Origin of the sequence: Weizmannia sp. FSL W8-0676, from assembly GCF_038593015.1 — a bacterium.
Taxonomy (GTDB): Bacteria; Bacillota; Bacilli; order Bacillales; family Bacillaceae_C; genus Weizmannia; species Weizmannia coagulans.
Map to the genome: position 1 here is coordinate 288,358 of NZ_CP151954.1, position 57,671 is coordinate 346,028.

Here is a 57,671-nt window from a genome sequence, read left to right on the forward strand (position 1 = left end):
TGCAAAGATTCGACCGGAATTCGGTTTTCTTCAGACAAAGGAAAGATTTCCGCGCAGATTCTCTCTCTGAATTGATCGAGCATTACAACAGTACGCATTTGTCTTTGCCCCTGATCCGTTTCGCATTTTGAAACCCGCTGATTTCTACATTTTTCAAGATAACATTTTTTGCACGGTACTGGATGGCGACAACAGGATTTCCCTTGAAATCGTAATCCGGGTCGCCAAGTGCTGTCAGCCCGTTAATGACAACGTTCCGGTAAGCGGAAACAACGAGGCTGCGCGGCGTTGAACCTTCATATAAATCCGTAAACACCGGCGCGATGGAAACAAGATTGGCCGCCACAATATGGTCCGCGCTTTTCGAATCGCTATCCTTACCTTTATGGTGGCCGATATGCCGGAAATTGAAAGAACGGTTGTCGCGGACAGAAAGATGGCCGTAAAGGTGGACATGAGAAGCAGCCGAAGCATTGTGGTGGGCTTTGATTTCGACACCTCCGAAACAGCCGCTTGAAGCATTATTGTAAAGCCAGACATGGCGCGACCCGTCATCAATCTCAATGCCATTGGAGTTGGAAAACCCTTTTTTGTGGGCCTTTCCACTCGGGTTGTAACAGAAAGAATTTGAGATAAAGCAATAGTCGCTATGGTGGGTGGTAATGCCGTCATCACCGAATCCGCTTGCCGTGAGCCCGTCCAGCCAGATATAGCGGCTCCTTCCCGGGGCGAGAAAGCCGTCGCCCAAATAATGATACCGGGCAGACGATACATCAAAACCATGCAGGCCGGCCCCCGCCGCCTCCACATTTTTCACCCAGCCGAACGTGACGTGCGCAAAAGTCAGACAGCTTGAACGGTTATTTCCTGCTGCCGTTCTTTCCTCATTTCCGAGCCTTTCGACATTCCAGTCCAGCGAGAGCCCTTCCACCGATATATGGTGATTGCCGCGGTGGAAATGGGCGTTTTGGATAAGACGCGTTTTTTTCGGCGCATGCGGATGGAGTTTGATGACTGTTACGCCTTTTCCGCTGCCGCAAAGGCATGTCCATGAAGGCAGCTTAAGCCCCTTTACAAGATAAACGCCTTCCGGTACGATCACTTTCACGCGGCCGTTTCCCAGTGCTTTTTGGAATGCCGCTGTGCAGTCGGTTTTTCCATCGCCGGCAGCCCCGAAATCTGCCACATTGACTGTACGGGATGCCACAGACAGCAGCCGGCTGTATTCTTGATCCAATATCGTTTTCCATTCCGGGTAGACAAGGCCGTTCTGATCTGCAAGGGTTTTATACGGTTCAACCGGATATCTCCGGTTCAGCAGCAGCCGTGAAAGGGAAAACGGTTTGTGAAATTCCGGCTGGCAGTATTTTTGAAAAAGCGCTTCATTTTCCTGGATTAGGGTACCCGGCTGGACTGCCCTGCGTGAAAGCTGGCGCAGCAGCATGCCGTTTGTCCGGGGGTCATGATGCTTATCCAAATGAATCATTTTTTCACCCCGCTTTGCCTTCATTCAGTCTCTGTCATTGGATATATGTAGTATACCCCCGCAGGTTGGAAAACGCACTGAAAAAGGAAGACTCTTTTCTAAATCATTGTTGTTGGCATAAAAAAGATTGAATTTTATGTTAAAATCGAAGAAAAGGAAGGTGGAAGTCAATGAGCCTGCCAAAATGTTCTGATTGTAACCATCCATTTAAGTGGATTTATATCTTTAAGAGATTATGGAAGTTTGACCAAACCATAGAATGTCCAAATTGTAAAGCCAAGTTATATCCAAGTTTGAAGTTTCGAAATAAAGTTGGATATTTTTCCCTGCTTTGCTTTTTCATCTCATTTGGACTAATGATATTGGGCATTCCAAAAATTGCATTCATAACACTAATCATCATTATTTGGGCTTGTTTGATTCTTATGATGCCTTATGTTTATTCGTTTGATCATAAAGAAAGGCTTCTATGGTAAAAGGGAACGAATAGTTGTCGCCCTTTTAAATGGCTTCAAAAATCCAGGTGATGATGAAACGCGGAGCTGAGCCGGTACGCCGCAAGTTTAAAGGTGAATTGATGAACCGATTTGGTACAGAGCAAGATTTGAAAAAAACACATGCAAGTAAAGATTGGAAACCATTTCATCAAATGAGAAAGAAAAAGGTGGCCCAAAACTACATGTAACACTTTTCGTGAAAATGGGCCTTATTTTCTTTATCAGAATTTTTCGTTGACGAATAGCATAAGAAGGTATACAATAAACTTCAAGCTTATATGTTGTTATTTTCTTATCAAGAGAGGTGGAGGGAAGGGCCCTGTGAAGCCTCGGCAGCAGGTCCGAAAACGGGTACTGTGCCAATTCCTGCAGGTGGTGGCCTGAAAGATAAGAAGATTTCCCGGGAATGGATATCTTCTTACTTCAGGGTAAGAAGATTTTTGTCGTTTAATCCTTAGTAATCGAATAAGAAAGAAGGGAATAGAGTGGAGCAAACGCGGCTCACATATGAACAGTTTACGTCGGATCCGTTTGCAGTGTTCGTGCCGGAAGATGAAACAAAGGGCGCATTGGAAATTTTGCAGTGGGCATATGGCACGTACGGTAAATCAGTGGTATATGCGTGCAGCTTCGGCGCAGAAGGAATGGTGCTGATTGATCTCATTTCGAAAGTCAGAGAAGATGCGGATATCGTATTTTTGGATACGGACCTGCACTTTCCGCAGACTTACGAATTGATTGAAAAAGTAAAAAAGAAATATCCGGCTTTAAATATCCAAATGAAAAAACCGTCGCTTACGCTTGATGAACAGGCGGCGCAATACGGATCTGCCCTTTGGAAAAGGGATCCGGACCAATGCTGCTATATCCGGAAAATCAAGCCGCTTGAAGAAACGCTGCAGGGAGCGGCGGCCTGGATATCCGGCTTGCGGCGGGAGCAATCGCCGACGAGGGCGAAAACGAATTTTGTCAATAAAGATGAAAGGTTCCATTCGATTAAAATTTGCCCGCTGATTCATTGGACATGGGATGACGTTTGGAACTATATCAAGTCCCATCATCTTCCGTATAACGAATTGCATGACCAGGGATATCCGAGCATCGGCTGTTTCCCGTGCACACGTGCTGTCGGAAACAGCGACTCAAGAGCAGGAAGATGGGCGGGCTTTCATAAAACCGAATGCGGGCTGCATACGGTTCAGAAAAAATAAGGCTGCCCGGTGGTGCTGCGGCAAAAACGGCCATCCCTTCTAAGCCGCTGCTACAGCCACTCCGGGAGAAGTGGGCGCATAAACCAAACCAACCAGTTATCCGATTAAGTTTAAAGCAGGTGAAGAAATGAGAAAAGTATATTTAGTCGGGGCAGGGCCCGGCGATCCGGAACTGATCACAGTGAAAGGATTGCGCATGATCCGGGAAGCGGATGTCATTTTATATGACCGCCTGGTGAATCCGGATCTGTTAAAAGAAGCAAGGCCGGATGCGGAACTCGTCTACTGCGGGAAAAAGCCGGACGCCCATACGATGTCGCAGGATACGATCAACCACCTGCTTGTGAAGTTTGCCAACCAAGGCAAAACTGTTGTCCGTTTAAAAGGCGGCGATCCGTTTATATTCGGCAGAGGCGGGGAGGAGGCGGAAGTACTGGTGCAAAAGCATATTCCGTTTGAAATCGTTCCGGGGATTACGGCCGGTTCCGCCGTGCCCGCCTATGCCGGCATTCCGCTCACCCACCGCGGGCTCAGTACATCCGTTGCTTTTATCGCGGGCGTCACGAAAAAAGGCGAAGACCTTGATGCATACTGGTCCAAATATGCGGGAATTGATACACTTTGCATTTATATGGGCGTGAAAAATCTGCCGCTCATCTGTGCGCAACTGATAAAGCACGGCAAATCGCCGGACATGCCGGCTGCACTTATCCGCTGGGGCACGACGGAAAAACAGGAAACCGCGGTCGGCACGCTTGGAAATTTAAGTGAAAAGGCGGACGGGTTGCGCAACCCATCGCTTTTGATCATCGGAGAAGTGGTAAAACTGCGCGATGAGTTGAAATGGTTTGAACAGCTTTCCGCTGCTCCGGCCTGTACCGGGTGAACGGGTATGAAACAAGGTGTTTTATATGTCAGCCACGGCAGCCGTGTGCCCGAAACCGCCCGGGAAGCAACAGCGGCAATCCGGCAAGCGATGGCACAGGTGGATGCGGATCTCCAGGAAATTTGTTATCTGGAAATTGCGGAACCGGATATTGCAGCAGGGATTGATGCGCTTGTCCGGGGCGGCGCAGGGCGTATCGCCGTTGTGCCGGTATTGCTGCTGAGTGCCGGGCATTATTATGAGGATATCCCGCGTGCGATCCGGGAAGCGAAACGACGTTATCCGCATATTGTGTTTACGTACGGCCGCCCGCTCGGCGTCGGGGACCGGATCACCGGAATCCTGGCGGAAAATATTTTGGAAACCGGCATGCCTCCGGGTGCCTGGATTCTGCTGGTCGGACGCGGCAGCCGTAATCCGGAAACACTGTGCGATTTTGCAAAAATTGCGGACGGGCTGCGCGTGCAACTGGGGGCAGAACAGATCAAAACGGCTTATTTGGCGGTTCTTGAGCCCCGTTTTGATGAGGCGCTGAAGGAGCTGGCCGTGGCCGGGCGCCCGGTGGTTGTGGCCCCATATCTTTGGTTCACCGGCGTGCTCGTCCGGTCGCTGGAAAAGAAAGTGGGCATGCTGCAGCGGGAAGGATATGATATCCGGCTGGCACGGTATCTCGGCTGTCACCCAGATATGGCGGACGCATTGGCCGCCCGGGCAAAGGAAGCGTTGGGTGCAGAGGCTTTTATTTGAGATTCCGGGACCTTTTTTGCCCCCGGAAAGCCTGGGGGAAGCCTGCGGCGTTTTCTATTGTGAACCCCTCCCTTATTTGGGGGAGATGCAGTTTAAAAAATGCCTGGGTGCGGTGTTTCAATGTGCGTACCGGCACTTTTTTGGGCCCGATCAGCCTGAAAGATGCCCGCGGTCCGGCGCTCCATTGCGCATGCCGGCACTTGCCCGGTTCCGGCTCCCCAGGAAACGCTGGAAAGGGAGCGTACGGGCACATTCACGAAAATGGCAGGAAGTACGAGGCGTTTCTGCACCGGATAAACTGGAAAGGAGATCAGGAATGGCTTGGGTACCGGTTATGGTCAATTTAGACGGGAAGCAGGCTGTGGTCATCGGCGGCGGAAAAGTGGCGGCACGCAGATTCCGGCTCTTGCAGGAAGCGGGGGCATGCGTTACAGTCGTAAGCCCGCACCTGAACGATGAATTGCAGGTTTTGGCGCAACAACACGCGTTCATTTGGAAACAGAAAACATTCGAAACGGAAGACATCCGGGGGGCCGATGTGGTTGTTGCAGCGACAAATGATCCGGAGACAAACAGCCGGATTGTTGCCCATGCCCCGGCCCAAGCCCTCGTGAACGATGCCGGCCGTGCGGGAAGCGGCAACCTTGCTTTTCCGGCGTTTTTCCAAAAGGGCAGGCTTTCCATCAGTGTCTCTACAGCCGGGGCAAGCCCGAAACTGGCTTCCCGCATTGTAAATGAATTATCCGGGCATTATGATACGAACTACGCCCAATATGTGGATTTTTTATACGAGTGCCGCCAGCTTCTGAAGCAGCCGCAGTTTTCTGCATCGGAAAAAAGCGAGTGGCTGGAAAAGCTGCTTGGAGAAGCATACCGCAAGCCTGAAAAACAGCAGGAAGCCTTGTCTTTCTTTCGCAGCCGCATGCAAGGGACTGCCCGCTGAAAAACGAATGAAGATTAGCGCGCATCTTTGGGAAATCAGCCGGTGTGCCCGGCGAAAAACTTGGCAAGCCCGTTTGCAACCCGGAATGGCTTCCGTTACAATAGGGTTAAAATTTTCACAAAAAGGAGTGTCGCCATATGTCATTGGAAGATGTCAAAGCTTATTTTAAGCAGTGGGACCGGGAAGAAGAGGTGCTCGTCCTGCCGTCATCAGGCGCGACGGTTGAACTTGCAGCTGAGGCGCTGCACATGGAACCGGAACGGATTGCAAAAACGCTTGCGTTCAGGGGTACCGGTGGGGAAGAAGCCCTTCTTGTTGTCACTGCGGGAGATGCGAAAATCGACAATAAAAAATTCCGGCAAACATTCGGCGGGAAAGCGCGGATGCTGTCACCAGAAGAAACGCTCGAGCATACCGGCCATGCTGTCGGCGGCGTCTGCCCGTTCGGTTTGAAAAAAGATTTGCCGGTCTATATGGACGTCTCACTCAAACGGTTCACGACTGTATTTCCGGCATGCGGGAGCGGCAACTCGGCAATTGAACTGACCTGCGAAGAATTGTATACATACGGGAAGGCCGAAAAATGGGTGGATGTCTGCAAAGGATGGGAACCGGCGGAAGATTACCAGCATGCAGCCGGGACCGGCGCCTTAACGGATCCGCAATAATCTGCTTGCCGCTTCAGACTTGCCTTTGAGACGGAAAGGGGTCCCGGGTACGCGCCGGAAAATGAAGCAAATCCATCATGGCTGCTGGCAATTGCCCGAAAACACGGGCATACTTGAAAAAGCGGGCGATCAGATTGCCGCCACGCCGGATAAACGCTGCACCAGTAAAGGAATGAAAATCAGTATCGCATTTTTTCAGGATAGAAAAGGAATGAAAACCAGCCATCTCGATGTTTCGGGATAGAAGCCCGTGCGCGCCATCAAAGGATTGAAAAGGAACAAGCACCTGGCCGCCATGCCGCTTTTAAAACGGCTCCGACAGCAGAATGAAAGCAGCCGGTGATAAATAAAAACGACGGGAGACACAATCGTGTTTTCCCGCCGTTTTTATGGGTTCATATAAGCTGCTTTGATTTAGTCATGGTATTTTTCAGCAATGGCGTTAGCGGCAACAATGGCATTGTACACATCATCAGGCGTAACCGGGAATGGTTCGTTGCCCATTGTGTCATCCTCGGCACAGGCATCTTCCGCCACTTTCCGCCATTCGGCTTCCACAAATTCTTCAACGCCGAGGTCCTTCAGTGTCAGCGGCAGGCCAACTGCTTTGATAAAGCGGATTACCGTTTCAAACTCTTCTTTTGGCGCGTTTTCAAGAACGAGCTGTGCGAGCAGGCCGAATGTCACTTTTTCGCCGTGCTGTGCACGATGGAGGGCAGGGACAGCGGTCATGCCGTTATGGATGGCGTGTGCTGCGGCAAGGCCGCCGGATTCCGCCCCGACACCGCTCAAATAGATGGTCGCTTCAATGGTATCCTGCACTGCACGGGTTGGCACTTTGTTTTTCACGGCTTCCACTGCTTTTACGCCGTTTTCGAGAATCGTTTCGTAGCAAGTGCGGGCAATGGCCAGGCCGGTGAGGGATGGCTTCATTAAAACAAGGTTGTCGCCGTTTGCCGCGTAGCAGGCGCGCGCTTCAAAATAAGTGGCAAGCGCGTCCCCGATCCCGGCGGCGAAAAAGCGGACCGGTGCTGCAGCTAAAATTTCCGTGTCTGCGAGCACGACATCCGGATTGCTCGGCAGGAACAAGTAACGGTCAAAAGCGCCGTCTTCTTTGTAAAGAACGGCAAGGGCCGTGCACGGTGCGTCAGTGGAGGCAATCGTCGGAAAAATGACAACCGGAAGTTTTTCATAATAAGCGGTTGCTTTTGCGGTATCAAGCGTTTTTCCGCCGCCGATGCCGACAATGACATTGGCGCCTGCTTCACGTGCAAGCCGGCGGTTACGGTCTACTTCTTCCTGGGTGGTTTGATAATTGAACTGTTCGAAAGTTGCTTTCCCGCCGCCTTCCCGGACAGATTTTCCGGCTTCTTCTTTTGCGCGGCCGAGGATGAATTCGTCGCAAATCACATAGGCATTGTCGCCCAAATCTTTTATGTACGCATATAAATTGGCAAGCAGGCCGTTCCCTACGATAAACTTTTTCGGCGATGTAACGGATTTTACAGGAATTTTCATAACATGTACTGCCTCCTAAACATTTTTTTCTTTCTACACTCTCATTATATTAAAAATGTAAGCGGAAACCAAGGTAAAAGATGTGAAAATAAGATCATCCAATGTTATAAAAAAACAAATAAATATGATGATTGAAAACGCGTTCATAAACTTTTATAATATTGTTATACAACAGTGCTGGTTTTTAAACAGCAAGGGGAAACAGGGAGAAAATGAAAATGGGAGGGGAGTCCATGAACGTGCCGTTGGTGTTGACGGAATTTCTGGATCGCGCGGTGCTTTTGTACGGCGGGAAAACAGCGGTGTATTGCGGGGACCGGGCGTTTACATACCGGGAGCTGAACGGCAGGGTGAACCGGCTGTCGTACGGGTTAAAAAATCTTGGCATTGAAAAAGGGGATCGGGTGGCCTATCTCGCGCCGAATACAGTGGAAATGCTGGAAGGCTTTTACGGGATTTTCCAGCTGGGGGCGGTGATGGTGCCGCTGAATATCCGGCTGACCCCGGAAGACTACCGGTTTATTTTAAATCACAGCGGATCGAAAGTATTGTTTGTGGACCAGGAGATGTACCATTTGATCGAGCCGGTAAAGGATGAGCTTGAAACGGTGGAGCAAATTATTATCCACTATAAAGAGGATGACTGTGCTGAAATTGATTATGACCGTTGGCTGGACAGATTTCCGCCTGAGCCGTTTCCGCGTGCCGGCCTCGATGAAAACGATGTGTGCAGCCTGCTTTATACGAGCGGAACAACCGGAAATCCTAAAGGCGTGATGCTTACCCACCGCAATAATTATTTGCATGCATTAAGCGCCATGCACCATTTGCGCGTTACGGACCGCGATGTCTATCTGCATGTGCTCCCGATGTTCCATGTAAACGGATGGGGTTCGCCGTTTTACTATACAGCAAACGGGGCGGCCCATGTATGCCTCCGCAAACCGTCGGCGGAAGCCATTTTCACGGAAATCATCAGGCATCATGTAACGGTGGTGCATATGGCGCCGACTGTGCTGAACAGCCTGTTGCAGTACAATGCGGAACACCATCCCGCCATTGAACAGGATGTGCGTGTTGTCATCGCCGGAGCTGCGCCGCCGCCTGCATTTGTAGAACGGGTGGAAAAAGAGCTTGGCTGGGAATTCATCCAGGTGTACGGCATGACGGAGTCCACACCGCTCACCCTTGTGTCTGTCATCCGTTCGCAGCTTGGCGGGCTGGATCATGATAAACAATTGCGGTTGCGGGCGAAAGCCGGGTTTCCGATGATCGGCAGTGATGTCCGGGTTTTACGGGAAAACGACGAAGAAGTGGCCCATGACGGAAAAGAAATCGGCGAGGTCACGGTAAGAGGGCATGGCGTTATGCTTGGATACTGGAAAAACCCGGAAGAAACGATGAAAACGATCCGGAACGGGCGGCTCTATACAGGGGATATGGCGACCGTTGATGAATACGGCTATATCGATATCGTCGACCGTAAAAAAGACATTATTATCAGCGGCGGTGAGAATATATCCTCTATTGAAGTGGAAGGGGTGCTGTATGAACATCCGGATATCCTTGAAGCGGCGGTGATTGCTGTTCCGCATGAAAAATGGGGAGAGACCCCGCATGCATTTGTCGTCCTGAAGGCAGATGCGGCCGCCACTGAAGAAGATATCATCCGTTTTTCAAGGGAAAGGCTTGCCCATTTCAAAGCCGTGACGGGTGTGACATTTGTGGAGGAACTGCCGAAAACGGCATCCGGGAAAATCCAGAAAGTCCGCCTGCGTAACGAATACTGGGAAAAGCTCGGAAAAACAGAGCGGTTCGTAAATTAACATGCCGGAAACAGATCCGGCAAAACGCAAGGCCGCTGAAAAGCACAGGACAGCGCGTGCCATTTCGGCGTAAAACAGCGGAAAGCATGCCGCATCCATGCCCCTTCTTCAGCGATGAGGCGGGGGCGTTGGCGGAACCGCCATAAACGTTTCCGGCAGCTGCAGACGGCAAATTTTAACCGAATTGCCCTTTCTTATCCTTTGACTGACGGTTTCTTTTGGACAGAAATACAGTATAATAGGATAAAAGACCTATATCAAAGGGGCAAATCCATTGAAAAATGGAGACGCAAAACTACAGGGGAACTTCCTGCCTATAACTGCGGACGAACCTCAAAACTTGCAAAACCACTAGGAGAGGCAGGGCGTACGTTTTGCGGCGGCACAATCCGCTTTCGGAGCAAAGCGGGGCAATGCCTTTTAGAAGTCCGCCGGTTTGCCCTGCCAGATTTTAAACGGCGTATACGTAATTTGCCATAAATGCATAAACCAGCCCGGCATCCGGCGGCTGTATGTTCAGCCGTTTTTCACATGCTTCCAGATACGGCTTGAGCGTGCTGTCTGCTTTTGCTTCCTCAAGCGTAAGGCTGCCCTGTACAAGGCGGATTGCCGCTTCTTTTACCGTGCCATCACCAGTTTGAAACAAAAGATATGCCAAGCAACTGTACCGATCCATTGTTCTGCCTCCCGGAACCTTTTTATCCCCTTTTTCGATAAAAGCGGCAAAAATTCCTGCAAATTCGCAAAAAAAAAGAAACAAAAAAGGCAAGACCGGTGCGGCAGGCCTTGCCTTATGCTACTATTTTAATCCGATATATTTTTTTTGCGTTTCCATCCGGGGCACGAGGCGCATCCTTTCCGGGAGCAATGAAATGGCAATCGCAGCCAGAATCAGGGCGCCGCCGGCAAAGAAGCGGCCGTTCAGGCTTTCATGAAGCAAAAGCCAGCCGAGAAAAGAGCCGGTGACAGGCTGCAGAAACATAAAAAGTGACCCGCTGCCGGCTTCTACCATTTCAAGCCCTTTGTTCCACAGGAAGAAAGCGCCGGCTGTAGAGATGACGCCGAGATACAAAATACCTGCCATTCCCCAAAAACCGCCCGATGATACAGGCCAGGCCATCATGGCTTCGCGGGCGGCAAAAGGCGTTGTAAACAGCAGCCCGAACAAAATGGCGTAGGTTGTAATGGTTAACGAATCCATTTTCCAGGAAGCCACTTTTACATAAACGGACAGAAGTGCCCATGTGATCATCGCTCCAGCCAGAATCAGGCTGCCCCAAAAATAGGTTTGAAGATGGATGTCCCAGCCGATCACAATGACAACGCCCGCTGATGCGATAATCAGCGCCAATATTTTGCGCGCGGTCAGTTTTTCTTTTAAAATGAAGCGCGCGAATATCACGATAAAAACCGGAGAAGCGGACGTGATGATCGCGCCGGTATGGGCATCCGCTTTTTGCGTCCCGATAAACTGCATGGCAACGGATGCAAAATAGCCGACAAACCCGATCCAGGCAAGCAGCAGCCAGTCTTTTTTTGCAAGGCTTGCCTTTCCCTTTTTCTTTCTGCCGGCATGCAATAGCGCGTACAGTGCGGCAAAACCGATCATATACCGCAACCATAAAAGCGTAAGCGGCGGTACAAAGTTCAAGACATATTTACTGACCACATACATCCCGCCCCAGATGCCGGATGCAAGCGCGAGGCAAAGTGCGCCTGCCCATTTGTTTTTCACAGTCATCAACCTCCGTCTTTATTTTTTATCTAACAGCCAGACGGGGGTTTCGAAGCGGCTGTTCGTCCCCCGCATCAGGAACGAACAGGCTGGTCATTTTCAAACCGATCAAAATACAGACGCACAAACAGCACCTCCCACCACAATATTCTTAATTTTAACATATTTATTCTCCCACTGCGAATAAAATAAAAAAAATCATTAAAAAAGGGGAAGTTGGACGTGATTGTAAAACAGCGGGAATACCCCGCGCAAATCCGGGCGGGAGAGGCGCTGCTGGGGAGGCTGCCCGAAAGGCATCCGCTGTATGGGCAGATTGCTAGGGATGTAAAAAAGTGGGATGCAAAATATAAAAGGGAGAAGCGGGCAGACCGGTTTTTGGAGATTCTTCCGTCTGGCCAATTCTATGTTTACCATGCACTCCCCATAACAAACACATGCCTGGACGGGTTGATTCTCACACGAAATTTTGTGTTGATTACAGGCTACAATCATTTATCCGGCGCGATTTTTCCGGATCCGGCTTTTGCCCAGCTTATCCAGCAAAAAGGCGGGAAGGAAAAAGGCTGGCCGGAACCGTTTGCGTGCCTGCAAAAACAAAGAGAAATCTTGTGTACATGGGCCCGGATGCGGCATTTACCCGAATTGCCGCTGGAGTATTTGCTTGTCCTTTGCCATGAGGGGGCCGAGTTGAAAATGCCTGTTGTCAATTCAGCAGATGAATTGAGGATCTGCCCAGCAAGCCAGGCTGTTTATAAAGTGACAAAGATGCTGGAAACATACAGCCAGCTGGTCCTGGACGGCAAGCATTTTAAAAAATGGCACAAGCATTTGCTGGAATGCCGCAAAAATCTGGGGATCTGTCCGTGGCCGGTTGACCAAAGCGAAATGTATACGGGGGTCGGGTGTCCGCTGTGCCGCCGTTTTGAAATGGATTTTAACAATGGCGCGTGGCACTGCCAGGTTTGCGGGCATACCAGTAAAGATGCGCACCGTAAAGCGATAGAAGAGTTCTATTTGCTTTTTGGCCGGGATGCGCCAGATGAAGCGCTTTGTTCCTTTTTGCGCGTGGATGCACAAACAGCGGCACAAATCGTGCGCGAGGCAGCGCATTAGTCCGTAAACTGTGATGCCAGCCGGAGGACCGGCACTTTGCTTGAAGCCCGCCGGAAAAAGATCTTCATCCGGTTACGGGGGAACAGAATAATTATTGGCTGCCCCGATAAAAATACAAACTAGGAATTTTGGTTTCTGAATCATAAACTAAGAAGCATTGGCCTGGCGTACAAGTAGCCCAAATCTATACGTTTCCCCACTGCCCATTTGGCGGCTGTATAGAAAACCGGCGGGTGCATAAGCTATTGAAAGAACGGTAACGCTGATTGCGAGGATCAAACATGATTGGGTATGTTGTTTCCCTCATTGTTTTTAATCTGGCTGTTTTTTGGGCCAATAAGCGGCTTTCCCCCGGGCAGATCGTACAGATTTGGACGTTTACCATAGCTTCCCACCTGGTTTTTGATGTATATATCGATTACAAGTACCATGGCTACTGGTATTTTACAAAAGGGGTGGACTGGGAGAATCTCCCGGGTATGATTTGTTTGCTTCCGCCTGTGAATATTTTGTATCTTAACTGGTTTCCGTTTGGAAAAAGATGGCCAAAAAAGATACTTTATATTGCTGTTTGGGAAGTGCTGATGCTGGGGTATGAGTGGATCACCCTGCTGCCGGCACCATGGGGCTATTTTCATTACGGATGGTGGGATTTCACCATTTCGGCGCTCGTAAATCCGTTCCTCCTGCTCATTGTGGCCGGGTTTTACAAATGGGTTGTCTGGCTGGAAAACAAAAAAACTGTACCTGCTGAGCAGCAGCTACAGTGAAACAGTCCGGTTTTTCTGCCGGAGATAATCGGTATGGTCATGGATGGCGGGGTCTTCTGTCTGGATGGTCGTATGGCGGATGCCGTATTTTTGTTCGAGCATCTGATTTACAGCTAAAATGACGCGCATCGGTTCAGATGAATGCTTGACAAAGACATGGGCGGTCAGCGAACAATGGTCGGAAGTAATGTTCCAAAGATGCATGTCATGGACGTCTTCAATCCCCTCAATTTGATACATATCTGTGCGGATCTGCTCTAAATCAAACCCTTCCGGCACGGTGTCCATCAGGATCAAATAGGAAGCGCGGACGATTTTGGCGCCGCCGTAAAAAATGACGCCGCCGATTGCGATGCTGATGAGCGGATCAAAGAAATTCATTCCCGTAAAATAAATGAGCAGGGCGGAAACAATCACGCCGGCCGAATTCAATAAGTCCCCGATAAAATGCCATAATGCGCTTTTGACATTTAAGTTTTCTTCTTCTTTTGTGCTCCGGTGCAGCACAATGGTGAGGATAATATTCACAACAAGCCCGGTCATGGCAATGAGAAACATCCACTTAAAATCAATGGGTTGCGGATGGACGAGGCGCTTAATCCCTTCAATGAAAATGCCGATTGAAATGCCCATGAGCGCAATCCCATTCAGGAACGATGCAACGATTTCAAACCGTAAATAGCCGAATGTATATTTGCGGTTTGGCGGGCGTGTCGCCATAAACAAAGCAAGCATGCTGAAGAGGAGTGCAATGACATCTGAAGCCATATGTGCCGAGTCGGAAAGCAAAGCAAGCGAATGCGAAACCAGGCCGCCGATCATTTCAACAAACGTGAAAAACAAGGTTAGGACAAGCGTTGCCCATAACGCTTTTTTTGATGCGGACTGGACTTTGACATGCGGAAGGTGGTGATAATCATATTCCGGCATCATCGTACACCTCTTCCTGAGTAAACTTATTTCACCTGTATTGTAGCACGAAGAAAGGAAAAAGAATAGTATTTATTCTCAATTAATATAAATTTTTTTTGAATAATTGAGAATGGGAATCAATATAGATTAGGGATTATTGCTGTAAACAAAAAGAAATGGAATTATTTATAATGCTTATTATATGATAAAAAATCAAATGGGAGCCTGCCTCGAAAGAGAAAAAACCGCCAGGATACTTTTCCCGGGCGGTTTTTGTGTGAAAGGCATGGACTGAAAAAGTTTCACGCGATTTCCCTTTACTCGACGGTTAAACTCTTCGCCAGGTTGCGCGGGCGGTCAACGTCATAGCCGCGTACGATGCCGGCATAATAAGCAAGCAGCTGCAGCGGGATGGCGGCCAGGACCGGCATGAGAAACGGGTGTGCTTCCGGAATGTAGAGCACTTCGTCCACAACGGCGCTCACTTCGTCATCTCCCGTCGTCGTAATCCCGACGACATATGCATCGCGTGCCTTTACTTCTTTAATATTGTTTATGGCCTTGTCGCGCAAATGTTCCTGGGTGGCAAGGGCAATGACCGGAACACCCGGCGTGATCAAAGCCATCGTGCCGTGTTTCATTTCTCCCGCCGCGTAGGCATCCGCATGGAGATAGGCGACTTCCTGGAGTTTGAGCGCCCCTTCAAGCGCCAGCACATAATCGAGCCCGCGGCCAATCAGGAATAGATGCTCCTGGTCGTTTGTGACCTGTGCAAACTGGTCGATGGCATCCTGCGTCATCACCAGGCATTTTTCCACGTCGTCGGCGAGTGAATGAAGGGCATCGAGCAGGACAGGAATTTTATCCTTTCCAGGGCCGTTCAGTTTTTTCGTCAGCACAATCGTAAGCAAAATGAGTGCGGTGATCTGGGTGGTGTATGCTTTTGTCGCGGCGACCGCGAGTTCCGGACCGGCATGTGTATAAATGAGACAGTCCGATTTCCTTCCCAATGTGCTTTTCCAATAATTGGTAATTGCAATCACCGGTGCCCCGAATTTTTTCGCATTTTTCAAGGCCGAAATCGTATCCGCCGTTTCCCCCGACTGGCTCATCACAATGACAAGATGTTTTTCATTTAAATGGCCGTGTTCGCAGCTGAATTCAGACGAAATCGCCGCTTCGACTGGGATATCCAGCATCGTCTCCAAAATCTTTTTGCCGATCATGCCGGAGTGGTGCGAGGTGCCGCTGCCGACAATAGTAATTTTTTCAATATCGGTAAGCTGCTGTTCTTTGAAAAATTCCTCGACTTCCGGAATAATGACATCACCGGCCGCTAACCGGCCTTTTAACGTGCGCTTGATTGCTTCCGGCTGCTCCATGATTTCTTTTAACATGTAGTGGCCGTAATCCTGCAGGTTGAGTTCGTCTTGATTCCAGCGCACGGATGTCTTTTCCGGCAGAATTTTCTCCCCGGAAAGTGTCTTAATTTCCACTTTTGTCTGGGTCAAAATGGCCATTTCGCCGTTTTTAATCGGATAAATTTCCTTTGTATACGAAAGCAGCGCCGGGATATCCGAGGAGAGATACGTTTCCCCGCTGCCAAAGCCGATAATGAGTGGATTATCATAAGAAATGGCGATAATCTGGTTCGGGTGATCTTTTGCCATGATTGCAAGCGCAAACGCACCTTTTAATTGCGGAATGACGATCCGCACGGTTTCTTCAAAATTGCCGGTATCATAATGCGCGAGAAGATACGGAATGACTTCTGTGTCGGTGTCCGTTTGTAAACGATGCCCCTGCGCGATAAGAAATTTTTTTAATTGCTGGTAGTTTTCAATGATCCCGTTATGGACAACGTAGAAACGTGCTTCTTCATCGCATAACGGATGGGAATTTTCAACGGTCGGCATCCCGTGTGATGCCCACCTTGTGTGGCCGATCCCAAGGCATCCGGCGGGAATCGGTTCGAGCTGGAGGGAAGCTTCCAGATCTTCGACGCGCCCTTTTTCTTTGCGGACGCCGATGGTTTTCATATCGGAGACGGCAATGCCTGCTGAATCATAGCCCCGGTAATCCAGTTTTTTCAGGCAATCGAGCAGAACCGGCTGTGCCGAATGTCTGCCAATGTACCCAACGATTCCACTCATCTTTTTCACCTCAACGTATCGCTTTCCTTATATCACGTGTATTCCTACCTTCATGCTAACATGAACCGGGCGGGGAATAAAGCGATTGTGCTGCAGGCAAATGCCGGGATTTCCAAAGCATACCAGGGAGCACACGGACAAAAAGCGCAACCCGATCGGATTGCGCCTTTTGCCTCATCCAAACCTGGTATTCAGATGACGTCCAGTCCGGGCTTATCCAAACCTGGCTTTAGACAAGTCCGGGGGTTCAAATAGTAGGCGGACACGAACCTTCACCGAAAGTATACCGGTTCCGGACGGTCGTCCCACTTGCCCGGTGGACAAATGCAGTGCCAAATACGGAAGATGAAGTTGCTGCCAAGTCTTTCATCAAAAACTTTACCAGTCCTTCTTTTAAGATGTATTGGCCTTGCACTGTTCCTATTCCCGGCAGGCACAAAATAAAATGAACCAAAATATGGAAATTATGCTCTTTTCCGCTGCTCCACCGCAGCCGGGACAATCGAAACATTTCCATACTTCGTGACCGTAAGCTTTCCGCATCTGCCATAGTTTCCGAGTTTCGCATGCGGATCGGCATGAAGGCGGAGTTTTTTCAGCAAAGTGCCGGCCCTGATCTCGAGAAAAAGATCCGCCGTCTGCTGTAAAGCAAGCCAGTCCGCCAAAAGCGCCACATCAACAGCAGCAACAAAGCGCATTTTTCGTTGCGGCAACAGCCGGATCACAGCCGGAATCCGCCGCTCCTCTTTTGTGGTGCGGTTTTGCAAAATCACCGTGATGCCCGCGTCCTGCTTTGAGCGAGGCGGCACATAGCCGATCTGGCCGAACCCTTTTAAAGAAAGGGCGCGGTTGCATAAGTCGCCGGCAAGCAGTTCCGCTTTTTCCGGTTGCAAACCCGGCGGCACGCGGACAGAATCCGGAAGCAGATGGTCGAAAGCATGCTTCCCTTTAAAGGCGCGGAAATCAAAGTAGCCGTCCGGGGTTACCGGCAAATACCCGCGCGAAACGCTTGCTGTTGCCGCAAATTCAAACGGCATCCCGTTGCGCAGGAAAAAATAGCGCGCCCGCACAAGCTCCGGTTCCGGCACATAGTCGAACGCCCGCTCGTCAATGTCCTGCAAATAATGGTTTACAAGCGGAAAAAAGCGGCGCCGGGCATGCGGCAGGTAGCGATACAAATTCGAAGCATAACGCGTAAAATCGAGGATGGCGCGGATATCTTTAATGTAACGGTGGCCGAGCAGCCCCTGTGCCATTAAAAACCGATCAATTTCCACCCGGTCGGCGACAGCGCGGAACATAAAATTCTTTTGCGTAATCGACAAATTGCGCAAAGATTCGCGTTTCCGCCAGTGGTAATGCGTGCCGCAATGGATGAACACTTTTTTTGCAAGGTACAGGCAGCAGGTGATAAAGTGGACATCTTCAAAACGGCAGCCTTCAAGAAAACGAAGCACGTTCCGCGTTAAAAAATCCCGTTTGAAAATTTTATTGGCAGGCCCCAGGTTATGGATCAGGTTTTTCGTTTCGTACAGGTTTGTCAGCCGGCTTTCCTCAAACAGCCCGAGCAGTTTAAACGTATACACCTGCCATTTTTGCCTGGAATTGAATTTGTATCTATTCGTCACGACGATATCGGGGTCGTGCTTGCGGATGCAGGCAAATGAACTTCCGTAAAAGCCATGGTCAATATAATCGTCCGGATCAAGAAAATGAATGTAATCGCCGGTGGCAAGCGCGAGCCCTTTATTCCGGGGGCCGCCCGGTGCCCCGCTATGCTTCTGACGGATGACTTTCAGCTGCGGGAGGCGGGCTGCCCACTTTTTCAAAACTTTCCGGCTCCCGTCTTTTGAACCGTCATCAACGGCAATGATTTCATAAGCCGGCAAGGTCTGGCGGGCGAGGCTTTCCATGCAGTCATCCAGATAATTTGCAACATTGTAAACGGGAAGTATGACGCTGACTTTCACAAAACATCCTCCTTATCATTTCCATTATGTTCAAATCGTTGCGCTTTTATTGCAAATAAGGTCAATTTTCGATAGAATGGATGGGGAATCACGACACCGTGAAATAAATCCTGTGATCGCTCTGTTTGTGGATAGCCTCACAACCATGAGCGGTTATTTTTTGGCACCGATTTAAAAATGGATTCTCCCGTTTCATCACCTGTAGAAACGGGAATGGGCACAGCAATCTTTCCACATCCGTCGCAAAAGGCGGATGCACGGACACAGCCCTTAAGTGAATTTCGCACGAACCGGTTTTATAAGTACCGGATTACAGCTGGATTTCCAACGGCCGGTTTTCTTTTGGAACTTTCGGGAATCCGGCCCATATTTTCATATATATGCTCAAGGCCCAAACCATTGTCATCACGCGTCCTGTTGCGATAAAATAGGCATTGTCGAAAAGTGGCGATACTGGATTGAATAGGATAAACAGGTTTGCCAGCGACTCCTTCACCGCTGGATAACATAGATGACTTTTTTGCTGTATGGCACCTTTTAAGGAGCGGCACAATGAAGGGCTTTTTTGAAAAAATTTTCCCGAAAACCGCGCATCGGTCTGGCAAGGGAAAGCGAGGGGTAAACATGATGAAAATTCCCGGCAATACAGCAACCGGGACGGCACACGGAAAATTAATTTTAGCGGGGGAACATGCTGTCGTTTACGGGCAACCGGCGATCGCGCTTCCATTCGATCATGTGAAAATTGAAACGGCAGTCATCCGGAAACAAGGCCCGCTCTCCATTGACTGCTGGTTTTACAAAGGGGCGCTGGATAAAGCGCCGGAAAGGCTTCACGGAATCAAGGCATGTGTCAAAGAAATCCTCCGTACGTTAAAAAAGCCGGCCGAAAATTTGGCAATTAAACTGGAATCGACCATTCCGATCGGGCGCGGGCTTGGCTCGAGTGCCGCTGTTGCCGTTGCCATTGTCCGCGGGCTATATGCTTTTTTTGAAAAACAATTAACGAAAATGGAACTTGAACGGTTTGTCCAAATTGCTGAGAATTTTGCCCACGGGAATCCGAGCGGCATCGATATGATGGCAGTCATCAGCAATGACCCGATCTGGTTTGAAAAAGGGAAGGCGGCCCGGCCGCTTCCGTTTTCGCTTCCGTTTTATCTGGTGGTCGCCGATTCCGGGCGCGTGCATAATACGGCAATGGCGGTCGGGAGCATCCGTGAAAAAAGCGGTTCTGACCCGAAAACGGTGGAGTCCGTCATCAGCCGTTTAGGCGAAATCGTGCACGAAGCGGGAAGGGCATTGATTGAAAAAGACGGATTGCATCTCGGCCGTTTATTTAATGAAGCACATGCACAGCTTTCCGTTTTGGGTGTCAGCGACGAAGGGCTTAACACATTGTGCGCTGCAGCACGGTCAGCCGGCGCACTCGGTGCCAAACTGACCGGCGCAGGCCGGGGTGGTTGCATTATTTCGCTCGCCGAAAGCAGAAAAAAGGCTTTAGCAGTTGCGCAAGCCCTGCAAAAAGCAGGCGCCGCGCAAGTATGGCAATTTTCGCTGGAAGGATGACCGTGATCCCGCAATAGAAACATGATAGCACAGCCCCGAAAACAGGAGATGCTTCATGTAAAAGAGGCTCCCTGTTTTTGCTTGTAGCGTGCAGCTCTTTTTGTCCGTGGCTTCAAAGCGGGCGAATCATGAGAAGACCTTTTCCGTTGAAGCGGCTGGCAAAGGGGCTCCTTTTATCCGGCAGCGGTGTGAAGGCTGCTAAGCTGGGCTGGGAATCGCAGGCAGTTGCCTCTTCAATAAAATGTTTGCTGCATTTTCCTTCGAGGCAGTTGGCCAGAGCGGCTCTTTTTGTCCGGCAGCGAGAATAGCATTGGCAGGAGAGTACCTTTTTCAAAGCAAGAAGGCATTTTTACTGGAAGGAACGATGAAAGATGGAGGCAACAGCGAGGGCCCATACGAATATTGCCCTGATCAAGTACTGGGGGAAACGGGACGAAAAGCTTTTTCTCCCGATGAACAGCAGCCTGTCCATTACGCTGGACAGGTTTTATACGACAACAAAGGTGGCTTTTGATTCCGCTTTAAAGGCGGACGTGTTTTTTCTGAACGGAAAACCGGCCGTGGATGCTGAAACGACGAAAATTTCCCGCTTTATGGATAAGATCAGGGCATTTGCGGGAGAAAAAAGATATGCATATATAGAATCGCAAAACGAAGTGCCGATCGCTGCCGGGCTTGCCTCTTCCGCATCCGGCATGGCGGCGCTTGCGGCTGCGGCCGTTAAAGCGCTCGGCCTTGAGGTGGACGGGCGCACGCTGTCAATCTTGGCGCGCCAAGGTTCCGGGTCCGCCTGCCGCAGCATCTACGGCGGTTTTGTTGAGTGGCAAAAAGGTGAAAAAGCGGATGGCTCCGATTCACACGCGGTTCCGATTCTTGGCGAAGACGATTGGAATCTCAGCATTTTATCTTGCCTGGTGGAATCAAAGCAGAAAAAAATTTCGAGCAGGGAAGGGATGAAACGGACGGTCACCACGTCGCCGTTTTATAAAGCCTGGATGGAAACCGTGGAAAAAGATTTGGCCGCCGCAAAATCCGCGATTGCAGCGCGCGATTTTTCGCTTTTGGGGCGCGTGCTTGAAGCCAATGCGTTAAAAATGCATGCGACAACGATCAGCGCCGACCCGCCCTTTTTATACTGGCAAAGTGCGACGCTCGATGTTATGCAGGAAGTGGCGCTTTTGCGCGAACGCGGGATTGAAGCTTATTTTACAATTGACGCCGGGCCGAATGTAAAAGTGCTGTGTGAACGAAAAGATGAAGAGACGGTGTACAATGCGCTTGCAGCCGTCCCGTCCGTCCGCGAAGTGCTGGTTTGCCATCCGGGTCCGGGCATTCAATACGGCCCGTTTTAATTTTTTCCGGGACTTTGGAACGCCGGCAGGGAAGCTCCAAAACATCCATGTTAGGGCTTTCTTTCGTGATTATAAAATGCCGCTTTCCTTCTGCAGCTGCGGCTGAAAAACCATTTCGGCCTGTTTCGCGCTATTTGGCGGCGCCATGCCCGTAACCGGGTTGCGGCTGTGCGAATGGAACCCTTTTCACACGGCTTTTGGAAACACCTTGGGGGTTGCTTTTGACGCGGGAAACGCCCGGATTGCCGTTCGCCAGTTAGACAGAGGATGTGTCCGCAAAAGCGGATGCAGCAGGCGGGCATTGGACGCGATGTTTGCAAATTTGACGGGTAAACCGACCTAAAAAGGATTGAAAGAGATGAACGGGATGCAATTTCAAGTAAAGGCGCCGGGCAAATTGATGATTGCCGGCGAATATGCGGTCATTGAACCCGGTTGCCCTGCTGTGGTTGCCGCGGTAGACCGGTACATCACAATAGAGGTAAAAGAAAGCACGGAGAATCTTTTTTCTTTGCCGCAGATTGGCATTCCGCATGCAGCGTGGCGTGTGGAGAACGGGGAAGTCCGCTTTGACCACGATGACTCGAAACTCCGGTTTATCCAAAATGCACTCGCCGTTTTTTACCGGCTGCTTACGGAAAAATCGATACCGCTCCGCCCGCTTCACATCACGGTAACGAGTGAATTGGATGATCCCGCAACAGGGCAAAAATACGGGCTCGGTTCCAGTGCAGCGATTCTTTCTGCCGTCCTTGCCGCCCTTTTGCATGCCCATCAAGGGATGCCGGATACGAAGGAAGCGATTTTTAAACTGGCCGCCGTGGCCCATCTGAAAACACAGGGCAACGGGTCCGGCGCGGATCTTGCTGCTTCCGTGTACGGCGGCATGCTGAAATATGCCGCATTCAGGCCGGATTGGATTTTTTCCCGGTTGGAAGCGGGCTGCACGATTTCGGAATTGCTGGCAGAAACATGGCCGCATTTGGCCATTTCCAAATTGGAACTGCCCCCGGGCCTCATTTTTTGCACAGGCTGGACCGGGAAAGCGGTGGCAACCGGGCCGATGGTGGAGCGTATCGGCAAATTGCGGGAGGCGGCAACCGAAACATACACGGCATTTTTGCAAGAAAGTACCGCTGCAGTGGATAAACTGGCGGAAAGTTTCATGCAGCAGGATGCGGCCGGCGTATTTGAAAGTATCCGGCAAAACCGGCGTGCTTTGCAGAAGCTTGAAGCAGCAGCCCACACCGCCATTGAAACGGCGCCATTGAAGCAACTTGCAGACATTGCCGGCCGTTTCGGTGCCGGAAAATCATCGGGCTCGGGCGGCGGAGACTGCGGCATTGCATTTGCAGCGGGGGAAGAGAAAGCTGCCGCCTTGAAAGCAGCATGGGAAGCGGCAGGCATTACCCCGCTTGCGCTTCATATTTCTAAAAAAGGTGTGTCCATTATGGAGTGAAAATCCGCGGAAAGATGCGGATTTTTTGCTTTGCCGGGGAAACAATAGAAGTTCCAGCCCTAAGTATGCAGCATCCACGCCCCGTCTTAATCATTTGCTTCTCCGTTTTCTATTTGAAATAATGGAAGAAAACGAAAGGGGATGGACTGAATGAAAGTACTTGTTGCTGGCGCAAACGGCAAGATCGGTAAAATCCTTGTGGACCTTTTACAAAAAAGTGACCGCCATATCCCGCGCGCCATGGTGCGGAAAGAAGAACAGGCCCAATTTTTCAGGCAAAAAGGGGTGGATGCGGTCCTATCCGATTTGGAAGGCACCGTCGATGAGCTGGCGGAAGCGGCGAAGGGATGCGATTGCATTGTGTTTACCGCTGGTTCCGGCGGGCACACAGGCGCGGACAAAACGTTACTTGTCGATTTGGACGGTGCGGTGAAAACGATGGAGGCGGCAGAAAAAGCAGGCATCAGCCGTTTTGTTATCGTGAGTGCGCTCCAGGCCCACCACCGCGAAAATTGGAGTGAGGCCATCAAGCCGTATTATGTTGCCAAGCATTATGCAGACCGCGTGCTCCAGTCGACCAAGCTGAACTACACGATCATCCGTCCCGGTGGTTTGCTGAACGATCCCGGCACCGGAAAAATCGAAGCATCAGAAAACTTAAAACGCGGTACCATTCCGCGTGAAGACGTCGCGCGCACCATTCTTGCAAGCCTCGACGAACCGAAAACATACCGGAAAGCATTTGACCTCGTTTCGGGGAATACACCGATTGAGGAAGAGCTGAAACGCTTATAGAAATGTGCAAATCAAAAAAGTAGCGATTGTTGAAAACGCCTTACCCCCTGCTTCATTAAGAAGGGGGTTTAATATATGTCCCGGCTTGCTGGATGAATGCATTCAGCAAGCCCTACTTCATTTGTGTTTTGCTTTTTTCCTTTTTTTCGCTTGAAAACTTATGCCGGCTGTTTTTCATACCCCAACCATCCGATGCATTTTCTCCATTTGACTGTTCTATATTTCTCCGTTTGCCATAACCAAACTCTTCATAGTCTGAAAGAAAATTTTTTCTAGAATAATGGTGAAAAACCAAGAATTTTGGCAAATGCTCTGCATACTTTTTTGATTATTCCAATATGAAAAATATTTTCATCGGATTTTGCCGAAAAGTTTCCGCATCTTCTGCTATAATACGAGTGATGATGAGGATAAAATTTTTGAAATAAATACGAAGGGCGTGAACATGGAATGTCTTTAAAAAATGACACCTTGGTTTCTTAAGTAAAGAAACTGAAAAATTTGATTGGGAACATCCCTCAGAACAGTTAACTGCGAACGGCATGCAGAAAGTATTCCATGTCAAACGCAATACGGTCAGCACATACCTGAATCAATTGGTTAAGGAAAACCTGGTCATAAAAATCAATACAAGGCCTGTATATTTTTTAAGCCGGTCCGTTTTTGAGAAAAAATTTTTTAACATTCCGGCAAGCATCCTGGATAGTTTTCAGGAATTAAAGGAGTATGAACCGCCAAAAAATGACAAGCATGATCTATTTGATGAATGAATCGGTGCGGAAGGGAGTTTAAAAAAAGCCATCACACAAATTAAAACGTCCATTTTTTATCCGGGCGGCTTGCCGATTATGCTTTGCGGGCCGACTGGGGTAGGCAAAAGTTACACTGCGGAATTAATCTACAAATGCTGTGTGTAAAATGAGGTGTTGACCCCGCATGCCCCCTTTATCAGTTTTAACTGTGCGCAATATGCCAATAACCCCGAACTTTTATCCAGCAACTTATTTGGCTATATATTTACATGTTTTTAATAAATGAAGCACGCACTTTGAATTGTCCAATAAAAATGACGGACCGTGCCCTCGATGCCCTGGCAAAACATCATTATACAGGAAACATGGGAGACTTGAAAAATACGATCAAATATATTGTCGCTTTCTCTTTAGTGAAAAATCGAACGAAAGATGAGGTTTATATCACACTGCAGGACTTGCCGGAAAATGTCATTGAGAATGCCATCCCTTTTATTGACACAAAAATCAAAAAGGCGAATGAAGTCATGATTCAACCGGATTCAACATTGGAGCAACTGTATAAAACCAGCATTTCTCACATGCAGCTTATTAAAGGGACTTATGAAAAAATGATACAAATCTATCGTGAAGGGAAGGAGAAAAGTTTTTCCGGAAAAGAAATTGAACAAACGATCATGAATGAAGTTACAATTTTATTTGACAGTTTGATTTTTAATACATCAAAAGAAAAGGCTGATATCCTGCTTCAATTGATAACAGCAAACGTGCAAGAAACGATCCAGTACCTTGAAAAAAGCAATAACATCCGGTTTAACGGCAACAATATTTAGGGCTAGCAGAAAATACTGACCCTTCCAAATAAAACGCCTTCATCCCGCATTGTAAGCGCCCAAAACCCGGGCCGGCCCAAAGTTTTTTGGGCCGGCTTCTTTCCTTAGGCAAAGGCCTTTTCCAGCCTGTTTAAGCCTTCCATCAAAATTTTACGCGGGCAGGCGATGTTCATGCGGATGAAGCCTTCTCCGCCAGGGCCGAATTTGCTGCCGATTTCGACGCCGAGCTTTGCCTTTTTCCATAAACGGTCCTTCAATGCCTCTTCTTCCAGGCCGTATGCACGGCAGTCGAGCCATATTAAATACGTGCCTTCCGTTTCCATCACCCGGATTTCCGGCAGGCGTTCCGCGATGAACCGTGCCGCTGTATCAATATTTTCCTTCAAGTAAACGAGGAGCGCATCCAGCCATTCGCCGCCGTGCCGGTATGCCGCTTCCATGCCGACAATGCCAAATGTATTCAACGCGGATGTCCCGTTTACCGCCTGCACATCTTTGAACTTTTTGCGCAGTTCCGGGTTTGGAATGATGACGGCAGAAGCTTTGATCCCGGCCAGATTAAACGTTTTTGTCGGCGCAATGCAGGTGATGGTCATATCGCGGTACTTGTCTCCGAGCGAAGCAACCGGCACATGGGTATGCGGCGGGTATACAAGGTCGGAGTGGATTTCATCGGATAAAAACAAACAGTTATACTGCGCGCAAAGATCCGCCATTTTCACAAGCTCGTCTTTCGTCCAGACGCGCCCGCCCGGATTATGCGGATTGCAGCCTAAAAACAGCTTTGCCCCTTCTTTTAGCCGCGCTTCAACCTGCTCCCAGTCGATTTCAAACCGGTTTTCCGTAAGCTTCAGCTGCGCGTTTGCGACAACACGGCCGTTTTTTTCAACCATATGGAAAAACGGATGGTAGACCGGGGACATCAGCAGCACTTTATCGCCCGGTTCGGTAAATGCCTGAATGGCTGTGCTGATCGCCGGCACAATGCCAGTGCAGTATGCGATCCACGCCGGGGGGATGTCCCAGTTATGGCGCTTTTTCAGCCATGCCTGAATCGCTTCTGCAGTGGAATCCGGCACAAACGCATATCCGAGGATTTCGTGTTCAACCCGCTTTTTAATCGCTTCCGCCACTTCATGCGGCGGGTTGAAATCCATATCGGCCACCCACATCGGGAGCACACCTTCCTCCCCGAAGACCTGTTTGACCTGTTCCCATTTAACAGAAGTGGTATTTTTCCTCTCAATGACTGTATCAAAATCAAACAAAACCATCACCATCCTGATATTCATCTTCTTCCCATTTTACCACACAAAAGCAGATGAATATTCATTTTCGGATGGAAGGGCTATAATGAAAAATAAGTATTCCAATTGGGAAAAGGAGTGTCCTTTATGTCGTATTATGAAAAAGATAAGCTCAAACATCTATCGAAATTAAAAGACCTTGCGCCGGAACAGGCGGCTGCTTTTGACCGTCTCAATGCCGAAGTGTTTAAAGACGGCGCCGTTTCCGCCCGGGACAAAGAAATCATTGCGGTCGCCGTGGCCCATGCGACAAAATGCCCGTATTGCCTTGACATTCATACGAAAAAAGCAAAAGCGGTCGGTGCCAGTCTCGAAGAACTTATAGAAGCGGCATTTGTGGCAGCAGCGCTGGAAGCAGGTGGCGCAGTGGCCCACAGTGTCCATATGCAGCTTGCCCTGATTGAAGATGCCGGTGATACGATTTACAAAAAATCCAATATGAAAAAACTATCCAACATGAACCATCTTGCCAAAGACGGCTTTGCGGCCTACAATGCGTTCGGTGCTGCTGCCATGAAAGCCGGCAAACTGCCCGCACTTGTCAAAGAACTGGCTGCTGTTGCGGTCGCCCATATTACCGAGTGCCCGTATTGCATTGACTATCATTCCAAACAGGCGCAAAAAGCGGGCGCAACGGAAGAACAGCTTGCGGAAGCCATCCTTGTTGCAGGCGCGCTCGCAGCAGGGGGTGCCTATACGCATATCGCCAATATGATTGACAGCTACGAAAGCTGACCCGGGCGTCGGAAGAAAAGCTTTTGAACGCAGGGTTTTTGCAGGCGGCGCCTCCATTTAAACGGGAGTATGGCCGGTAAAAGCAGATGAAAACTGCACAGCGGAAGAACGGCTTGCGGAGCCGGTCCCGTATGAGATGAAAAGTCTGCGAGCGTTTTTTTACGGTGAAAAGGGCAGCAGGGGAGCTTCAACTTGCTGCCCTGTTTTTTAATGATAAATTCCAAAAGTATACATAGACAAGACCGGCAAAATTTGTGATAGTAAGGATATGAATTTTTTCCAAAACAGGAGTGGACAAAATGAGAGCAATTTTGACAGTAATCGGCAAAGACCAGGTTGGCATCATAGCCGGTGTCAGCACACAGCTGGCAGAACTGAAGATTAATATTCTCGATGTCAGCCAGACGATCATGAGCGGGTATTTCACCATGATGATGATGCTAGATTTGTCGAATGCTGAAGCGAATTTTGATGAAATCAAACAAGCCCTTGCAAAAAAAGGCGAGGCACTGCAAGTTCAAATCAAAATTCAGCGCGAGGAAATTTTCCAATCGATGCACAGCTTGTAAAAACGGGGGAAAATCATGGAAACGAAACAAATACTTGAAACCATCCGGATGATTGAAGAAGAAAAACTCGATATCCGCACCATCACAATGGGCATTTCGCTCCTCGATTGCATTGACGCGGACGGGGAAAAGGCGCGCCGGAAGATTTATGATAAAATTACGCGATTGGCAGAAAACCTTGTCCAAACCGGGGAAGAGATTGAATCGGAATACGGTATCCCGATCATTAACAAACGGATCTCGGTAACGCCGATTTCCCTCATCGCCGGGGCAACGGACGAAAAAGATTACATTGCTTTTGCCAAAACACTTGATGCGGCTGCGAAAAAAGTCGGTGTTCATTTTATCGGCGGCTTTTCGGCGCTGGTGCAAAAAGGCTGCCACAAAGGCGATAAAATATTGATCGATTCGATTCCGCGGGCATTGGCGGAAACCGAACGGGTTTGCGCTTCTGTCAATGTCGGCTCGACACGTTCCGGCATTAACATGAATGCGGTCCGTGATATGGGTGTGATCATTAAAAAGACGGCCGGGCTGACCGCGGATACGCAAGGGCTCGGCTGTGCAAAACTCGTTGTGTTCGCGAATGCGGTGGAGGACAATCCGTTTATGGCCGGCGCGTTCCACGGGGTCGGTGAAGCGGATGTCGTCATCAATGTCGGCGTCAGCGGCCCGGGTGTGGTGAAACGCGCCCTTGAAAAAGTGAAAGGCGAACCGTTTGATGTCGTTGCGGAGACGGTAAAGAAAACGGCATTTAAAATTACGCGGATGGGACAGCTCGTCGGCATGGAAGCATCCAAACGGCTTGGCGTTCCGTTTGGTATTGTCGACTTGTCGCTTGCCCCGACACCGGCTGTTGGCGACTCTGTAGCCCATATTTTGGAGGAAATGGGCCTTGAATCCGTGGGTACGCACGGAACAACGGCGGCGCTCGCTTTGCTGAATGATGCCGTGAAAAAAGGCGGTGTCATGGCATGCGGCCATGTTGGCGGCTTAAGCGGCGCATTCATCCCGGTTTCTGAAGACGCCGGCATGATTGATGCGGTCAACCGCGGGTCCTTGAATCTCGAAAAACTGGAGGCGATGACCTCGATCTGCTCCGTCGGACTTGATATGATCGCGATCCCGGGCGACGTACCGGCAGAAACGATTTCGGCGATGGTCGCAGACGAAGCTGCAATTGGTGTCATCAACAATAAAACGACAGCGGTCCGGATCATTCCAGCACCGGGCACAAACGTCGGTGACCGCGTCGAATTCGGCGGCCTGCTCGGCCATGCGCCGGTAATGGGCGTCCATTCCTTGTCATCAGCGGACTTCATTGCCCGCGGCGGCAGAATCCCGGCCCCGATTCACTCATTTAAAAACTGAGCGCTTGAAAAAGCACCACCAAAATAGAAAAGGCGTTGAGACACTCCGCTATTTGTGTTTCAACGCTTTTTTTGCAAGCTATATGTTGTATGCACGGAAAATACAAAATTACTTTTTCAGTGGCCCCTTTCTTTTTCATATACGGTGGCCTAAAACCGGGATGAAATGGCGATCACTAGATCGAGTGGAAACAAAATTGTGCAATGGACAAGAAAAACTAAGTAGGGCTTGCTGAACGAATCAAATTTGGTCAGATACAAGCCAAATTCCGATTATCAAAATATAAAATAGTGTTGTGTAAAAATTTCAAAAAAAGAACCCTGAGCTTGCGCTCCAGATTCAGTATGAGGAATTGAAGGGCTACTACTGTTTCGCTGGTCTCCTGAAGGCGTGCTCGAATAAGGCCCAGCCCATACTTGCGCTTGCCTTCGCCAAATTTGCCTTCAACGGCATTACGTTCAGAGGCATCCTGCCTTGCGACGCGTTCCAAGGTTTTGTCTTCCGTTCTGGATGGGCGTCCTAACCTTGGCCCACTCAGACGAATGCCAAGAGATTTGCAGTATGCCAGATTATTACGGTTTCGGTAAATTTTATCTGCCAAGATCGCTTCCGGATAAAATCCGAACCGGTTGTAGTAGTTTTCAACAGATTCCTTGAGAGTGGTCCCTTCATTGTAATTTTCCCAGTCGAGGTGCTCAATCAAGGCATAACCATCTACGACACTGATGGCGACTTTTGAACCGAACTCCACGTTCGCTTTTGCCTTGCCGCGCACAATTGGACGGACATGTGGCTGGGAAATGCTTACAATCCGGTGGTCAACCCGGTGTGTTTTCTTTTTGTACATTTCTGCCTGTTGGCGGTAAAGTTCATGAATCACGAGAAGTTGCCTGTATTCATCTTTGCTTAAAAGAGACAGAGAGCTTTGGGAAACAAGATTTTTAATGATCTCCAGATCTCGTTTCACATATCCGAGCTGTTTGCCTACAGCTTTCCGGATTTTCCGGGCGCCAGCTTTACGTTGCTTAGCGACAGAAAGATAGTCCTTGCGGGCTCTTTTTCTGTAGGTCCGTGGCTTACGTAATTTCCCTTTGTGTGGTTCATGCAGGACATCAATGATATGTTCCAATTTCTCACGGGCTTCGTTCAACAACCCGAGGTCTGTAGGGTAAGCAATATCAGCCGGTGCACAGGTTGCGTCCAAAATGAGCTTTCCTCTGTTCTTCGTTTTGGGAGAAGCCGATTCAGTTGAATGCTTTTCTGAATCGGAACCGGAAGGCTGAAGATCGCCACGATCATGATCATGATCATTACGATCTTCATCATCATGATCGTCATCGTCGTGATCCTGATCATCATTGTTGTCGTTTTCCTTAGATGCTTCTTCCAATTGGCGTTTTTGTTCTTCCAGAACGATCCATTCATTCAGTTCGTTGATGATATTTGCGCCCAAACGTTTTCTAAAACGAGTCATCAGAGAATGGTCGAATGGGGCTTTTTCCTGGAATTCAGGCAAGCCGATAAAATACTGAAGATACGGGTTTTCTGTGATCTGTTCGACTGTTTCCCGGTCAGACAGCCCAAGCCGTTCTTTGATATAAAGAGCCCCAAGAGCGATTCTGACAGAATAAGCCTTTTCGCCTTTGAATTTCTTCTTGAAGGACTTGGCATACTTTTCTTCGGCCATCCACCAAGGAATCATTTCAGCAAGACGGACCCAGCGATTTTCTTTATTTAGGGCTTGCTGAACGAATCCGATTATGGCTTGTATCTGATTTGTCAGCAAGCTCTACCTCAATATCATAGGAGAATGCATCTGCGAAAATGCTTTATTCTGTCCTCTCTGTATGTTGAATCAGCTTTAGAGTGCAAAGTTTTTCCTGCATTTTTTATAAAACCCTTGCATTTAAAGTTCGGCCAAAGCTGTCAGTATCCTTACCAAGTCTAGGACTTTTGCTTATTCAGCAAGCCTATTTAATTTCCCACCGAATGGTAGAAAAAAATCATCTACAAAAGTTAATTGATGTTCGGTCTTTTTGTACATCGTAACAGCCTCCAAGTGCAAGGTTTTTTACGTGTTTCCTTTGAAATCCTTACACTTTATATTCGACAAAAGTAGCCAAAATCCTTGTCAAATCTGGAATTTTTGCTTATTCAGCAAGCCCTAAATATACTTCCTCATACTTGATGGTTCGCCAAAGCCTTTCGGTAATGATATTGTCAAGGGCTCTTTTTTTGCCGTCCATGCTGATTTTAATCGTGTTCTCAAGCACCAGATCCGTGTATTTGGGACTGGTAAAATGGCTGACCTGATCACTGTTTAAGATCTCTGGCCTGGCGACTAAGAATGCCCGTTTCACTGCTTCCAGCACAAAGTCGATCTCAAGGGTTTGGTCTATCTCCCAGCTAACGACATAGCGGGAATACCAGTCAATGAGCGCCACCAGGTACATCCAACTTTTTTGAAGCCGGATATAAGTAATGTCAATACCCCACACGTGATTAGGGTGTGTAATCTTCAAGTTTCTAAGAAGGTACGGGTATATTCGGTGTTCAAGACTGCGCTTACTCAGGTTTGGACCAGGTGTGATCCCGGCGATTCCCATTTCCCTCATGTGGCGCTGTACAGCCTTTCGGTTGATGACCAAACCTTCGGCATTCAGTAAAGCAGCAATGCGCCTGGAGCCGTAATAGGGATGTTTGGTGTAGATTTCATCAATCCGATGTTTGATAAACAATTCTTCAGGAGACGGCCCGACTGGCTTGTAGTACAGGCTTGAACGGTTCAGACTCAAAAGATCGGCCTGGATGGAAATTGGCAGTTTTGCTTCGTCATCCCAGTCGACCATTTCAACTCGTTCTGCTCTACTCCTTAATTCCAGATTTTTTTAAGCCACGACAACTGCGTGGTTAGGCGGCCGACTTCCGCATAGAGACTTTCAATGATCTGTTCATACTCGGCTTTCATTTTTTCAACTTTTTTGTTGCCTTTTTCAAAGACTTTTGGCATCTGTTCAAGAAAAGCATTTCTCCATTGGCGAATTTGATTCACATGGATTCCATGAGCAGAAGCAATTTCGTTCATCGTTTTTTCTTCTTTTAAGACCTCTAGCACGACTTGAGTTTTAAATTCAGGCGTATAACTTTTTCTCATAAACCTACTTTAACAGCTCCTCATTTTGTGTCTAGTTTTATGGGTCCATTATAGTCACAGTCAATTCCTTTCTTTTTGTTATTGGAAAGGCAAATAATCTACCTCGAAGTGAACAGTCTCACATATTGCTACATCGAGTAATTGTAAAACTTCCCATTCAAATTCGGATAATGCTAAATCAGAATGGCAAATCCATTCTTTTCCAGGTGAAACATACCAATTACTACATTTTGTAGTGAGGTAGCTTCAAGCTCAGGAATTATAGGACAATCTTCGAAATTAATAATATATACCTTTTCAAAGCCTGATCTAAAAATCGGATAACAAATTATTACATTCTCAGGTGATATTACTCTATCACATGAGTTTCTGCTACTTTCTTATACCAATGTGCTGATTTCTTAGGATAGCGTTCTTGCGTATCAAAGTCTACATAGAACAATCCATAACGTTTTTCATAACCATTTGACCATGAGAAAACGTCCATAAGTGACCAAATGAAGTAACCTTTAACATTTGCACCATCCGCAATCGCGTCTGATAAAACTTCCAAGTGTTGCTTCACGTAATCAATACGATAATCATCATAAACAGTATTATCTACAAACTCATCTTTGTATCCGAGACCGTTTTCAGTGATGTAAATCTTCTTGTAATTCGGATAATCATTTTTCACTCGCATGATTTGGTCATACAAGCCTTCAGGATAAATAATCCAATCCCAGTCTGTGCGTGGAACATAGTCAGGAGCTACTCGACGACCAACACCCTTAATTTGGTACTTAGAGCTTCCTTTTTCACCCTTACCATTGTGAATGATTTCAGTCTCACCATCAAAAGCTTGCATCCAATCACTCATGTAATAGTTGATACCAAGGAAATCATTCAAATCTTTTGCTGCTTCAAGTGCTTGGAAGTCTTCATCACGAAGATCAAGTTCTCCACCATTCTCAGCTAGGATATGGTTGACACCTTCCATCGTTTTATCTGAGTAGTGCCCAAGATATGTTGCATCCAAGATAAATTTGTTATGGATGATGTCTTCAAGTTCAGCAGCACGAACATCTGCTGGATTTTCCGGATCATAAGGGTATTTAGTTGGTAAAGCATGAACAACACCAATTTCACCTTTATAACCTTTATCCTTATACAATTTTACAGCACGTGCATGAGAGACCATCATGTTGTGATGTGATTGGAAGACTTTGGCAAGATCATATTTAATGCCTGGAGGGAATTTACCAACCAAGTATTGACCATCACCAATTGGGCCAATTTCATTGAAAGTTGTCCAGTAGTTTACTTCTGGAAACTCTTCAAAACAGAAAGCGGCATAATCTACAAAATGTTCTATATTTTCGCGGTTTAAGAAATCTCCATTTGAATGAAGAGCTTCTGGTGTGTCAAAATGATGCAAAGTCACAAATGGTTCAACATGACGCTTGTGGCATTCAGCAAATAGTTTATGGTAGAATTCAACACCTTTTTCATTTACTTCACCGTAACCCGTTGGGAAAATACGAGACCAGGCAATAGAAATACGAATACCATTAATACCATATTCTTCAGCTAATTGTAAATCAACTGGGTATTTATGGTAAAAATCACTTGCGGGTTCTGCTGTATACCAATAATTGTCTTCAAGATACTTATCCCATGCTACTGGGCCCTTACCATCTGTGTGAGTTGCACCTTCTGCTTGATAAGCAGCTGTAGCACCACCAAAAATAAAATCTTTAGGAAGTGTTTTAGTCATAAGTGTCAGTCCTTTCAAAAAAGCATTTGAGACGAGATTATGTGTTCTGAAAACCAAGGAAATGAAATGATATGGTTAACACTGTGTTGAGCAAATGGAATGAGCGATCTCGTCTCAAATAACTTTTACAAATTTATTAATCAAACTGTTGTTGAACAAATGCAAGAGCAGCTTGTCCGTCACGTGTCAATTTGATATATTGAGATCCTTCAGTTTTTGCAAGTTTAATGCCCAATTTATCTGTTTCAGCCTTCATATCATCGAAGTTTGAAGCGACCTGTGGAGCCAAGATTACCAAGTCAAACTCTGGCAACATTTCACGGTGAGCACCGTAACTACCCGCTGCCGCCTTGACTGGAACATTGTATTCTGCTGCTGCTTTGTTCAAGGCATTGGCAAGCAAGCCACTTGTACCTCCACCTGCACAAAGAACAAGGACATTAGTTTCTTTTGTGATATTATTGTTTGCTGCTACATCTTCTTTAGCAACGCCTGCTTTTCCAAGAACGGCATCTGCTTTAGCAGTATTGAAGTTTGCAGCTACTTTTTCTTTAAGAGCATCGTTTCTTTTACCAGAACGTTCTTCTTCAAGAATTTGTTCATCGTATACCTTAACAAATGGGTAATAAATGATAGTATCAACAACTACCAAGAGTCCGGCTAGGATAAATGATAGAACTTGGAAGTTAGTACCGAGTACAATTCCCAACGGACCAGGAGTAACCCATGGAAGGTTGACAGAAAATGAGTTCATGTTCAATGTGTCAACAAAGAATTTAAAGATCCAAACGTTGACAATCGGAGCGAAAATGAACGGTATAAAGAAAATCGGATTCAATACGATTGGTGCACCAAATAAGATTGGCTCATTAACCCCAAAGAATGTTGGAACAACTGAGGCACGTCCGATGAAACGGTTACGTTCTGATTTACAAATCCACATGAACAAGAATGGAACAACCAATGTAGCTCCTGTTCCACCCATGGTAACAATAAACATTTGAGTACCAGTAGTGATAACTCTATCTGCATGTTGTCCAGCTTGAATAAGATGCAAGTTGACATCGATATTGGCATAAGTGATAGCAGCGATTGCTGGTTCGACAATTGAAGGACCGTGGATACCAACAAACCAGAAGAAGGCATAAGCACCAAAGATAAGTGTAATTCCAAGGTACCCATCTGCAGCTGAGAAGAGAGGAGCAAGAAGGGTACCAATTGATTCTGCAACAGTTACACCAAGAGTTCCTTTAACAAGGAGTTGAAGTCCATATAGGAGAACAACTGAGACTGTGAACGGAATCAAATCCTTAAATACTTGAGAGATATTTGGTGGAACCTCTTCAGGCATACGAATGGTAACATTATTTTTTACACAGACTTTATAAACATTAACTGTCACAAAGGCTGCGATAAATGCTGTCAAGAGACCTTTTGTACCCATGAAGGCTGTCAAGAAGCCTCCTTCTTTAGCAGGTTCAGCTGCCATCAAAAGGAAACCAACCATAGACGCTAGCATTGTAGACAAGAAGTTAATTTGATTAGTCGCAGGTAGGTCACGGTTCATCGAGTCCGTCAAAGCTTTCGCGGTAGTACCACCAACAAAGAATGCTAGGATACCCATTGAATAGTTATAAGGAGTCATCAAGAAAGTTTCAACTCCTTTAGACCAGTGAAAGCCCCAAGCATTTGGCACATAGGCAATCAAGATAAAGATTGATGAGAAAAGGATGATTGGCATACCAGCGATAAATCCATCACGAATAGCACGGAGATAGATGTTTCGAGAAATTTTCTCAAAGAACGGTTTCCCTTTCTCGATAAGTTCAATGAGTTTATGCATTATTTTGCACCTCTTTTATAAAGTTCGATAAGGTGATGAATCACATCTTTTAACAAGACCGTAGTCATCAAGTGATCCTGACCATGCATCATAGTAACACTGTATGGAAGTTCTTCCCCAGCAGCTTCTCGAGCCAACATATCTGTCTGAGAATTGTGAGCCTCTGCAATGCAACTTCCTGCTTCTTCTACAAGACTATCTGCCTTAGCGAAGTCACCATTTTCAGCTGCTTTAAGCGCTTCTAAAAGTTTAGAGCGAGCGTCGCCAGCGTAGGCAACAATTTCAAACCCTAAAAGAGTCATCTCTTCTCTATTCATAACATTATCCTCCGTGTTGTATTTTTACTATACTTTAGTTCAGACTCAAAAGATCGGCCTGGATGGAAATTGGCAGTTTTGCTTCGTCATCCCAGTCGACCATTTCAACTCGTTCTGCTCTACTCCTTAATTCCAGATTTTTTTAAGCCACGACAACTGCGTGGTTAGGCGGCCGACTTCCGCATAGAGACTTTCAATGATCTGTTCATACTCGGCTTTCATTTTTTCAACTTTTTTGTTGCCTTTTTCAAAGACTTTTGGCATCTGTTCAAGAAAAGCATTTCTCCATTGGCGAATTTGATTCACATGGATTCCATGAGCAGAAGCAATTTCGTTCATCGTTTTTTCTTCTTTTAAGACCTCTAGCACGACTTGAGTTTTAAATTCAGGCGTATAACTTTTTCTCATAAACCTACTTTAACAGCTCCTCATTTTGTGTCTAGTTTTATGGGTCCATTATACTTAAATCTAATCCCGTTGGAAAATGGGCTTCCCTTTCAATTAGTGCGTTTGTGTATTCCGGTTTGACTAATCCCTTTTCCAACAACCTGCTGCCAACGCTTTCAAAGAGTTCGCGCTGTGTGGTAACGTTTTCGAAGAAGATTAACTTCTCGTTAAATAATTCATTCAGCTCGCTCATGACTGATCATCCTCCTTTCAAAAGTTTTAAAACAAGAAATGCCAGCGGGTACATGAATAAATTGAAAATTATTTAATAACCCGCGTTATGCGGTTATAATATTCTTCAGTTTTTGGGCTGATATCGGAATCTGTGATAATGCCTGTTATATTCTTAACGTCGTAAAAAGTGAAAAACGCCTGAATGCCAAATTTGCTGCTGTCCGCCAAAATATATCTTTCTGTTGCGTTGTCTAAAATAATGTGCAGCCCATTGCCTTCTTCTTCGTTGGCCGTTGTAATATTGTTGCCGTTGATGCCGTTTGTTCCGACAAAGGCTTTATGCACCTTAATTTCCTTTAACAGTTTATTCGCGAAATAGCCGATGAACGTCCCAGTCCGAGCCCTGTACCGGCCGCCGCTTAAGATCACATCATAATCAGGGTGATCTTTAAATCTATTAAAAATACTGATAGAGTTAGTAATAATATTAATATTTTTGGCGGTTAAATAATCAAAGATAAAATCATTCGTCGTGCCGGAACTAATAAACACGATATCATTATCTTTGATTAGTTCTGCGCACTTTTTGGCGATCTGCCGCTTTTGATCGACGTTTATGGTTTTTTTCTGGCTATAGGTCAATTCGGTATAAGAGAGGTTTACTTTCTCTTTTACTTTTTTTTTGGCCCCGCCATGAACCCTTGTAACAAGGCCTAGTTCTTCCAATTCGTTTAAATCCCGCCGAATAGTCATTTCTGTTACATTTAATGCTTCGGATAAATCCGAAACCTCGACCACGCTGTTTTTATTAATTTCATCAAGAATTAATTGAAAACGGTCTTCTTTGATCACTTAACGATCCCCTCTCATTCCTCCTTCAAACATTTTTGTTCTCTTTTGTTGTTTAATGTTTGTAACCTAACTATACATTGAAAGCAGTTACTTGTCAATAATGTTTGAATGTGTTCATATTCCTGTCACATTTTTTTGCTCGCATTCCATTTATCTGGGAAAATGACTGTTTTTCATTTTATAAGATAAAATTAAAACGGTTACAAAAAATATTTTGAAAAATAAACGAAAATTAGAATATTGGATTAAATGTTTATTGTTGAAAATGTATATTTTAAAATGTTTGTTTTAATTAGGAGACTAAGCTAATTTTAATTGCTGTATATATATATTAATAAAATAACATGCAATTTGTTAACATTTTGTTAACGTTTATCACATAAATTTGGCAGGGTTTCAAATATTATGTTTTCTTCACGTTGACATCTAAAAATAAACATGTTAAGGTTGCGTTGTAGAACAAAAACAAACATAATAGAACACTTTCGAAGAGGTGAAGGAGAATAACAAGAAATCCTAATTTCGTAACAGTCTGGAATGTTCACTTGTGAATAAGGCAGCTGATTGTTTGCTGTACAAAGAGATTTCCAGATTGTCAATCATGATATCACAAAGCATTGAAAATCATAAAATAGAAAAGAGGAGTAAAGATGAAGGTAGTAATTGGATCAGACAGAGACGGCTTTCAATTAAAAGAAGTCTTGAAAAGCCACTTGCAGGAACAAGGATATGAAGTGATAGATAAGACACCGGAAGCAAACCTGGATTTTGTAGATTCCACCACTCGGGTTGTAAAAGCGATTCAATCCGGGGAAGGGGACCGCGGTATTCTCATCGATAAATACGGTGCGGGATCCTTTATGGTAGCCAACAAATTCAAAGGCATGATTTGCGCTGAGGTATCAGACGAACATTCAGCAAAAATGACACGCAACCACAACAATGCAATGGCCATTGCATTGGGATCCGGCATTGTCGGCGAAGAATTGGCTAAAGGCTGTGTAGATGCTTATTTGAAATCGGAATATGCAGGTGGCCGCCATCAAATCCGTGTAGATATGTTAAATAAAATGTGCTAACAAGGAGGAAAAAAGATGATTATTTCACTTGGTTGTGACCATATTGTAACAGATACAAAAATGCAATTATCCGATTATTTGAAAAGCAAAGGACATAAAGTTATCGATAACGGAACTTATGACATGACAAGAACACACTATCCGATTTATGGAAAGAAAACAGCTGAAAAAGTAGTAAGCGGGGAAGCAGATCTGGGTGTGGTCCTGTGTGGAACAGGCGTCGGCATCTCGGCATCAGCTGATAAAGTGCCGGGCACAAGAGTTGCACTCGTTCGTGATGTTACAACGGCCAAATATGCAAAGGAACAGCTAAATGCAAATATCATTGCAGTGGGCGGAAGAATTACCGGTCTGCATTTAATCCAAGCGATTGTGGATGCGTTTATTGAAGCGGAATATAAACCAACTCCTGAAAATCAAGCACTGATTGCAAAAATCGATGCGTTAAATCATGAGGCAGAAAACCAAACCGGAAACGATCACTTTTTTGATGAATTCCTCGAAAAATGGGATCGTGGAGAATATCACGACTGATCAGGCTGACATAATAAGGAGAGATGCCAATGTTATTAGCAGTCACTTTAAACCCATCAGTGGATATTTCGTACCATCTTGAACATTTTAAAATCAATGATGTGAACCGTGTTTCCAAAGTGAAAAAGACAGCGGGCGGAAAAGGATTAAATGTTGCTCGTGTGGCCCATTTGCTTGGAGTTGACGTTTTATCCACTGGTGTGCTTGGTGGCTCGTTAGGCCAATATATCGAACAGCAGCTCGATCAGGACCAAATGAACCATCAATTCCTTCATACAAACCAAGAAGCTCGCAACTGCATTGCCATTTTGCATGAAGGCATGCAGACGGAAATTCTTGAATCCGGCCCGACGCTTACAAGCGAAGACCAAGTGCAGTTTTTGGCCCATTTTAACCGGCTTCTTGATCAGGCTTCTGTAGTTACGATTTCCGGAAGTATCGTAAAAGGGTTTAGCAATGATGTTTACGGAAAATTGATTGAACAGGCAGCAAATAAGCAGATCCCTGTCATTTTGGATACTTCGGGGCAAGCACTGGAAGTTTCATTACGGAATAAAAGCGCTTTACCTTATTTGATAAAGCCGAATATCTCTGAGCTCAGCCAGCTTTTGGACAGGGAGATATCCGGGGATCCTGAAGCCTTGAAATCAGCTTTGCAAGATCCACTCTTTTATGGCATTCCGTGGATTGTCGTTTCGCAAGGAGCCGACGGAGCTTTCGCAAAACATTACGATAATTTTTATAAAGTCAGCATTCCAAAAATTAAAGTGGAAAATCCGGTGGGTTCCGGCGACGCCACGGTTGCCGGTATGGCAAAAGCGATCGATTCCGAAAAAGGGGGGGAAACAATGCTGAAGTACGGCATGGCCGCCGGAATGCTGAATACGATGCAAGCCCAGACCGGCTATGTAGATGCAACCCAATTTGATCATTATGTCAATTTAGTTAAGGTTCAAAAAGTATAAAGGAGTGGTTTGAATGGTAAAACTATCAAAAGGCAAAACTGACAGGCTTAATAAACTCTCAGATAAAAATGGCATAATCGGGGCATTGGCAATTGACCAGCGCGGATCATTGCAAAAAATGATCGCAGCTGCAAAAGGCGGGGAAGTGGAAGCTTCCAGCATTGAGCAATTCAAAGTGCTTGTTTCTCGTGAACTGACTCCGTATGCCTCTTCTATTCTGTTAGACCCGGAATACGGCTGGCAGGCAGCAGAACAAAGAGATAAAAACGCAGGCCTCCTCGTTGCCTATGAAAAAACAGGGTACGATGCAAGCGAACCGGGCCGTCTGCCTGATTTATTGCCAAGCTGGTCTGTTAAACGCTTAAAAGAAAAAGGCGCAGATGCTGTAAAACTATTACTTTATTACGATGTTGATGAAGACGATGAAATTAACGACCAAAAACACGCGTTTGTAGAAAGAGTCGGTTTGGAATGCGTTGCAGAAGATGTTCCTTTCTTTCTGGAAATCGTCAGCTATGATGCAAACATGGATGACGTAAAAAGTGCTGATTATGCGAAAGTAAAACCTCATAAAGTGATTGATGCGATGAAAGAATTCACAAAACCGCGTTACAATGTAGACGTCCTCAAAGTAGAAGTGCCTGTAAACATGAACTTTGTGGAAGGATTTGCTGAAGGCGAAATTATTTATACAAAGGAAGAAGCACAACGCTATTTCAAAGAACAGTCCGATGCTTCAACCCTTCCGTTTATTTTCTTAAGCGCTGGTGTCTCTGCCGAGCTTTTCCAAAAGACATTGAAATTTGCCGCTGATTCAGGTTCTGAATTCAACGGGGTACTTTGCGGTCGTGCAACTTGGAAAAACGGCGTTAAACCTTTTGCCAAAGAAGGCGAAAAGGCTGCTACCGAATGGCTGCAAACAACAGGTAGAAAAAATATTGATGATTTAAATAAAGTGTTGAAAGAAACTGCAAAACCATGGTGGTCCCGCTATAGTGGTGAGTTGGCATTTAATTAGGAAAAACTTGAATCCGTGACGCTAATTTACAAGTATAATCAGGGCTTGCTGAATTAGACAAGAATTTTAGCCACTTTTGTCGAATGAGTGTAAGGTTTTTTGAAAATACGCGAAAAACCTTGTACTTGGAGGCCATTTCAAAGTACAAAAACGGAACATACATTCTATCGTTCGGCGAAAAATTAAATAGAGATTGCATTTGATTCGTTCAGCAAGACCTAATTAATTTTCCAGAGCCTCGCTCAAGGTCAAGGGTATATTTTTATTTTGGCAGAGGCTCTAAAAACTACCTTTGGAATTTTAAAAGAATGAATTAAATTTTTACTAGTAATTTGTTCAGCAAACTCTAATTAAAATAACAGGTCTTCCCAATACCAGTAAAGTAAAACTGGCTTTTGGGAAGGCCCACTTAGTTATATCACTTCAGAATTTTTACTATTTCCTTATAATAATCTTCTGTATGTGGGTTAATATTTTCATCTGTTATTATTGCAGTGATATTTTTTACATCATAAAATGTAAAAAAGGCCTCTGTACCGAATTTTGTACTGTCAGCTAGTATATACCGTTCAACCGCATTGTCAAGGATTATTTGGTGACCGTGTCCTTCTTCTTCATTGGCAGTTGTAATTTTTCTACCGCTGACTCCATTTGTACCAATAAAAGCTTTTTTTACTTTTATCTCACTTAACAGTTTGTTGGTAAAATAGCCTACGAAAGTCCCGCTTTTTTTGCGGTACCGTCCGCCCGTTAAAATAACCTCAGTATTTGGAAAATCTTTTGCCCGATTAAATACAGTCAGAGAGGTTGTAATGATATTCAGATTTTTTGCTTGTAAATAATCAAAAATAAAATCGTTTGTGGTTCCAGAACTAATAAAAATGGTATCATTATCTTCTATTAACTCGGCGCATAATTTGGCAATATGCGTTTTTTTGTCAACATTAATTGTTTGTTTCTGGGTGTACGGTAATTCAGTTATATAATCAGCATCTTTTTTTTTAGCGCCTCCATGAACACGCACTAAAAGTCCCTCATCTTCCAAGGCTTTCAAATCCCTCCGAATTGTCATTTCCGTAACATCTAAAGATTTGGCAAGTTCGGATACCTCCACAGAATTCTTTTCTTCGAGTGTGGATAAAATCAAGCGATACCTTTCGTGTTTTAACATATAAATACACCCACTACTGTAAATTTTTTTGATATTCAATTGCAATTTACATTTATCACAGTTTGATGTCAACTGTTTCGAATAAAGAGCTTTTTGCGATGTTAACAATTTTTCTTTCAATGCAAATAGAACACCACCAGAAATATAATATTGTCAGATAAATATATGCCCATTTTCACTATAAAGTCAATTTTACACGCTTAAAAAATGTACTGTTATCAGATAATTGTTGAAAAAATATAGAAATGTATCTAAAAAAAGGCGCACGAATCCAATGATCCACAAGCGCTTTTTTTGAAATTGATTTCCTTTATGTGGATAAGTTAAGAAACGAGGCTTCTCATTTTTTCAGCCTGGTTCTCTTTGATCCGGCCTAAGGCCATGGCTAACATGACACAGAGTGCCAGTCCACAACGCAGCTTCATTTTAGCCATTCCCCGAATTGTATGAAGTTCAAAGCCGAAAGAAGTATCAAGCCGGCTGTTCACGCGCTCTACAGCTGTACGTCTGTTGTATTCTTTTTTCCACTTATAGCTCGATCGATCAATGGGTGTAAAAATACGCCTGTCTTCAGATAATGAGATACGGAGCCCTTGTGCCACGGGGCATTGAGCCTTGCCTTCACATGTCACTCCCATTTGTTTCGCCGGGCAAAGTTTTTTTAGTTTCTGGCGGTCTTTCTCAAATCCCCCGTTGCACATTTCCCGTTGTTTACCTGTTTCAGGGCATATACGCAGGATACGGTTCCTTTGTAGTTATAAACGACGTTTTCCTTTCCCGGGAGTAATCGTGTTTTGTCGGGGTCTTTCCACATATTGCGAATATCAATGATGGGCTTAATCTTATACGTATCCCAGAGTTTCGTAATCAGCTTCGTGTCATCATAACCCCGGTCTCCCGCCATCGTTTCCGCTGTTTTCAGAAGCTTTGGCTGCTTTTCTTCCATTTGCTCTAAGAGTTTATGCCCTTCCGTAATGTCTGACTCAGACGCTTTTGTAACCTTGAATGTTACCGGTAACTCGTAGGTTGCATCCACCACCAGATGCAGTTTGTAGCCAAACCATTTCACAACTTTTTGCCATGGGTTGCCCCGTTGTTGTCATTATAACTTGATGAGATCATGGAAACGCCGCCTGCGATGGACAAATCGGCATGTTTTGCGATGCCTGTATCTATAATGGCGATTTTCACGCCTTTGCCGGTATCCCCGGATTTCCATGAAGTTGATGCTTTTACTTTCACGATGCCCCAGGAAACGGTTTGTCCGCTGATTTCGGCCTGCTGGTCCGGTTCAACGCTTTTGACTTCATCGTTATGCTCGAGCTCCGCCACTCTGGATGCCGGCACTTTACCGGACACAGCCGGAATATGTTCATAAGATTGTTCGATTTTTCCGTTGACTTCCGTGATCGCTTTTTTATGGACATCTTCTTTAAACGTCACAATTACATTTTCCATTTTTCTTTTTGCCCGAACCTGGTCTGCCATAATCGGGAAAGCAAGGAGGAAAGATAAGGCAACGAGTACAGATTTTCTCCAATATTTTGAAACCGGCATGAAAAATCCCTCCTATAATTGAACAATGCCGTTTCCACAATTATAGCAGATTGGAAGTTTGTGAGAGCCGGTTTTTATTGGAAAGGTTTCATGTGGATTCCGCGGCAATGTCCGGAAGCCCGGATGCATAGAAAAACGGCATGTACACAAGCTATTGAAGAAAACTCACTGCCGATTGCGAGGGCGAAAAATGATTGGGTATTTTGCTGCCATCATCTTGTTTAATGCGGTTGCTTTTTTGCCAACAAGCGGCTGGCGCCGTGCCAAGTTGTGCAAATTTGGACATTTACAATCGCTTTTCAATTGATTTTTGATACTTTTGTCGATTATAAATACCACGGCTATTGGTATTTTTCAAAAGGCATTGATTGGGTGAATCTGCCTGGCATGATCTTTCTGATTTCGCCTGTCAATATCCTGTTTCTCAACTGGTTTCTGCTCCAAAAGTCGCTTATGAAAAAGGTCCTATATATTTTCGGGTAGGAAGTGTTGCTATTGATGTATGAAAGCTTTGCTCTGCTTCCCGCGCCATGGGGTTATTTTCATTACGGCTGGTGGAAACTGCATTATTCGGTGGTTATGAACCCGGTTTTGCTTTTGATCCTGCTCGCTTTTTTCAAATGGATTACCCACTTGGAAAATAAAAAAGCCGCACCTGTTTCAGGCGCCGGCTAAACGTTTTTTGACGGAGATAATCGGCATAGTCATGGATGGCAGGATCTTCCGTTTGGATGGTTGTATGGCGGATGCCGTATTTTATTTCCAGCATTTGATTCACAGCCAAAATGACATGCAGCGGTTCGCACCCGTAGGCCCTTTTGCTTGAAAAAGGTATTCAGCACCCCCTTCTAGGCCCATTAGAGGAAAATATTCGTCTCGAAACGGTTGTTAGAATCTCTCTCAGGATCGTTAGAGGGAAATTTCTCCGTGAAAATGATCCTTAGAAGTTTTGTTACGACCGTTAGAGCAAAAATTCCCCGATGAAACGGTTCTGAGAAGCTTTGTCAGGACCGTTTCATCAAAATTTCCCCCTGAAAGTGGTTCTGATGCGGACTTTAAGCCCGTTTTCAATCATTTTTGCTCTAATTAGTCTAGTGTTGCTTTAAAGAAAATTTTGCCGGAATTTCAGCCATAAAGAGGTCTTTAAAACCGGGCATTCCAAAAGCCTGTGAACTGGATTTTGGAATGCCCCTTTTTTCCTCATGCAAAAGCTTTTTCCAGCCTGGACAATCCTTCCATCAGCGTTTCACGCGGGCAGGCGATATTGATTCGCACAAACCCTTCTCCGCCGGGGCCGAATTTTCTGCCAATCTCAACGCCGAGTTTGGCTTTTTTCCAGAGGCGATCCTTCAATTCATCCTCGCTCAGCCCGAATGCGCGGCAGTCCAGCCACATCAAATAAGTCCCTTCCGTTTCCATCACTTTGATCTGCGGCAGGCGTTCCGCGATAAACCGCGCTGCTGTATCGATGTTTTCCTTTAAATAAACGAGCAGGGCATCGAGCCATTCGCCACCGTATCGATAAGCCGCTTCCATGCCGACAATCCCGAACGTATTTAGGGCCGATGTGCCGTTCACCGCCTGGACATCTTTGAATTTTTTACGCAGCTCCGGATTCGGAATGATCACAGCGGAAGCTTTTAGCCCGGCCAGGTTGAATGTTTTTTTCGGCGCCACGCAAGTGATCGTCATGTCCCGGTATGTCTCTCCCAGCGCAGCGACCGGCGTATGTACATGCGGCGGGTACACAAGATCGGAGTGGATTTCATCGGACAAAAACAAACAGTTATACTGCGCGCAAAGATCCACCATTTTTACAAGCTCGTCTTTCGTCCAGACGCGCCCGCCCGGATTGTGCGGGTTGCAGCTCAAAAACAGTTTTGCCCCCTCTTTCAGGCGTGTTTCAAACTGCTCCCAATCAATTTCGAAGCAGTTATCAACGAGCTTGAGTTGCGCGTTAGCGACCACGCGCCCGTTTTTTTCAACCATACGGAAAAACGGATGGTACACAGGGGATTGCAGCAGCACTTTGTCGCCCGGTTCGGTAAACGCCTGGATCGCCGTGCTGATCGCAGGAACAATGCCGGTACAGTACGCAATCCATGCCGGATGGATTTCCCAGTTGTGCCGTTTTTTCAGCCATGCCTGAATGGCTTCCCCGGTGGAATCCGGGATGAACGTATAACCGAGGATTTCGTGCTCAATCCTTTTTTTAATTGCTTCTGCCACCTCATGCGGCGGATTGAAATCCATATCGGCCACCCACATCGGCAGCACATCTTCCTGACCGAAAACCTGTTTCACCTGCTCCCACTTGACGGAAGCAGTATTTTCTCTATTGATGACAGTATCAAAGTCAAACACAGCCATTTGATCACCATCCTGAAATTTGATTTCTTTTCATTTTACCATACGGAGGAGGATGAATACTCATTTTTGAATGGCAGGGATATAATGAAAGACAAGTATCCCAATATGCTTGTATGGAAAAGCAGCTCTACCATCTGTCAAAATGAAAAGATCTCGCGCAGAAACAGGCGGAAGAGTTCGGCCGGTTCAATGCCGTGGTGTTCAAAGACGGAGCCGTTTCAAGCAGGGAAAAAAATCCTCGCAGTGGCCGTGGACCATGCGACAGAGTGCCCGTACTGCACGATATCCATACGAAAAAAGTGAAAGCGGCAGGCGTGGGCTTGGAAGAATTGGCGGAAGCGGCTTTTGATGCTGCGGCACTTGAAGTGAGGGCGCGGTTGCCCACAGTGTCCATATGCAGCTTGCCCTCATTGAAGATGTCGATGATATGATCTATAAAAAATCGAATACAAAGAAACTCGCAAACATGAACCGCTTTGCAAAAGACGGATTCGAAGCGTACCATTCCGTCAACAGCACAACCATGAAAGCCGACAAACTGCCCGCTCGTAAAAGTACGGATTGCCGTTGGTCAGAGTGCCTTTACTGCATTGACGCTCACGCCAAAGCGGCGCAAAAATCGGGCGCAACAGAAGAATAGCTGGCAGAGACAATCCTCATTGCTGGCGCGCTGGCAGCTGGCGGAGCCTGCATGCATATCGCCAATATGATTGATGTATAAAAAGCGGTGAGCGGCTGCCAATGGCATAAGTCCACCGCTTTTTTGCGGGCATTTGAAATTCGCCTGAGAAAAATAAAAATCCGGTTAAATTCCAAAAATCTACATAGACAAGACAGCGAAAATTTGTGATATTGATAGTATGAATTTTTTTACAAAACAGGAGTGGACAAAATGAGAGCAATTTTGACAGTAATCGGCAAAGACCAGGTTGGCATCATTGCCGGTGTCAGCACACAGCTGGCAGAACTGAAGATTAATATTCTCGATGTCAGCCAGACGATCATGAGCGGGTATTTCACCATGATGATGATGCTGGATTTGTCGAATGCTGAAGCGAATTTTGATGAAATCAAACAAGCCCTTGCAAAAAAAGGCGAGGCACTGCAAGTCCAAATCAAAATTCAGCGCGAGGAAATTTTCCAATCGATGCACAGCTTGTAAAAACGGGGGAAAATCATGGAAACGAAACAAATACTTGAAACCATCCGGATGATTGAAGAAGAAAAACTCGATATCCGCACCATCACAATGGGCATTTCGCTCCTCGATTGCATTGACGCGGACGGGGAAAAGGCGCGCCGGAAGATTTATGATAAAATTACGCGATTGGCAGAAAACCTTGTCCAAACCGGGGAAGAGATTGAATCGGAATACGGTATCCCGATCATTAACAAACGGATCTCGGTAACGCCGATTTCCCTCATCGCCGGGGCAACGGACGAAAAAGATTACATTGCTTTTGCCAAAACACTTGATGCGGCTGCGAAAAAAGTCGGTGTTCATTTTATCGGCGGCTTTTCGGCGCTGGTGCAAAAAGGCTGCCACAAAGGCGATAAAATATTGATCGATTCGATTCCGCGGGCATTGGCGGAAACCGAACGGGTTTGCGCTTCTGTCAATGTCGGCTCGACACGTTCCGGCATTAACATGAATGCGGTCCGTGATATGGGTGTGATCATTAAAAAGACGGCCGGGCTGACCGCGGATACGCAAGGGCTCGGCTGTGCAAAACTCGTTGTGTTCGCGAATGCGGTGGAGGACAATCCGTTTATGGCCGGCGCGTTCCACGGGGTCGGTGAAGCGGATGTCGTCATCAATGTCGGCGTCAGCGGCCCGGGTGTGGTGAAACGCGCCCTTGAAAAAGTGAAAGGCGAACCGTTTGATGTCGTTGCGGAGACGGTAAAGAAAACGGCATTTAAAATTACGCGGATGGGACAGCTCGTCGGCATGGAAGCATCCAAACGGCTTGGCGTTCCGTTTGGTATTGTCGACTTGTCGCTTGCCCCGACACCGGCTGTTGGCGACTCTGTAGCCCATATTTTGGAGGAAATGGGCCTTGAATCCGTGGGTACGCACGGAACAACGGCGGCGCTCGCTTTGCTGAATGATGCCGTGAAAAAAGGCGGTGTCATGGCATGCGGCCATGTTGGCGGCTTAAGCGGCGCATTCATCCCGGTTTCTGAAGACGCCGGCATGATTGATGCGGTCAACCGCGGGTCCTTGAATCTCGAAAAACTGGAGGCGATGACCTCGATCTGCTCCGTCGGACTTGATATGATCGCGATCCCGGGCGACGTACCGGCAGAAACGATTTCGGCGATGATCGCAGACGAAGCTGCAATTGGTGTCATCAACAATAAAACGACAGCGGTGCGGATCATTCCAGCACCGGGCACAAACGTCGGTGACCGCGTCGAATTCGGCGGCCTGCTCGGCCATGCGCCGGTAATGGGCGTCCATTCCTTGTCATCAGCGGACTTCATTGCCCGCGGCGGCAGAATCCCGGCCCCGATTCACTCATTTAAAAACTGAGCGCTTGAAAAAGCACCACCAAAATAGAAAAGGCGTTGAGACACTCCGCTATTTGTGTTTCAACGCTTTTTTTGCAAGCTATATGTTGTATGCACGGAAAATACAAAATTACTTTTTCAGTGGCCCCTTTCTTTTTCATATACGGCGGCCTAAAACCGGGATGAAATGGCGATCACTAGATCGAGTGGAAACAAAATTGTGCAATGGACAAGAAAAACTAAGTACACAACAGGTTATATGGAATGTTATGTTGTTAATAACCGCCATATAGATTCATTTGTCAAATTTTAACTGAAAATTTTAATAAATAGATTTTATTTTTTAAGAGGATTTTTTCAATTCGACGCAGTATTTATAAAGTGTAAGAAAAATTGATATTGGAGGGATAATATGAAAAAATTGCTCGTTTAGTATTGGCCATAGCCATAGGAGGAGTTGGTCTGTTTTCAGCTATACCAGCAAAAGCTGACGAAACAGATAGTAATTTAACGTCTTTCCGAAAGAAGTCTCCCATCCTCAAGGAATGTGAAGGTGCGAATCGCACCAATGAGTAGGTGGGAGATGAATTTCGTAACAAAACTCTTGGAACAAGAGGGTTAGCTCGGTCAGTTTTCGTTGGCTAGTAAAAGCAACGATAAGTCGAGAAGCCCCCACTTCAATCAAACCGTAAGGTTGATAAGTGGAGGGTAGTTCACTTCAAGACAATCCAGGCATTGTCGTGCAGGATGGTAGTGCTTTAGTTAATGATGCAAATATTAGTGATGATGTTGTAACAGATAATGCAACTCTAGACGATTTAAGTACGGAATATAACCTAAAAGATGTCAACATAAGTGAATGCCCAGAAGGAACACCTGTACTCAAATTTGACAGTGTAGAAGACTTAAATAAATTCTTGGCCACTGAAGACGCCGCACCAAAGACAATTGAAACCACGATCAACAATATAGAACCTTTACCTGTTTCCAAATTAGGCCTGTCTCAACCTCTAGCTTCAAGATCTTCAAACTATACTACAGTCAGAAAAACAAAAACAGTGAATACAGGATTTGCAAATGTTAATTTAAAAGCGGATATTAGAGTTTACAGCAGTGGATCTTTCCGAGAGATAAAGAGTTGTCACGAATGGACAGACCATACGGGTTTTGCCTTTTCTCTTGATTGGGACGAAAAGTATCATTGGCATAAAATTTCCAAAGATCATTCAAGTGTGACTGTTGCCGGTGGTGGTGTTTTAAATTATGTCATCTTTGTCTCAGGAATAGGTAAAATGTATTCACGGTCAATCGATATTAAATTCACGTATAAATTATAATATAATCGAAAGGATGTTAGAAAATGGATCATATATGGCAAATCGTAAATGTTTTGGCTTTGTTAATTATTATCGTTCTCATTGTGAGAGTGCTAATAAAGTTAAACAAAATGAATTAATTCAAGAGCCTATTTTTAGGCTCTTTTTCATGTCATAAATGTTGAGAGAGATTCTCGACGAATTTTTCTTGGTTTTTAAGTGATATAAATTGAACACAACATTGTCGTTCTGCTGCCTGTTGCAACATAAAGTCATCATGCAATTTGGTGCTTAAGCTTGATATAAAGCTTAAGTTCATTTTATATAGTACCTTTCTTATATCAAACGGCAACGCAGACCCCAGGATGAACATTCAAACAAGAACGCCGGCTAATTACCGAGTTTCATTAGGCCGACGGGAAAGAAAGTCCGAGAAGCGGGAGAGGAAACGCCCAAACATGACTCAAGCCTTCAAAAAAAAAAACAGACCGGAATGCCAATGGAATTTTTACAAACAGGATAGAAATAACAGGATGCTATTTTTTATTTGACAGCTCTCCATACTCTGTTATAACGAAATCAAATGGTACCGGTTTCATTTTAAAGATGGATGGTAAACAACATGAGGGGAAAAGAAGCGAAAGTTACGATTTACGATGTAGCAAAGAAGGCCGGCGTGTCGAAATCGACCGTTTCAAGATATTTAGGCGGCCGGTTTCATGAATTGTCACCGAAAACCTGGCAAAAAATCAAGCAGGTGATCGATGAACTTCAATACCGCCCGAATAATTTGGCGAGAGGGCTGAAAAATAGCCGCAGCTACTTGATTGGCGCGCTGGTTGCCGATATTACCAACCCGTATACAACTGAACAGCCGACTTATCAAATTGGCAAAACAGTAATGGAGCTTATTTTAAAACGGCTGGCGGATAACGAATCGCCGGCCCAGACGATCTCTTACCAGACGCGTTTGATTGAAAGGGGATCTGCCCCGGGGAGATGACTTCCCCCTAAGGAAAAGTGAGACCGGCTTCACCAAAAAAGAAGCGACGATACAGGCTGAAACCCTGCGGGACAGCTTGAAAAGATGCCAACATGGGATTGGACAGAAAAGAAGTGGCAGCTTTCCCCTGTAATGGTATCGGTCCCATTAAAAGAAAAAGAGAGCTCCCGGAAAGAAGCATCCAAAACGGAAAAAACGATAGATACAGTAAAAGAAAAAATCCAAAAAAAATCTTAACATCGCACGCTCTAAAGCTAAAAAATACAGGTCCGGCACGAAAAAATGGTACCGGTCCCAATCCATAAACGAAATCTGGTTCCAACAAATAAGAAAAGAGGAAACACCAATGGCCCATTTATTTGTCACTATGAATGCATTTCAGGATACTGCCATTTTTTCTTACCCGGTGTTATTCGCCGCCATCCGCGAGGCCGGATGTGACGGGGTGGAAATCCGGCGGGAGCTGCGTTCATTGTTGGTTCGGCAATCAGCAAGGCAAGTGACCCTTTGCTTGCGGCAAGAAAGATAAAAGAAACTTGGGAGGCATTGAAATGAATCGGGAAATAGAAGTCATTTTAAATGAAATTCAAACGGTATTTTCAAAAATAGACGGGGAACAAGTGGAAAAGCTTGCGGATATGCTTGCCTCTCCGAAAAGCATTTTCGTATTGGGCGAGGGGCGTTCAGGGCTGATGGCCAAGTCTTTTGCGATGCGGCTCATGCATCTTGGTTTCCATGTGTTTGTCGTCGGCGAGACGATCACCCCTTCCATTCAGCCGGGAGATTTATTGATTGCCGTCTCTGGTTTCGGCACGACTTCCAATGTTGTGCAAGCGGCGGAAAAAGCGAAAAAGAATGGGGTATCTGTTGTGGGCGTGACTTCTGATCCGTCTTCGAGGCTTGCGGAAACTTCGGATAGCGTGGTCTATATTCCGTCTGCCACGAAATACCGGAGGCCGGGAGAAATTGAAAGCAGGCAGCCGCTCAGCTCATTGTTCGACCAGTCCGTCCATCTGTTTTTTGACGCGGTTTGCCTGAAAATTGCCGGACAGCAGAAATCGGGGGATGAAGCGGCGTTGAGCCGGCACAGCAATCTGGAATAAGAGATGGAAGAGCGCAAATGCGAACGGGCCCGAGCAAGCAACGGGATTTGGCTATCCGGTTTCTGAATAAGGCAAAATGGTAATGAAACACAGGAAAAAACAGCAGATATGGCTTTTCCTTATCCCGCTGGATACGGGGCCGGATCCGGACCATTCCGTTTGCGGATCGGCTTGCTGTATCGTTGAAAGGATATACCGCGGACGAACAATCGATCCGCGGTTTTCCATTTTTTTATCCTGCACATTTACGCCGGCTGATTTCATCCTTTTTCCCGGCGTTATTTATTTTGCTGTAATAGGTGCCGGTTGATCTTTATTCCTTTGCTGACGCCGCATTCAATGCAGCACGGGCGCCGGTATCACTCACTCTTCTTCCCGCATTTGCAGCGCCCGGTTGGCGTTCCGGACATCGTTGTTCAGCAACTGGCTTAAGTTATAGGCCTGGTACATGCCATGTTCATGCATATAGTTGAATACGCGCGCATGCCAGTCGATCGCGCTGTTTAAATGGCGCACAAGCACGGTGCGCAATGCCGGCGTGGCTGTTTCCGTGATCGCAGCGGCATAATTTCTTACAGCTGTTTTAGAAGCGGTCAGCAGTTCACCGGCCTGAAATCCGGGGTTGGTTTGCCGCTCCTCGTTTTCTTCTGTTTCCTCTTCCCGCGGCGCCTGCGGATAAAACTGCAGGAGGTCGCGGATATTTTTTTCAAGTGCCCGGATCGAAAACGTATACAGTTCCCGGAGTCCTGCATCGGACACATTTCTCACGACTGTTTTAAACTGGATCAAACAAATCGTCTGGGATGCAACCAGCTCATGAATTTCCAAAGTTTCATGCCAAGCTAACGTTCTTGCCACAATATTCCCTCCTTTTTCTTTCACACGTTTCCATTTGTATGCAAACGGTCCGTGCATGTGCCTGTTTGGCCGGAAACCGAAATATTTTTACATTTCTTTTTGATTTGTTATGATAAAAAATGAAATCTGAAGAGAGAGGCGGAGGTAAGATGGAAAAACAAAGAAGGCTCGGCAAATCGGATTTGTATGTCAACCCGGTCGGCCTCGGAACAAACGCGGTCGGCGGGCATAATATCCACCCGAATCTCAACGATGAAACCGGGAAAGAAGTGGTGCGCACGGCCATTGACCATGGCATCAATTTTCTTGATACAGCGTTTATTTACGGGCCGGAACGTTCGGAAGAGCTGATCGGCGAGGTGCTGAAAGAGCACGGCGGCCGTGACAAGGTCGTCCTCGCCACAAAAGGTGCGCATAAATTTGTCGATGGAAAAGTGGTGTTCGACAACTCCCCTGCATTTTTAAAAGAAGCGGTCGAAAGCAGCCTGAAACGCCTGAAAACCGATTATATTGATTTGTTTTATATCCATTTTCCGGATGACCGCACCCCGAAAGACGAAGCGGTCGGCGCCTTGAAAGAACTGAAAGATGAAGGAAAAATCCGTGCAATCGGCGTTTCTAATTTTTCCATTGAACAACTGAAAGAGGCAAACAAAGACGGGTATGTCGATGTGCTGCAGTCGGAGTACAATTTATTCAAGCGCGGGGCTGAAAAAGATTTGCTTCCGTACACAGCGGAAAACAGCATTTCGTTTATTCCGTACTTTCCGCTTGCATCCGGGCTTCTCGCCGGCAAATATACAAAAGATACCAAATTTGAAGGCGGGCGTGCGAAAAATCCGCTCTACCAGGGCGAAACCTATCTCCGCAATTTGGAAAAGGTTGACAAGCTCCGCCCGATTGCGAAAGAAAAAGGCGTGGATGTCGCGCATGTTGTGCTCGCCTGGTATCTCGCCCAGCCTTCCATTGATGCTGTCATTCCGGGTGCCAAACGGCCGGAACAGGTGATTGACAATCTGAAAACATTGGAAGTCAGCCTGACGGAAGCAGACGTGCAAAAGATCAGCGCCATCTTTCAATAATGTATTTCCACGGTGGAAAAATGTTTTTTGTTGATTGACGTATTTTCCTGTCTTATACTTAAACTAGTATGGCTAAAGGAGTTGGGAAAATGGGTGTGATGGATCTGATCAAATCGCGCCGTTCCATCGGTGTGACAGACAATAAAGAGGTGCCCGATGATGTCATTAGAACGTTGCTCGAAGCTGCCACATGGGCGCCAAACCATAAGAAAACAGAACCGTGGAAATTCCGCGTGTTTAAAGGGGAAGGGCGCGCCAAACTCGGGGAGGAAATGGCCAGGATTGCAGCCGGGAAAGCGGAAGGCCTGAGTGAAGAAGAAGCGGCGAAAAAGATTGAAAAAGCGCGCAAAGGGCCGCTACGGGCGCCGGTGGTGATCGTGGTTGCTGTCAGCCCCTCCGGCATTGTTCCGGAAATTGAGGAAATCGTTGCGACCGGTTGTGCGATCCAAAACCTGCTGCTTACGGCAACCGAGCTCGGTTTGGCTACAATCGTGAGGACTGGCGACATCGCGCATGAACCTGAATTGAAAAACTATCTCAATCTTGAACCTGCGGATAAAATTGCCGGGCTCATCTATGTCGGCTATCCGAAAAGGGAAATGGACATCAAAGCACAACGGACACCAGCAGAAGAAAAAACGCAATGGTTTGCTTAAACCCAGGCTTGCCGGCTCTTTTCACGGGTCGGTTCGCTTCTTCATGTTAAATTTTCTAAAAAATGGGAAGTTTCAGCCCGACGTTTTTGAAAGCGCACAATAAAGGCTGCCTTGCAAAACCCTGACACGACCGCAGAGGCGTTTGCACATACGGTTTGTTTTTTTGCCGGCAGCAAATAAGAAGATTGTGATATAATCAAATTTATACATAGATAAGGAGTTGATCGGTATGGATCAAAGCCCGAATGGACAAGAACTGAGTCGCGGGCTGAAAAACCGCCATATTCAATTGATTGCGATCGGGGGCGCAATCGGGACGGGGCTTTTCCTCGGTTCCGGCAAATCGATTCACTTTGCCGGCCCGTCTATTATGCTCGTATACTTCGTAATCGGCTTAGCTCTTTTCTTTATGATGCGGGCACTCGGTGAACTGCTGATGTACAAGCCGATTACCGGATCGTTTACCCATTTTGCCGAAACATTTATCGGACCGTGGGCAGGCTTTATTACCGGCTGGACCTATTGGTTTTGCTGGATTGTAACCGGCATTGCCGAAATTACCGCAGTCGGCATGTATGTTCAATTTTGGGTACCCGAATTGCCGCAGTGGATTCCCGCTTTGATTTGCGTCGCTGTTCTGTTTCTCATCAATATTGCGACAGTCAAAGCATTCGGGGAAATGGAATTTTGGTTCGCCATCATTAAAGTTGTGACCATTATTGCGCTCATTATTATCGGCATTCTCCTCGTGTTCGCCGGTTTTCAAAGCCATGGGGCACATGCCTCTTTTACGAACCTGTGGCAGCACGGCGGCTTTTTCCCGAATGGTTCTAAAGGGTTTCTGCTGGCGTTTGAAATGGCCATCTTTTCATTTGTCGGGATTGAACTGGTCGGCGTAACAGCCGGGGAAGCAGAAGATCCATCAAAGACGCTGCCAAAAGCGATCAACCAGATTCCGCTGCGGATTTTACTGTTTTATGTCGGCGCTTTGTTTGTCATCATGTCGATTTATCCTTGGAACCGGCTGAATCCGGACGCGAGCCCGTTTGTCCGGGTATTTGCCGATATCGGTCTTCCGGCTGCAGCAGGCATCATCAATTTTGTGGTGCTCACTTCGGCGGCTTCCTCGTGCAACAGCGGCATTTTCAGTACAAGCCGTATGCTGTATTCTCTTGCGGAAGACGGAAAAGCGCCGAAAATGTTTAAAAAGTTAAACAAGCGGAATGTCCCGGCACCTGCTCTGCTTGGTTCAACGATCATGCTGTTAATCGGCGTTGTGCTGAATTATTTTATGAAGAGTACGCAAGTCTTTACGCTTGTCACAAGCATTTCATCCATCTGTTTTGTCTGGGTGTGGGGCGTCATTATGGTTGCCCACTTGCGTTTCCGGAAAAATATGCCGGAAGAAGCGGCCAAAATCTCTTTTAAATTGCCGTTTGCCCCGGTCATCAACTGGATTGTACTCTTGTTCTTTGTCTTTGTCCTCGTTGTTCTCGGGATTGCAAAAGATACGCGTGTTGCCTTATTTGTGACACCGGTATGGTTCATCCTGCTTGTCATCGCTTACGGCCTAACACGAAAGAAGAAAAGCATTTAACCAGAAAAACCCGTTTGGAAAGGGATTTCCAAGCGGGTTTTTCTGGTGTTTTTCATCACTTCATCTATTATTTTATCCCTCTCATCAGCCGTTTGATGACCGGTGCATAGAGAAGCAGGAATATGCCCAAAATGACCGAAACAAGGCCGACGCCGCCGAAGTAGATCACTTCATGGTCGGCGCTGTACAGTTTGACAAGCTGGGCATTCAACGTTTGGGCCGCAGCATCAGACAAGTTCCAGAGACTGAGCATTTGCGCCGAGAATGCGGCTGGCGCCAGCTTTGTCGATACGCTCAAACCAACCGGTGACAAGCAAAGTTCCCCGATCACGACAAGGAAGTAGCTCAATACAAGCCAGAGCGGGCTCACAAGCGACGAAGAGCCGTTAAGGTAAGCCGGCACCATCATAACAATATAGGAAAAACCGGCAAGGATGAGCCCGAAAGAAAATTTAACCGGTGTGGACGGCTGCCTGTCTCCCAGCTTCACCCAAAGCGAAGCCAGAACCGGCGCAAAGACGACGATAAACAGCGGGTTCAGTGTCTGGAACCAGGACGGCAAAATATGGATGCCGGCAAAATTCAGCTGTGTCCGCTTGTCCGCATAGACAGCGAGCAGGCTCGCGCCTTGTTCTTCAATCGCCCAGAAGACGATAGAAGCAATAAATAAAGGAATATAAGCCAAAATGCGTGAGCGTTCGTCTTTCGATGTTTTCTTGCTGAAGTACATCATAATGAAGTACCAGGCAGGAATTAAAAATCCTAAAATGCTGACGATGGTAATAAAGCTGTTCAGATTTAAAATCCGTGCCGGAATGGTAATCGCCAGCAAAATAATCAGAATGACAGCCCCTGCGCCGATTTTTATAAAAGTCGATCTTCTTTCTTCCGGCGTCAGCGGGTTGTGCACGACAGAGCCGGCAAGCCCGAGATTTTTCTTTCTGGACATCACGAATGAGATCAAACCGAAAAACATTCCGATGGCTGCAATGCTGAAGCCGAGATGGTAATTGTACCCCTGGCCGATAGTCCCGACAATGATCGGCGCAAGGAAGGCACCGAGGTTAACCGCCATGTAGTAAATGCTGAAACCGGAGTCGCGGCGCAGGTCTTTTTCATCATACAATT

General features: G+C 46.5%; 56 protein-coding genes, 3 pseudogenes and 2 riboswitches (1 of these 61 running past the window's edge). Of the genes and pseudogenes, 36 read left to right on the forward strand and 23 right to left on the reverse strand.

Going from position 1 to position 57,671, the window contains the following annotated elements; translation table 11 throughout:
- Positions 1–82: 82 nt before the first annotated feature.
- Positions 83–1,486 (reverse strand): glycosyl hydrolase family 28-related protein, encoded by a 1,404-nt coding sequence (locus NST20_RS01475; protein ID WP_342399900.1) that lies wholly within the window; start codon positions 1,484–1,486, stop codon positions 83–85.
- 170 nt (positions 1,487–1,656) lie between these two features.
- On the opposite strand from NST20_RS01475, the gene NST20_RS01480 reads away from it, so the two are divergent.
- The 8 genes from NST20_RS01480 to NST20_RS01515 all read left to right on the forward strand — a co-directional run bounded on the left by NST20_RS01480 (position 1,657) and on the right by NST20_RS01515 (position 6,682).
- Entirely contained in the window at positions 1,657–1,962 is a 306-nt protein-coding gene (locus NST20_RS01480; RefSeq protein ID WP_019720424.1) for a TIGR04104 family putative zinc finger protein, read from the forward strand.
- A gap of 29 nt (positions 1,963–1,991) precedes the next feature.
- Complete coding sequence (locus NST20_RS01485; RefSeq protein ID WP_019720423.1) at positions 1,992–2,171, forward strand: hypothetical protein; 180 nt, start codon at positions 1,992–1,994, stop codon at positions 2,169–2,171.
- Positions 2,172–2,272: 101 nt separating this feature from the next.
- A riboswitch (SAM riboswitch) is annotated at positions 2,273–2,377 on the forward strand.
- Positions 2,378–2,468: 91 nt separating this feature from the next.
- Positions 2,469–3,194 carry a phosphoadenylyl-sulfate reductase gene (locus NST20_RS01490; protein ID WP_342399901.1) on the forward strand — a complete coding sequence of 242 codons (726 nt, stop codon included), beginning with the start codon at positions 2,469–2,471 and terminating at the stop codon, positions 3,192–3,194.
- Between the two features lie 127 nt (positions 3,195–3,321).
- Complete coding sequence (gene cobA, locus NST20_RS01495; protein ID WP_019720422.1) at positions 3,322–4,080, forward strand: uroporphyrinogen-III C-methyltransferase; 759 nt, start codon at positions 3,322–3,324, stop codon at positions 4,078–4,080.
- A 6-nt stretch (positions 4,081–4,086) separates the two neighbouring features.
- Positions 4,087–4,827 (forward strand): sirohydrochlorin chelatase, encoded by a 741-nt coding sequence (locus NST20_RS01500; RefSeq protein WP_061574580.1) that lies wholly within the window; start codon positions 4,087–4,089, stop codon positions 4,825–4,827.
- Between the two features lie 316 nt (positions 4,828–5,143).
- Positions 5,144–5,770, forward strand: coding sequence for an NAD(P)-binding protein (locus NST20_RS01505; protein WP_342399902.1), 627 nt, complete (start codon positions 5,144–5,146; stop codon positions 5,768–5,770).
- A 137-nt stretch (positions 5,771–5,907) separates the two neighbouring features.
- Positions 5,908–6,438, forward strand: coding sequence for a YbaK/EbsC family protein (locus NST20_RS01510; RefSeq protein ID WP_342399903.1), 531 nt, complete (start codon positions 5,908–5,910; stop codon positions 6,436–6,438).
- Between the two features lie 61 nt (positions 6,439–6,499).
- Positions 6,500–6,682 carry a hypothetical protein gene (locus NST20_RS01515; protein WP_258922069.1) on the forward strand — a complete coding sequence of 61 codons (183 nt, stop codon included), beginning with the start codon at positions 6,500–6,502 and terminating at the stop codon, positions 6,680–6,682.
- A gap of 170 nt (positions 6,683–6,852) precedes the next feature.
- Here the strand turns inward: NST20_RS01515 and NST20_RS01520 are convergent, their stop codons facing one another.
- On the reverse strand, positions 6,853–7,956 hold the full coding sequence (locus tag NST20_RS01520) for a glycerol dehydrogenase (RefSeq protein ID WP_013858206.1): 1,104 nt from the start codon (positions 7,954–7,956) through the stop codon (positions 6,853–6,855).
- 233 nt (positions 7,957–8,189) lie between these two features.
- Here NST20_RS01520 and NST20_RS01525 point away from each other — a divergent pair, with 233 nt between their 5' ends.
- Entirely contained in the window at positions 8,190–9,782 is a 1,593-nt protein-coding gene (locus NST20_RS01525; protein ID WP_342399904.1) for a long-chain-fatty-acid--CoA ligase, read from the forward strand.
- 254 nt (positions 9,783–10,036) lie between these two features.
- A riboswitch (cyclic di-GMP riboswitch) is annotated at positions 10,037–10,100 on the forward strand.
- 133 nt (positions 10,101–10,233) lie between these two features.
- Here NST20_RS01525 and NST20_RS01530 read toward each other — a convergent pair.
- On the reverse strand, positions 10,234–10,458 hold the full coding sequence (locus NST20_RS01530) for a hypothetical protein (RefSeq protein ID WP_013858209.1): 225 nt from the start codon (positions 10,456–10,458) through the stop codon (positions 10,234–10,236).
- Positions 10,459–10,581: 123 nt separating this feature from the next.
- Positions 10,582–11,523, reverse strand: a complete 942-nt coding sequence (locus NST20_RS01535) for a DMT family transporter (RefSeq protein WP_342399905.1) — start codon at positions 11,521–11,523, stop codon at positions 10,582–10,584.
- A 216-nt stretch (positions 11,524–11,739) separates the two neighbouring features.
- On the opposite strand from NST20_RS01535, the gene NST20_RS01540 reads away from it, so the two are divergent.
- Positions 11,740–12,633 carry an NERD domain-containing protein gene (locus tag NST20_RS01540; RefSeq protein WP_342399906.1) on the forward strand — a complete coding sequence of 298 codons (894 nt, stop codon included), beginning with the start codon at positions 11,740–11,742 and terminating at the stop codon, positions 12,631–12,633.
- Between the two features lie 281 nt (positions 12,634–12,914).
- A complete protein-coding gene (locus tag NST20_RS01545; RefSeq protein ID WP_342399907.1) occupies positions 12,915–13,403 on the forward strand; it encodes a hypothetical protein in 489 nt (162 codons plus the stop codon).
- On the opposite strand, the gene NST20_RS01550 is transcribed toward NST20_RS01545, so the two are convergent.
- From NST20_RS01550 to NST20_RS01560, 3 genes are all read right to left on the reverse strand, one after another.
- Complete coding sequence (locus tag NST20_RS01550) at positions 13,395–14,336, reverse strand: cation diffusion facilitator family transporter (protein ID WP_029142802.1); 942 nt, start codon at positions 14,334–14,336, stop codon at positions 13,395–13,397. The genes NST20_RS01545 and NST20_RS01550 overlap by 9 nt on opposite strands.
- Before the next feature lie 296 nt (positions 14,337–14,632).
- Positions 14,633–16,468, reverse strand: coding sequence for a glutamine--fructose-6-phosphate transaminase (isomerizing) (gene glmS / locus NST20_RS01555; RefSeq protein WP_342399908.1), 1,836 nt, complete (start codon positions 16,466–16,468; stop codon positions 14,633–14,635).
- Positions 16,469–16,932: 464 nt separating this feature from the next.
- Positions 16,933–18,438, reverse strand: a complete 1,506-nt coding sequence (locus NST20_RS01560) for a glycosyltransferase (RefSeq protein ID WP_342399909.1) — start codon at positions 18,436–18,438, stop codon at positions 16,933–16,935.
- A 627-nt stretch (positions 18,439–19,065) separates the two neighbouring features.
- Here NST20_RS01560 and mvk point away from each other — a divergent pair.
- From mvk to NST20_RS01590, 6 genes are all read left to right on the forward strand, one after another.
- On the forward strand, positions 19,066–20,007 hold the full coding sequence (gene mvk / locus NST20_RS01565; RefSeq protein WP_342399910.1) for a mevalonate kinase: 942 nt from the start codon (positions 19,066–19,068) through the stop codon (positions 20,005–20,007).
- A gap of 371 nt (positions 20,008–20,378) precedes the next feature.
- Positions 20,379–21,359 (forward strand): diphosphomevalonate decarboxylase, encoded by a 981-nt coding sequence (gene mvaD / locus NST20_RS01570; protein ID WP_342399911.1) that lies wholly within the window; start codon positions 20,379–20,381, stop codon positions 21,357–21,359.
- Between the two features lie 358 nt (positions 21,360–21,717).
- Positions 21,718–22,818, forward strand: coding sequence for a phosphomevalonate kinase (locus NST20_RS01575; RefSeq protein ID WP_019720116.1), 1,101 nt, complete (start codon positions 21,718–21,720; stop codon positions 22,816–22,818).
- Positions 22,819–22,968: 150 nt separating this feature from the next.
- Positions 22,969–23,613: an SDR family oxidoreductase gene (locus NST20_RS01580; protein WP_340702219.1), complete on the forward strand. Its 645-nt coding sequence runs from the start codon at positions 22,969–22,971 to the stop codon at positions 23,611–23,613.
- A 542-nt stretch (positions 23,614–24,155) separates the two neighbouring features.
- Positions 24,156–24,383, forward strand: a complete 228-nt coding sequence (locus tag NST20_RS01585; RefSeq protein ID WP_342399912.1) for a hypothetical protein — start codon at positions 24,156–24,158, stop codon at positions 24,381–24,383.
- Positions 24,384–24,661: 278 nt separating this feature from the next.
- Positions 24,662–25,198, forward strand: coding sequence for a hypothetical protein (locus NST20_RS01590; protein WP_342399913.1), 537 nt, complete (start codon positions 24,662–24,664; stop codon positions 25,196–25,198).
- A 104-nt stretch (positions 25,199–25,302) separates the two neighbouring features.
- Here the strand turns inward: NST20_RS01590 and NST20_RS01595 are convergent, their stop codons facing one another.
- Positions 25,303–26,472, reverse strand: coding sequence for a MalY/PatB family protein (locus tag NST20_RS01595; protein WP_342400394.1), 1,170 nt, complete (start codon positions 26,470–26,472; stop codon positions 25,303–25,305).
- Positions 26,473–26,592: 120 nt separating this feature from the next.
- Here NST20_RS01595 and NST20_RS01600 point away from each other — a divergent pair, with 120 nt between their 5' ends.
- The 3 genes from NST20_RS01600 (at position 26,593) to NST20_RS01610 (ending at position 29,180) form a co-directional block, all read left to right on the forward strand.
- Positions 26,593–27,240, forward strand: a complete 648-nt coding sequence (locus NST20_RS01600; protein ID WP_342399914.1) for a carboxymuconolactone decarboxylase family protein — start codon at positions 26,593–26,595, stop codon at positions 27,238–27,240.
- A gap of 299 nt (positions 27,241–27,539) precedes the next feature.
- Positions 27,540–27,809, forward strand: coding sequence for an ACT domain-containing protein (locus NST20_RS01605; protein WP_013858224.1), 270 nt, complete (start codon positions 27,540–27,542; stop codon positions 27,807–27,809).
- Positions 27,810–27,824: 15 nt separating this feature from the next.
- Positions 27,825–29,180, forward strand: coding sequence for a PFL family protein (locus NST20_RS01610; RefSeq protein WP_342399915.1), 1,356 nt, complete (start codon positions 27,825–27,827; stop codon positions 29,178–29,180).
- A 250-nt stretch (positions 29,181–29,430) separates the two neighbouring features.
- Here NST20_RS01610 and NST20_RS01615 read toward each other — a convergent pair whose 3' ends face one another.
- The 9 genes and pseudogenes from NST20_RS01615 to NST20_RS01655 form a co-directional block, all read right to left on the reverse strand.
- Complete coding sequence (locus NST20_RS01615; RefSeq protein WP_342399916.1) at positions 29,431–30,966, reverse strand: IS5 family transposase; 1,536 nt, start codon at positions 30,964–30,966, stop codon at positions 29,431–29,433.
- Between the two features lie 379 nt (positions 30,967–31,345).
- Positions 31,346–32,334: pseudogene (locus NST20_RS01620) on the reverse strand (IS3 family transposase); the annotation flags it as partial.
- Positions 32,335–32,412: 78 nt separating this feature from the next.
- Positions 32,413–32,684: pseudogene (locus NST20_RS01625) on the reverse strand (DUF3884 family protein).
- Entirely contained in the window at positions 32,684–34,090 is a 1,407-nt protein-coding gene (lacG, locus tag NST20_RS01630) for a 6-phospho-beta-galactosidase (RefSeq protein WP_342399917.1), read from the reverse strand. The pseudogene NST20_RS01625 and the gene lacG overlap by 1 nt, the downstream one beginning before the upstream one ends.
- Positions 34,091–34,226: 136 nt before the next feature.
- Positions 34,227–35,933, reverse strand: coding sequence for a lactose-specific PTS transporter subunit EIIC (locus NST20_RS01635; protein WP_342399918.1), 1,707 nt, complete (start codon positions 35,931–35,933; stop codon positions 34,227–34,229).
- Positions 35,933–36,250, reverse strand: a complete 318-nt coding sequence (locus tag NST20_RS01640; protein WP_342399919.1) for a PTS lactose/cellobiose transporter subunit IIA — start codon at positions 36,248–36,250, stop codon at positions 35,933–35,935. Before NST20_RS01640 ends, NST20_RS01635 begins: the two co-directional genes overlap by 1 nt.
- Before the next feature lie 126 nt (positions 36,251–36,376).
- Positions 36,377–36,658 (reverse strand): transposase, encoded by a 282-nt coding sequence (locus NST20_RS01645; protein WP_342399920.1) that lies wholly within the window; start codon positions 36,656–36,658, stop codon positions 36,377–36,379.
- Positions 36,659–36,695: 37 nt separating this feature from the next.
- On the reverse strand, positions 36,696–36,890 hold the full coding sequence (locus tag NST20_RS01650; RefSeq protein ID WP_342399921.1) for a PTS sugar transporter subunit IIA: 195 nt from the start codon (positions 36,888–36,890) through the stop codon (positions 36,696–36,698).
- Between the two features lie 68 nt (positions 36,891–36,958).
- Positions 36,959–37,723, reverse strand: a complete 765-nt coding sequence (locus NST20_RS01655) for a DeoR/GlpR family DNA-binding transcription regulator (protein WP_342399922.1) — start codon at positions 37,721–37,723, stop codon at positions 36,959–36,961.
- A gap of 650 nt (positions 37,724–38,373) precedes the next feature.
- On the opposite strand from NST20_RS01655, the gene lacA reads away from it, so the two are divergent.
- The 4 genes from lacA to lacD are packed head-to-tail and all read left to right on the forward strand — an operon-like array spanning position 38,374 to position 41,319.
- A complete protein-coding gene (gene lacA / locus NST20_RS01660; protein WP_342399923.1) occupies positions 38,374–38,802 on the forward strand; it encodes a galactose-6-phosphate isomerase subunit LacA in 429 nt (142 codons plus the stop codon).
- A gap of 15 nt (positions 38,803–38,817) precedes the next feature.
- Positions 38,818–39,336: a galactose-6-phosphate isomerase subunit LacB gene (lacB, locus tag NST20_RS01665; RefSeq protein WP_342399924.1), complete on the forward strand. Its 519-nt coding sequence runs from the start codon at positions 38,818–38,820 to the stop codon at positions 39,334–39,336.
- A 29-nt stretch (positions 39,337–39,365) separates the two neighbouring features.
- Entirely contained in the window at positions 39,366–40,301 is a 936-nt protein-coding gene (locus NST20_RS01670; protein WP_342399925.1) for a hexose kinase, read from the forward strand.
- Positions 40,302–40,314: 13 nt separating this feature from the next.
- Positions 40,315–41,319: a tagatose-bisphosphate aldolase gene (gene lacD / locus NST20_RS01675; RefSeq protein ID WP_342399926.1), complete on the forward strand. Its 1,005-nt coding sequence runs from the start codon at positions 40,315–40,317 to the stop codon at positions 41,317–41,319.
- Positions 41,320–41,737: 418 nt separating this feature from the next.
- On the opposite strand, the gene NST20_RS01680 is transcribed toward lacD, so the two are convergent.
- The 3 genes and pseudogenes from NST20_RS01680 to NST20_RS01690 all read right to left on the reverse strand — a co-directional run bounded on the left by NST20_RS01680 (position 41,738) and on the right by NST20_RS01690 (position 44,047).
- A complete protein-coding gene (locus tag NST20_RS01680) occupies positions 41,738–42,490 on the reverse strand; it encodes a DeoR/GlpR family DNA-binding transcription regulator (RefSeq protein WP_342399927.1) in 753 nt (250 codons plus the stop codon).
- A 323-nt stretch (positions 42,491–42,813) separates the two neighbouring features.
- Positions 42,814–43,589: pseudogene (locus NST20_RS01685) on the reverse strand (transposase); the annotation flags it as partial.
- Positions 43,556–44,047, reverse strand: coding sequence for a protease inhibitor I9 family protein (locus tag NST20_RS01690; RefSeq protein ID WP_342399928.1), 492 nt, complete (start codon positions 44,045–44,047; stop codon positions 43,556–43,558). The gene NST20_RS01690 and the pseudogene NST20_RS01685, both read right to left, overlap by 34 nt.
- Before the next feature lie 270 nt (positions 44,048–44,317).
- On the opposite strand from NST20_RS01690, the gene NST20_RS01695 reads away from it, so the two are divergent.
- Positions 44,318–44,530: a hypothetical protein gene (locus NST20_RS01695; RefSeq protein ID WP_342399929.1), complete on the forward strand. Its 213-nt coding sequence runs from the start codon at positions 44,318–44,320 to the stop codon at positions 44,528–44,530.
- A gap of 12 nt (positions 44,531–44,542) precedes the next feature.
- Positions 44,543–44,722 carry a hypothetical protein gene (locus NST20_RS01700; RefSeq protein ID WP_342399930.1) on the forward strand — a complete coding sequence of 60 codons (180 nt, stop codon included), beginning with the start codon at positions 44,543–44,545 and terminating at the stop codon, positions 44,720–44,722.
- Positions 44,723–45,247: 525 nt separating this feature from the next.
- On the opposite strand, the gene NST20_RS01705 is transcribed toward NST20_RS01700, so the two are convergent.
- Positions 45,248–46,417: a PatB family C-S lyase gene (locus tag NST20_RS01705; RefSeq protein ID WP_342399931.1), complete on the reverse strand. Its 1,170-nt coding sequence runs from the start codon at positions 46,415–46,417 to the stop codon at positions 45,248–45,250.
- 427 nt (positions 46,418–46,844) lie between these two features.
- Here NST20_RS01705 and NST20_RS01710 point away from each other — a divergent pair, with 427 nt between their 5' ends.
- From NST20_RS01710 to hxlB, 7 genes are all read left to right on the forward strand, one after another.
- Positions 46,845–47,057 (forward strand): hypothetical protein, encoded by a 213-nt coding sequence (locus tag NST20_RS01710; RefSeq protein ID WP_342399932.1) that lies wholly within the window; start codon positions 46,845–46,847, stop codon positions 47,055–47,057.
- A 252-nt stretch (positions 47,058–47,309) separates the two neighbouring features.
- Positions 47,310–47,579 (forward strand): ACT domain-containing protein, encoded by a 270-nt coding sequence (locus NST20_RS01715; RefSeq protein ID WP_013858224.1) that lies wholly within the window; start codon positions 47,310–47,312, stop codon positions 47,577–47,579.
- Positions 47,580–47,594: 15 nt separating this feature from the next.
- The gene (locus NST20_RS01720; protein ID WP_342399933.1) at positions 47,595–48,950 is read left to right on the forward strand and encodes a PFL family protein; all 1,356 of its coding nucleotides are present in this window, start codon (positions 47,595–47,597) and stop codon (positions 48,948–48,950) included.
- 679 nt (positions 48,951–49,629) lie between these two features.
- On the forward strand, positions 49,630–50,265 hold the full coding sequence (locus tag NST20_RS01725; RefSeq protein ID WP_327076830.1) for a hypothetical protein: 636 nt from the start codon (positions 49,630–49,632) through the stop codon (positions 50,263–50,265).
- A gap of 601 nt (positions 50,266–50,866) precedes the next feature.
- The gene (locus NST20_RS01730; protein WP_342399934.1) at positions 50,867–51,247 is read left to right on the forward strand and encodes a LacI family DNA-binding transcriptional regulator; all 381 of its coding nucleotides are present in this window, start codon (positions 50,867–50,869) and stop codon (positions 51,245–51,247) included.
- Between the two features lie 346 nt (positions 51,248–51,593).
- Positions 51,594–51,776, forward strand: coding sequence for a hypothetical protein (locus NST20_RS01735; protein WP_017554030.1), 183 nt, complete (start codon positions 51,594–51,596; stop codon positions 51,774–51,776).
- 22 nt (positions 51,777–51,798) lie between these two features.
- Entirely contained in the window at positions 51,799–52,350 is a 552-nt protein-coding gene (gene hxlB / locus NST20_RS01740; RefSeq protein ID WP_342399935.1) for a 6-phospho-3-hexuloisomerase, read from the forward strand.
- Positions 52,351–52,713: 363 nt separating this feature from the next.
- Here hxlB and NST20_RS01745 read toward each other — a convergent pair whose 3' ends face one another.
- A complete protein-coding gene (locus tag NST20_RS01745) occupies positions 52,714–53,265 on the reverse strand; it encodes a spore coat protein (protein ID WP_342399936.1) in 552 nt (183 codons plus the stop codon).
- A gap of 92 nt (positions 53,266–53,357) precedes the next feature.
- On the opposite strand from NST20_RS01745, the gene NST20_RS01750 reads away from it, so the two are divergent.
- The 3 genes from NST20_RS01750 to NST20_RS01760 all read left to right on the forward strand — a co-directional run bounded on the left by NST20_RS01750 (position 53,358) and on the right by NST20_RS01760 (position 56,543).
- Positions 53,358–54,290 (forward strand): aldo/keto reductase, encoded by a 933-nt coding sequence (locus NST20_RS01750; RefSeq protein WP_017554033.1) that lies wholly within the window; start codon positions 53,358–53,360, stop codon positions 54,288–54,290.
- A gap of 89 nt (positions 54,291–54,379) precedes the next feature.
- A complete protein-coding gene (locus NST20_RS01755) occupies positions 54,380–54,946 on the forward strand; it encodes a nitroreductase (RefSeq protein ID WP_328004971.1) in 567 nt (188 codons plus the stop codon).
- 229 nt (positions 54,947–55,175) lie between these two features.
- Positions 55,176–56,543, forward strand: coding sequence for an amino acid permease (locus NST20_RS01760; RefSeq protein ID WP_207369096.1), 1,368 nt, complete (start codon positions 55,176–55,178; stop codon positions 56,541–56,543).
- 67 nt (positions 56,544–56,610) lie between these two features.
- Here the strand turns inward: NST20_RS01760 and NST20_RS01765 are convergent, their stop codons facing one another.
- Positions 56,611–57,671, reverse strand: partial view of a peptide MFS transporter gene (locus NST20_RS01765; RefSeq protein ID WP_029142183.1) — the 3' portion only. Its footprint extends 433 nt past the window's final position; only the last 1,061 of its 1,494 coding nucleotides appear in the window; its start codon lies off the right edge, out of view; it ends in the stop codon at positions 56,611–56,613.

Coding starts and splice junctions, on each gene's coding strand:
- NST20_RS01475 (WP_342399900.1), bottom strand. CDS start 1,486: ATGATTCATTTGGATAAGCATCATGACCCCCGGACAAACGGCATGCTG.
- NST20_RS01480 (WP_019720424.1), top strand. CDS start 1,657: ATGAGCCTGCCAAAATGTTCTGATTGTAACCATCCATTTAAGTGGATT.
- NST20_RS01485 (WP_019720423.1), top strand. CDS start 1,992: ATGGCTTCAAAAATCCAGGTGATGATGAAACGCGGAGCTGAGCCGGTA.
- cobA (WP_019720422.1), top strand. CDS start 3,322: ATGAGAAAAGTATATTTAGTCGGGGCAGGGCCCGGCGATCCGGAACTG.
- NST20_RS01500 (WP_061574580.1), top strand. CDS start 4,087: ATGAAACAAGGTGTTTTATATGTCAGCCACGGCAGCCGTGTGCCCGAA.
- NST20_RS01505 (WP_342399902.1), top strand. CDS start 5,144: ATGGCTTGGGTACCGGTTATGGTCAATTTAGACGGGAAGCAGGCTGTG.
- NST20_RS01510 (WP_342399903.1), top strand. CDS start 5,908: ATGTCATTGGAAGATGTCAAAGCTTATTTTAAGCAGTGGGACCGGGAA.
- NST20_RS01515 (WP_258922069.1), top strand. CDS start 6,500: ATGAAGCAAATCCATCATGGCTGCTGGCAATTGCCCGAAAACACGGGC.
- NST20_RS01520 (WP_013858206.1), bottom strand. CDS start 7,956: ATGAAAATTCCTGTAAAATCCGTTACATCGCCGAAAAAGTTTATCGTA.
- NST20_RS01525 (WP_342399904.1), top strand. CDS start 8,190: ATGAACGTGCCGTTGGTGTTGACGGAATTTCTGGATCGCGCGGTGCTT.
- NST20_RS01530 (WP_013858209.1), bottom strand. CDS start 10,458: ATGGATCGGTACAGTTGCTTGGCATATCTTTTGTTTCAAACTGGTGAT.
- NST20_RS01535 (WP_342399905.1), bottom strand. CDS start 11,523: ATGACTGTGAAAAACAAATGGGCAGGCGCACTTTGCCTCGCGCTTGCA.
- NST20_RS01545 (WP_342399907.1), top strand. CDS start 12,915: ATGATTGGGTATGTTGTTTCCCTCATTGTTTTTAATCTGGCTGTTTTT.
- NST20_RS01550 (WP_029142802.1), bottom strand. CDS start 14,336: ATGATGCCGGAATATGATTATCACCACCTTCCGCATGTCAAAGTCCAG.
- glmS (WP_342399908.1), bottom strand. CDS start 16,468: ATGAGTGGAATCGTTGGGTACATTGGCAGACATTCGGCACAGCCGGTT.
- mvk (WP_342399910.1), top strand. CDS start 19,066: ATGAAAATTCCCGGCAATACAGCAACCGGGACGGCACACGGAAAATTA.
- mvaD (WP_342399911.1), top strand. CDS start 20,379: ATGGAGGCAACAGCGAGGGCCCATACGAATATTGCCCTGATCAAGTAC.
- NST20_RS01575 (WP_019720116.1), top strand. CDS start 21,718: ATGAACGGGATGCAATTTCAAGTAAAGGCGCCGGGCAAATTGATGATT.
- NST20_RS01580 (WP_340702219.1), top strand. CDS start 22,969: ATGAAAGTACTTGTTGCTGGCGCAAACGGCAAGATCGGTAAAATCCTT.
- NST20_RS01585 (WP_342399912.1), top strand. CDS start 24,156: ATGCAGAAAGTATTCCATGTCAAACGCAATACGGTCAGCACATACCTG.
- NST20_RS01595 (WP_342400394.1), bottom strand. CDS start 26,472: ATGGTTTTGTTTGATTTTGATACAGTCATTGAGAGGAAAAATACCACT.
- NST20_RS01600 (WP_342399914.1), top strand. CDS start 26,593: ATGTCGTATTATGAAAAAGATAAGCTCAAACATCTATCGAAATTAAAA.
- NST20_RS01605 (WP_013858224.1), top strand. CDS start 27,540: ATGAGAGCAATTTTGACAGTAATCGGCAAAGACCAGGTTGGCATCATA.
- NST20_RS01610 (WP_342399915.1), top strand. CDS start 27,825: ATGGAAACGAAACAAATACTTGAAACCATCCGGATGATTGAAGAAGAA.
- lacG (WP_342399917.1), bottom strand. CDS start 34,090: ATGACTAAAACACTTCCTAAAGATTTTATTTTTGGTGGTGCTACAGCT.
- NST20_RS01635 (WP_342399918.1), bottom strand. CDS start 35,933: ATGCATAAACTCATTGAACTTATCGAGAAAGGGAAACCGTTCTTTGAG.
- NST20_RS01640 (WP_342399919.1), bottom strand. CDS start 36,250: ATGAATAGAGAAGAGATGACTCTTTTAGGGTTTGAAATTGTTGCCTAC.
- NST20_RS01645 (WP_342399920.1), bottom strand. CDS start 36,658: ATGAGAAAAAGTTATACGCCTGAATTTAAAACTCAAGTCGTGCTAGAG.
- NST20_RS01650 (WP_342399921.1), bottom strand. CDS start 36,890: ATGAGCGAGCTGAATGAATTATTTAACGAGAAGTTAATCTTCTTCGAA.
- lacA (WP_342399923.1), top strand. CDS start 38,374: ATGAAGGTAGTAATTGGATCAGACAGAGACGGCTTTCAATTAAAAGAA.
- lacB (WP_342399924.1), top strand. CDS start 38,818: ATGATTATTTCACTTGGTTGTGACCATATTGTAACAGATACAAAAATG.
- NST20_RS01670 (WP_342399925.1), top strand. CDS start 39,366: ATGTTATTAGCAGTCACTTTAAACCCATCAGTGGATATTTCGTACCAT.
- lacD (WP_342399926.1), top strand. CDS start 40,315: ATGGTAAAACTATCAAAAGGCAAAACTGACAGGCTTAATAAACTCTCA.
- NST20_RS01680 (WP_342399927.1), bottom strand. CDS start 42,490: ATGTTAAAACACGAAAGGTATCGCTTGATTTTATCCACACTCGAAGAA.
- NST20_RS01690 (WP_342399928.1), bottom strand. CDS start 44,047: ATGCCGGTTTCAAAATATTGGAGAAAATCTGTACTCGTTGCCTTATCT.
- NST20_RS01705 (WP_342399931.1), bottom strand. CDS start 46,417: ATGGCTGTGTTTGACTTTGATACTGTCATCAATAGAGAAAATACTGCT.
- NST20_RS01710 (WP_342399932.1), top strand. CDS start 46,845: ATGATCTATAAAAAATCGAATACAAAGAAACTCGCAAACATGAACCGC.
- NST20_RS01715 (WP_013858224.1), top strand. CDS start 47,310: ATGAGAGCAATTTTGACAGTAATCGGCAAAGACCAGGTTGGCATCATT.
- NST20_RS01720 (WP_342399933.1), top strand. CDS start 47,595: ATGGAAACGAAACAAATACTTGAAACCATCCGGATGATTGAAGAAGAA.
- NST20_RS01730 (WP_342399934.1), top strand. CDS start 50,867: ATGAGGGGAAAAGAAGCGAAAGTTACGATTTACGATGTAGCAAAGAAG.
- NST20_RS01735 (WP_017554030.1), top strand. CDS start 51,594: ATGGCCCATTTATTTGTCACTATGAATGCATTTCAGGATACTGCCATT.
- hxlB (WP_342399935.1), top strand. CDS start 51,799: ATGAATCGGGAAATAGAAGTCATTTTAAATGAAATTCAAACGGTATTT.
- NST20_RS01745 (WP_342399936.1), bottom strand. CDS start 53,265: ATGCACGGACCGTTTGCATACAAATGGAAACGTGTGAAAGAAAAAGGA.
- NST20_RS01750 (WP_017554033.1), top strand. CDS start 53,358: ATGGAAAAACAAAGAAGGCTCGGCAAATCGGATTTGTATGTCAACCCG.
- NST20_RS01755 (WP_328004971.1), top strand. CDS start 54,380: ATGGGTGTGATGGATCTGATCAAATCGCGCCGTTCCATCGGTGTGACA.
- NST20_RS01760 (WP_207369096.1), top strand. CDS start 55,176: ATGGATCAAAGCCCGAATGGACAAGAACTGAGTCGCGGGCTGAAAAAC.